This is a genomic window from Pseudarthrobacter ribosi (assembly GCF_055412865.1).
On sequence record NZ_JBVAYZ010000002.1, the window covers coordinates 1 to 57671 of the forward strand.

A 57671-nucleotide genomic window follows, 5' to 3' on the forward strand; every position below is an offset into this window, starting at 1 on the left:
AATCTCGACAAGGCTAAAGGGCCTGAGCCCGGTGCAATACCGTGCTCAGGCCCTCGCAGCCTAGGCTCTTACTTGGCCAGTCCAACTTTCGGGGACCAGTTCATTGCTGGCTGCCCGGGGCTCGAAGGATGAAGTTCAGGCCCGGCGTCGCTGCAGGACGTCGTCCAGGTTGCTCAGGGCACTCTGGGCCTTGCCCAACGGCTTCTGCTGTTCGGCGTCCGCGCCGAGGCTGCCGGCCGGCGTCTGCGGGAGGCCCTGCTTCAGCGACGGTTTTCCGACTGCTTTCGGGGCTTCCGGCAGGTCGAGCGGTTCAGGGGCGGCCCGCTCGGCCTTCGGCGCCTCAACATAGGTGGGTTTGGGGACTTCCACCGGTTCCCAACTGGATCCTTCGGCGGTCCGGGCGTCCGCGGGGCCGCAGACGGATGTGTCCCCCGAGGCCATGGCTTCCGCCAGCGCCGCCTGGCGGAGTTCCTGGGCGGACAGGGGCTTCCGTGCCGGCTTCGGTGCCGGCTGACGATCGGTTGCCTCGGCCTGGGCGTCAAAGAGCGGGCTCTCGGCGCGTTCGCGGGGCTCGCCTGCCGGCTCCCGCAGCGGGGCGCGCTCCGGGGCGGATTCGGCCCGGCGGGCCGGTGCGCTCATGGCCGCCCGAAACGCCGCGTTCACCTTTCGGCGGCGGTCCCGGACCGCGAGCCAGCGGAGCATAAAGACCGCGGTCACGGCGCCGAACAGCGCAACGAACGGCAGCCAGGGAGCACCTACGCCGAAGATTCGCAGGGCCGCCGAGACGACGCCGGTCAGCAGCGAGAGCAGACCGGCCAGGGCGAGGGCCAAGCGGCCATAGCGGATCCTGAACGCCGGACCGGTGACTGCCGTCTTGGGGCCGCCATCGGGTCCGGAAGTTCCTGGGACGGACTCGGTGCGCTGGGTGCTGGTCATGGGTTTCTCCTGCTGGGCCGACATCTTCATGACGTTCCCGGCTTGGGGGGCTGCTGTTTCGAGATCGATGAAGTCCGCCGCAAGCTCGCCCGCGGGCTGCAGTTGGTGGCGTCCATTCCGGAGCATGTAGGGGGCAACCCACACAATCCAGAGGGCAACAGCAATGACAAGTATCACAGAGCTGCTAAGAGGGATATCCACACCAAAACCGTATGAGCATTGCGGGGTCCGGGGCGGCATTGTCCCCGGTGTGTCGCGGGGGAACTGTCAATTGACTGGATTGATGGCGTAAGCGCTGGTCAGGAAGGGTCTGACGGCTACGCGGGGCGGCTCTGCTGCCACCGCGCCAGGAGCCCCTCCGGAACTTCGTCAGAGGTCAGCGCGAAGCTCCGATGGTCGGCCCATTCACCGTTGATGTGCAGGAACCTTGGCCGGTAGCCCTCGTCGCGGAAGCCGAGCTTCTCGACCACCCGGAGGCTGGGTCCGTTTTCGGGCCGGATGTTGATTTCCATCCGATGCAGCCCAAGGTTCTGGAAGCAGTAGTCCGTCACCAGCGCCACGGCGGTCGGCGCGATGCCGTGCCCTGCCCGGTCCTTGTCCACCCAGTAGCCCAGGGTTGCCATCATGGCTGAGCCCCACACGATGGAGGAGACCGTAAGCTGACCCACGATGACGGGTTCCCGGAAGCCCGGGGTCCGCTCTGTCATCAGAAACGGCAGGGCCGTGGCCTGGGCGGCCTGCGCCTTGAGGGAACGCACCATCTGGCGGTAGTCGGGAAGGCCACCGCCGGGAACGGGGTTGGACGCTTCCCAGGGGGCCAGCCACTCGCCGTTGCGGGAACGGACCTCGGTCCATTCCTTGCGGTCCCGGTACCGGATCGGGCGCAACACGAGGTCGCCGCTTTCAAGTGTCACCGGCCAGTGGAAGCTGACCCCCACCGGGACTACTTGGCCAGGCTGGGAGACAGGCTCGAGGCGAAGCCCGGCAGCCACTCCCGCAGGCCGGGACCGAGGTCGTCACTGTCGCAGGCCAGCTGGACGCAGGCCTTGAGGTAGCTGAGCTTGTCGCCGGTGTCGTAGCGGCGGCCACGGAAGACAACGCCGTACACGCCGTAGCCTTCCCCGTTACCGGCGGCGAGCTCCTGCAGCGCGTCGGTGAGCTGGATTTCGCCGCCGCGGCCGGGCGCTGTGCCTTCCAGCACTTCGAAGACCGCCGGGTGGAGAACATAGCGGCCGATGATGGCCAGGTTCGACGGCGCGTCCCTGACGTCAGGCTTCTCCACCAGGTGGTTGATCCGGACGTATTCTTCGCCGCCGATCGCCTGGACATCGGCGCAGCCGTAGGCGCTGATCTCAGAGGGCTCAACCTCGATCAGGGCGACCACCGATCCCCCGGTCTTCGCTTGGACCTCGATCATGGTGCTGAGCAGGTCGTCGCGTGCGTCGATCAGGTCATCGCCCAGCAGGACCGCAAACGGCTCATAACCGACGTGCTGCTTTGCACGGAGCACGGCGTGGCCCAGGCCCATCGGATCGCCCTGGCGGACGTAGTGGATGTCGCCAAGATTGCTGGCCGCCTGGATGGACTCAAGCTTGGCGGTGTCTCCCTTGGCTTCAAGCGTGGCTTCCAGCGCGGGGACGCGGTCGAAGTGGTCCTCCAGCGCGCGCTTGTTGCGGCCGGTGATCATCAGGATGTCGTTCAGGCCGACTTTGACAGCCTCCTCCACGACGTACTGGATCGCCGGCTTGTCGACGACGGGCAGCATTTCCTTGGGCATGGCCTTGGTGGCCGGAAGGAATCTGGTGCCGAGGCCGGCTGCGGGGATGACGGCCTTGCGGACGGGAGCGTTGGGTGTAGTCACTGGACTAATCTATCGGAGGGACCAAACATTGGGTAATCATTCGGGCCGCCGGGAAACCGCTCTTTCCCGGGCAGCATCACACGGAGGGAACACGGGCATGGCGTCGAAGGAAGAGATCCGGGCAAGCCACCGTGCCCGGCGAGCCGCGCTGACGCGGGCCCTGCTGGAGGACGCCGGGTCGGGCATCGCCCGGCACGGACTGTCTTGGGCTGCCGGCCTGACCAGTGGCGGCCCGGGCACTTTCGCCGCCTATCTGGGCGTGGGTTCCGAGCCCCCGACCCGCCCCCTGCTGGCAGCGCTGCACGAGGCCGGGCATCAGGTGCTGCTTCCGGTCTGCGAGCCCGGCCTGGCGCTGAGCTGGGTGTACTGGACTCCGGAATCAGACTTTGTCCGGAGCCGCTACGCACCGATCCAGGAGCCCGCGGGGGAACGCCACGACACTGTCGTCATGCAGCACACCGACGGCATCTTCCTGCCGGCCACCGCCGTCGACTACTCCGGTAACCGGATCGGCCAGGGCGGCGGCTACTACGACAAGTTCCTGGCGGCGTTGGCCGCCCTGCTCCCGCCCGGGGCGCCCGCGGCCGACGGCGGGCTGTTGCCGCCCCTGCCGACCGCCGCCGTCGTCTACGCAGACGAGGTCCTGCCCGCCGGCAGCATCCCGGCAGAGCCCTTTGACCGGGAGGTGGCTGCCGCCCTGACCCCCGCGGGCCTGCTCACGCTGCAGCAGCGGTAGCTCATCAAGGGACGCGCCGCAGGGGTGATAGAATTGGCACTCAGGCCCTGCGACTGCTAAGGGACGGATTGCGGCGACGGACATGTCGGCTGCGGTCCCCACCGGACAGCACGGGACCTGCTCGTTTGTCCCAGAGGAGGATTTCCAGTGCCCACGTATGCATACGCCTGCAAGGACTGCAGCCACGCCTTCGAGATCGTGCAGTCGTTCACCGACAGCTCCCTCACGTCCTGCCCCGAGTGCCAGGGGACCCTCCGCAAGAAGTTCAACAGCGTTGGCGTCGTCTTCAAGGGTTCCGGTTTCTACCGGACCGACTCCCGCGACGCCAAGGGCAGCACCGTCTCCCCGGCTCCTGCCCCGGCCGCAACTCCGGCGCCTGCCGCCGCCGCCGCAAGCTAGGAACTGCCTGTGGGCTGCGGCCCCGCTGCGTTTCGATGCCTGTCGGGGCGTTGTCCACATAGCCCACAGCCCGCCTGTCCGGCGTCCCCGCCTGTGCGTAGTGTCGGGCTATGTCCACCCCCGCCCGTCCCGTCCTGTCTCCAGGCGTCGTCCCTGGGGTCAACTTCGGGGCCTTTTTTCGTGGCGCGTGGCACCCTTTTTCGGTTCTGCGAAACGGCGGGTCCCGCAGGCGCCGCCGAATCCGGTCGGCCTCCGGAAGTCCGCGGCGCCGGCCGGGACCCGCTGGGCAGTCTCCCCGCACGCGGCTGGCCCGGTGGCTCGCCCGCAACCGGCGGCTGGGGGTGGCGCTGCTGCTGTGCGTGGCGGCCGGTCTCACGGTCCAACAGCTGACGCCGGCCCCGGCCTTCACGGTTTCCGCGTTCGCCGCCGCACGGGACCTCCCGGCCGGGGAAACACTGGGCCCGGATGACCTGACGGTGCTGAGCGTCCCGCGCGGGCTGGTGCCCGCCGGCAGCTACGGCAGCCCCGACGCCCTGCAGGGCAAACAGCTGGCGGTGGCCCTGCGCAAGGGCCAACTGCTATCTGATGCCCAGCTCCTTGGCCCCGGCCTGTTGGCGGGAAGCCCTCCGGGGTCTGCCGCGGTGCCGCTCCGGATGGCCGATCCCGCCTCGATCCAGCTGCTCTCCCCCGGGCAACTCGTCAATGTCGTGATGACCACCGGCAATGGCTTTGACCAGCCGGCAGCATCGCAGGTGCTGGCCGCCGCGGTGCCGGTACTGTGGACATCCGAGCATGGCAACGGGGCGGGCCAATGGCTGGCAACCGGGGAGACCGACGGCCTCCTGGTCGTCGCTGCCGACGCCGATCAGGCCGGTCGCCTCGCCGGTGCCTCCACGCAGGGGAAGCTGTTCTTTGTCCTCGTGGCGGCCGCCCATGGTTAGCCGGCCCTCCCGGCGGGCGATCTCCTGGCGGGAGCCCGCCCGGAAGCCCGCTCCCGGGCGGTCCGGGCCGAGAGGGAACTCAGCCCCAGTGCGGAGGCTTCTGTTCCTCAAGCCAGGAGTCGTGGTCGTAGCCGCCCGGCTCGTCGCCCCAGCGCCTCGGATCATCTTCAGAGGCTTTGTTCGGCAGCACACCGGCAGGAACTGCCGCCACCGGTGCGGGCTGTTCCGTCGCGTTGTCCCGGCTGCCATCCCGTCCTTCGCCAGTGGCCTGGCCGCTGGGGTCGTTCTCGCTATCGCTGTGGTTCCGGGTATCGCCATCCGCACTCATGCCGCCGGCCTCCTTACTGCCCTGATCCTGATGCGCACTGTCCGGCGGTCCGACCGGTGCCCGCCGCTCCGAGGCCTGCGCTTCGCTGACGGCAAGGTTCTCGACGTCGTCGTCGAAGAATCCCGGCGAGGCCTGTTTCCGGTGCGTCACGGCCGGCTTTTCCAGGCCGAGGTACCCGCCGATGCGGTCGGCGCAGGCCGAAGGATCGGTGAAGACCTCTATGGTCCACAGTGGCATGTAGCGCCAGCCGAGTCGTTCCAGGAGCTGCGGGCGGAGCCTGCTGCGTTCGCGGACGGTCAGCCGCCGGTACTGCTCGGTTCCGTCGGACTCAATCGCCACGGGCCGGGGGATCTCGGCGTCGTCCTGTCCCAGCGTGCTCAACGGGTCGGCCGCGGCCACCATGTTCAGGGCGCCGTCGTATTGGTGCCAGACCCGGGCACCCCGGGCCCGCAGGCGGTCGCCGAGGTCCGCCACGAGGGGGTCAGCCCCCAGGGCCTGTTCGCTGGCGGCGGCCCGCGATGCCGGACTGCCGAGATCGGAATTGCCCGCGATTTCACGGTCCAGCAGTTCATAGAAGTCGACCGCGCCGTGGTTCAGCCGGGTCACGTCGAGGTCCTCGGGGCGGAAGCAGCTCAGCACGTGCAGCGACCGCCGCGCCCGTGTCATGGCGAGGGCGAACTTGGCCCGTCCTCCGGCCAGGGACAGCGGTCCCAGGCTGTGGAGAGCCCGCCCGTGCGGAGTTCGTCCGTACCCCGGGGAGAAGATCACATGGTCGCGGACCAGGCCCTGGGCGCGTTCCAGGTCCACGACCCGGAAGGATTCGTCGCCGGCGGTGAAAAAACCGGCCAGCATCGGGTAATTGGGCAGCTGCAGCCGGATGGACTCGCCGATCCGGGCTGCGTGCCGGAGGCTGCCGGTGACGACAGCCAGCGACGTCCGCGGCCGCAGTCTGGCGTGTTCGAAGACGAGCTCCACCGCACGGTTGACCTCGGCCACGACGGATTCGACACCGTCCTGGTCGGCGCTGGGCAGTCCCGTGCCGTCCGGCAGGTATTCCACCGTCAGGGCGCGGTCCAGCCCGGTCGCGGACTGGCCTTCCGGCAGGCGGCGAAGTCCGCCGTCGTAGAAGCCCTTGCTTAGCTGCCGCACCAGGTCTTCATCCACGGCGCGGTAGACGGTGCGCAGGCTCCAGGTGGGCAACACGGTCCCCAGAGCCTGGTACGCGCTCTCCACACCCTGGTGGGAGCTCTCGCCGGCGGCAAGCCGCTCCACACCGACGGTGAAGGTCCGCGGGCTGGCGATCCGGTCGTCACCGAAGGCGATGACCTGTTTGGAGCGGGCGATGGCCGGCAGGACAGCCTGCAGCGACGTCGCCTCGGCGTCGAGGATGACAACGGCGTCGAACCGCTGCTCCACGGGCAGGACCGCCGTCAGGAGATAGGGGCTCACCGACCACACCGGCACCAGCATGGGCAGCAGCTCCGCGGCCTGTCCGGTCAGCGCCGAAAGCGTTACCCGGCCGTCCTTGAGCAGGCTGCGCAGCAGTTCCGCCTGGCGCGGGTGCTCCGCGACGGCCGCCCGCCACCGTGCGGCCAGCTGCCAGCGCAGCCGGGCCGCGCCGCTGGCGATGTGCGCGTTGTCGGCGAGGCGGTATTCGGCTTCGAGCTGGCGCAGGGCGTCGCCGTCTGACATGGCGAGGTAATCGTCCCCGCTGATCATGGCTTCCAGCGCCGACTGCCACCAGGCGAGCTCAAGCTCGGTGGCGACCGACTCGGCCGGCACCTCACGCTCGGCAAGGTCGGCGAGCAGCTCGCCGAGGCCGTGCTCGCGCATGTTTTCGACCAGCAGCGTCCGCTCCGGTAACGTCTCGAGCGTCCCGGTGTCGGCCACCAGCCGTTCCAGCCGCTCCATCAGTTCTTCGTAGGGTGTGGTGTGCAACTCGCCGCCCGCTGCGGTGTGCCGGACGGCCTGGCCCAGCTCGGCCAGCTCCGTTTCCAGCTCGCGGTACAGGGCGATGATCTCGCCGAGGCCGGACGGGACCGCCGGGTGGCGCTGCGTCGTGGCATAGCCGGACCACGCGGCCCGCTGCTCCTGAACCAGGACCAGGGAGCTGTGCAGGTCGGCGATGTGGACGCCCGGTCGGACATATTCCTTGGCCACCCGGCGCAGCCGGGAGCGCTGCATGGACGGCATCTCGATGTTCCGTTCGCGCCGCCAGGAGGAGGCTGCGGTGGCGGAGATGAGGTCGTGGACCGGGCGGTCGAAGATGTCCGCGGTGAATTTGTCGAGGCTTTCGCGGACCGCGACGAGAAGCTCAACCTGGTCGCCCCACTCGGCGAAGGTGCGGCCGAGGCGGATTTCGGCGTGGTCGGCGACGCCGTTCATCAGTTCGCGCAGTTCGGGCAGTTTCCCGGCTACCGTGCGGGCCACCTGCTGGGCTTCCTGGGTCTCCTTCCGGGTCAGGAGGCGGGCGCCGTGCCAGGGGCTGGTCGTTGAGGACCGGCTGAAGCTGCCCAGTTCGGCGGCGCGGTGGAGCCGCCCGGCGAGTTCCTCGCGGTCGCGGATGTTGTCCAGCACGCTGCGCTTGAGCCGGACTGTGGTGGCCGGTGCCGGCTGGAGCGACGTCAGCCCGGCCAGCGACTGCATGGCCTCGTAGGGCGAGCAGCCCCAGCGCTGACGGACGTTGTGCAGCGACGAGACGTGGTCCCGAAGGGCGTGACGGTGCTCGATCAGGGTGGTGTGCAGGTTGCTGAGCTGTGGCTCCAGGGATTTTTCGTTGCGCATGATGGCGCGGACCAGCTGGCCCTTGAGCTGCAGCGGAGTGGTGTTGCCGGCGAGCTGGAACAGGGTGGAGTCCAGCCCCAGGGTGTCCAGCTCGGCTGAGATCTCGGCCAGGCTGGCCCGCCGGTCCCCCACCACGAGAACGGTTTTGCCCTGATCGACGAGGGCACCGATGGTGTTGATGGCTGTCTGGGTCTGGCCGGTGCCCGGCGGGCTGCTGACCACGAGCGAGTCACCGGCGCGGACGGCGTCGACGACGTACTGCTGGTCGGCGTCGGCGTCGAGCAGCAGCAGCTCATCGGCGGGTTCGCGCTCGTCGGTGCTCGGGAAGCGCCCGGCCTTGAGTTCGGGAACCTCGACGGTCCCGCCGGCTGCGGCGCGCCCCAGCGCCCCGACGAGGGGATGGTTCTCGTTGATCCACGGATCCTCGAGACTCCCGGACAGGTCCGCGAACGTGGAGACCAGGAGGTTGTGCTCGACCTCGGCGCCGTGGATGGGCTGGATGAGCGTGCCCAGACGGTCGAGGACCGGCTGGGGATCAAACCGGGCGGTGCTGTACGCCATGCGGGTGACGGCGTTGATGTCGAAGACGATCCCGTGGATGGTCTTCAGGTGCCGGATCAGGGCAGGGTTGATCCTGGCCTGTTCGGTGAGCTGCAGTTCGTAGTCGTCCTCGCCCGGGCGCACGGTGAGGGAGATGGCGGCCAGCATGACCGGGGCAGACACACGCTGGGGTTTGCCTCCAACGGCGGATGTCCAAACCACCGTGCCGGCCGAGAAGTAGCCCGCATCGATGCCGCGGTCATTGGCGAGTTCGAAGATCTTGGACCGCAGATTGCGTGAAGCCCTCGCGGCGACGACGAACTGCTGGTGGTCGCGGATCAGGGTGGAGAGCCGGGTGCGCCGGCCGGCCATCAACTGCGCCAGTCCGGACGGATGCGCGTGGGTCAGGTCGATGGAGCCCTCAGGCGTTTTGGTGAAGCGCAGCATGGTGTCTGCTCCGGTGACGGGTTTGAGCCCGGACAGCCATTTCCTGAGCTCCTCGGAGCCCTCGGGGTGGCCTTGACCAACTGACACTGCTGCCTTCTTTTCTGTACTCGCGTTTACTGTGCTCACGTTTTCCGTGCTCGCGCGGGACGTCCTGAACAATACCGGCATGCATTCGAGGGTAGCCCGAATCCGGCCCCGGTGAGGCTCCGCAACACTGGCGGGACACAAATTCGACCGAATTCACCGGAGGGCCGGTCTGCGCCAAATGCGGCCGCCGGAGTCCCGGCCTGGCAGGCCCGGACAGACGGGATATGGCCGGGCTCCCGAAGAGACCGGCCACTCGGCTAACCCGTTACCGGGCTATTCCCACTCAATGGTTCCCGGCGGCTTGCTGGTCACGTCGAGCACGACGCGGTTCACGCCGTCCACTTCGTTGGTGATGCGGTTGGAGATCCTGGCCAGCAGGTCATAGGGCAGCCGCGACCAGTCCGCCGTCATGGCGTCTTCGGAGGAGACCGGGCGCAACACGATCGGGTGGCCGTAGGTGCGGCCGTCGCCCTGGACGCCGACGCTGCGGACATCGGCCAGCAGGACAACCGGCATCTGCCAGACCTCGTTGTCGAGTCCGGCGGCGGTCAGTTCCGCCCGCGCGATGGCGTCCGCCTTGCGCAGCAGGTCCAGCCGCTCCTTGGTGACTTCACCGACAATCCGGATGCCGAGGCCCGGTCCGGGGAACGGCTGGCGTCCCACGATTTCCTGCGGCAGGCCCAGCTGGGCGCCGACCGCGCGGACCTCGTCCTTGAACAGGGCGCGCAGCGGTTCGACGAGTTCGAACTGCAGGTCTTCCGGCAGTCCGCCCACGTTGTGGTGGCTCTTGATGTTCGCCGCGCCTTCGCCGCCGCCGGATTCGACGACGTCGGGGTACAGGGTGCCCTGCACGAGGAACTTGATCTTCTCGCCGTGCGCGGCCGCCTCGGCGATGATCGCCAGCTCGGCTTCCTCGAAGGCGCGGATGAATTCGCGGCCGATGATCTTGCGCTTGGTCTCGGGGTCGCTGACGCCGGCCAGGGCCGACTGGAAGCGCTCCTGCTCGTTGGCAACGTAGAGCTTGACGCCGGTGGCGGCCACGAAGTCGCGTTCGACCTGTTCGGCTTCGCCCTCGCGCAGCAGCCCGTGGTCCACGAACACACAGGTCAGCTGCTCGCCGACGGCGCGCTGGACCAGCGCGGCGGCGACGGCGGAGTCAACACCGCCGGAGAGGCCGCAGATGACCCGGGCGTCGCCGACCTGCTCGCGGATCCGGTCGACCTGCTCCTCGAGGATGTTGCCGGCGGTCCAGTTCGGTTCCAGCCTGGCACCCTTGAACAGGAAGTTCTCCAGCACCTGCTGGCCGTAGGCCGAGTGCTTCACCTCCGGGTGCCACTGCACGCCGTAAAGGCGCTTCTCCTCGTTGGCGAAGGCGGCGACTTCGGCTCCGGCCGTCGTCGCGAGGACCTCAAAGCCCTCGGGGGCCTCGTGCACCGAATCGCCGTGGCTCATCCAGGTGCTCTGGTGCTGGGGCATGCCGTTCAGGATGGAGCGGCCTTCGCCGATGGTGGTGGTCTCGGTGGCGCCGTACTCGCGCAGCCCGGTCTGGGCCACCTTGCCGCCGAGGGCGTTGGCCATGGCCTGGAAGCCGTAGCAGATGCCGAAGACCGGGATCCCGGCTTCGAACAGTTCCGGGCCGACGCTGGGGGCGCCTTCGGCATAGACGCTCGCGGGGCCGCCGGAGAGGATGATCGCGGCCGGGTTCTTGGCCAGGAGCTGCTCGGTGCTGTAGGTATGCGGAACCACTTCCGAATACACATTCGCTTCCCGGACGCGGCGGGCGATCAGCTGCGCGTACTGGGCACCGTAGTCAACAACCAGCACGGGCTTGTGGGACGTCTGGGATGCAGAGGGAGTAGTCACCGTACTAGCCTACTTTGCGGCGCCGTCCGCCCGCACATCGAGAAGCCGGCGCGGGCCCGCAAACGGCCGCCGGGTAAGCGAACTCACACGGACCCGACGCCGTGCGCTCAGTAGCGCTGCGGCGCCTGCGGGTTCGCGGCCAGTTCGGCCTCCACCTCGGCGTGGACGCTCTTCTCCACGAAGAAGGACAGGAACGGCACGACGCCGCCGAGCGCCAGGATGATCATCTTCGTGAACGGCCAGCGCATCAGCGACCAGAGACGGAAGTTGGACATGAGGTACACGACGTACATCCAGCCGTGGACGATCAGGACCGCGACGGAGAGGTTCACGCCGCCGACCACGCCGGGGGGCTCGGCGTCGGCGAATCCGAAGCCGAACGGCTCACCGGTCACGGCGTTGGTGCCGCCGAGGAAGAGGTACTGGCCGAAGGCGTACCGGGCGATCAGTTCGGCGCAGAGCAGGAGCAGCATGGTCCCGGTCATGTACGCGAGCACCTTGTAGAACTTCAGCGCCGAACGGATCTGGGCCTCGGTTCCGCCAAAACGGCGCTTCTTGCCGCGTCCGCTTCCCGGGGCGGTGGACTGCTGCGGCTGGACGGCCGGCTGGGGCTCGATCATGATTGCACTTTCGTTTCGGTGGGGTGCGGTTCTGTGGGGTCCGGTTCGGGGAGCTCCTGCGCCGCGGCTTCGTGCTCCGCGTCGAGGGCGTCCTCGAGTCCGCGGCGGTAGTCATCCTTGACAAGGCGCCACCAGATGAACAGCGCGAAGCCGGCGAACACGACCCACTCCGCGGCGTAGAACAGGTTCAACCAGTTGACCTTTTCGGCCGGGGGCTGCGGTCCGATGTTCAGCGGCCGGACCTCGCCGCTGGACGCGGCGGCGCTGACGTCGCTGCCGCCGGCGGCTTCGGAGCTCGCGGCGACGAAACCGGGGTAGCTGCTGACTTCCCAGATGTTGATGAGCTCGGCGACGGAGACGGCGCTGGCCCGGCCGGGGCCGGCGTCGGTCCCGGTCAGCGGGGCTTCGGAGGGCAGCAGCCGTCCGGTCAGTTCTATGGTGCCCGACGGCGGCGCGGGGACGTCCGCGGGGTCGGCGACCCAGCCGCGGGCCACCGGGATCCAGGTCTGCGGCGACGCGCCGGCACCGGCCAGCACGGGGGCGCCGTCCACGGCCAGGGCCGAGACGATCCAGTAGCCCGTGGCGCCGTCGTTCAGCCGGCCCGGGACGAGGACCTGCTTCTGCGGGTCGTAGCTGCCGGTGGCGGTGACGACCTGGTCAGCGACCGACCCGGGAAAGAAATCCCCGGGCTGGAGCACCGTTGTGAGGGATTTGGGTTCCTCGGTCGTGATGGAGACGGTCACCTCAGGCTGGGTCGAGCGCCCGAACTGCCACTGGCTGAGCAGCACAAACACCCCTGACACGACGATCGCGAACACTAGTCCGGCGATCCAGCGGGGTTGGAGGGCAGTTTTCAGCACCCCTTAACCGTACTTCGTCCGTGTGTAGAACAACGAAACGGGGGGAAAGAGTGGGGCAGCAGGGTCCCTGCGTGGCGACGGAGTCGACACGAAAGGGCCTGCCCCAATCTCTAGTGGTCGAAGAAGACCAGGCTGGAGTTGATGAGTTCCGCGATCACCTCGGGGTCGTAGGCCCGGCGGAGCGATTCGCGGAACGACTCCTTCGACAAGGACCTCGCCAGCGTGGCCAGCACTTCGAGGTGCTCGGAAAAGGAACTGGCCGGGGTCGCGATCAGGAGGACCACCGTCGCCGGCCCGTCGGCGGCTCCGAAGTCGAGCGCCCTGCCGTATTTGGTGATGCCGACCCCGATGGTGGTCCGGGAGACGAACTCGCTGCGGGCATGGGGCAGGCCGATGCCGCCGGGGAGGCCGGTGGCCAGCTGGTGTTCCCGGGCGTTGACGTGCTTGAGGAAGCCCGGAAGGTCTGATATGCGTCCGGCTGCGTGCATCCGCTCCGCCAGCTGGGCCGTGGCGTCGAGCTTGTCGGTGGCGTCCATTTCGAGGATCACCATTTCCGGGGTGGTGAGCTCGGCGTCATACCGGTCCAGTGGTTCCGCCAAGAGGTGTCCCTTCGAAGTGGCGTCAATGCGCCGGCAGTCTCGGGTCGAGGCTGCCGGCGGACGCTGCCGGTCAGCGCAGCGGAACGATGTCCTCGACGCCCAGGCGTGCTGCGTCAGCGGATTCGTCGTCCGGCTGCTCCTGGCTGAGCCGTTCGGCGTCGACCCTGGCCAGGTAGTGCTTGATCTCGCCCTCGCGCTGCGCATCGCTCCAGCCGAGGACATCTCCGATCAGTTTAGCGACTACCGGCGCGGCGGACACACCGCGGTCCCAGGCCTCGATGGAAATCCGGGTCCGGCGGGTCAGCACGTCCTGCACATGCCGGGCACCCTCATGCGTGGCGGCGTACACGGCCTCGGCGGCGAGGTAATCGTCCGCGCCGGGCAGCGGTTCGCCCAGTTCCGGGTTCTCGGTGATGAGCGCCAGCACCTCCGGGGCCATCGAGCCGTAGCGGTTGAGCAGGTGCTCGATCCGCGCCACGTGCACACCGGTTTCCTCCGCCATCCGGTTCCGTTTGTTCCACGCGGCCTTGAATCCGCTGGCGCCCAGCAGCGGGATGGACTCCGTGCAGCTGGGCGGGACACGTTCGTCCATGCTGCGGGTCGCCTCGTCGACGGCGTCCTTGGCCATGATCCGGTAGGTGGTCCATTTACCGCCGGCGACAACAACGAGCCCGGGCACCGGGTGGGCCACGACGTGTTCGCGGGACAGTTTGGCGGTGGAGTCGTTTTCGCCGGCCAGCAGCGGGCGGAGCCCCGCGTACACCCCTTCGACGTCCTCGCGGGTGAGCGGGCGTTTCAGGACCCGGTTCACATGTTCGAGGATGTAGTCGATGTCCTTGCTGGACGCGGCCGGGTGGGCTTTGTCGAGGTGCCAGTCGGTGTCGGTGGTGCCGATGATCCAGTGCCGGCCCCAGGGGATGACGAACAGGACGGATTTCTCGGTCCGCAGGATCAGCCCCACCGTCGATTGGAAGCGGTCCCGCGGCACCACCAGGTGGATGCCCTTGGAGGCGCGGACCTTCAGCTGGCCGCGGTCGGTCACCATGGCCTGGGTCTCGTCAGTCCAGACGCCCGTGGCATTGATGACCTGCTTGGCCTTGATGTTGAACGAGGACCCGTCCTCGTGGTTGACCACCTTCGCGCCGACCACGCGTTCGCCTTCGCGGAGAAAGGACACCACGGACATCTGGTTCACCGCGTGGGCACCATAGTGGGCCGCGGTGCGGACCAGGTTGGCGCAATACTTGGCGTCGTCGACCTGGCCGTCGTAGTACCTGATGGACCCGACGAATGCATCGTCCTTGAGGCTCGGCGCTGCGCGCAGCGTGCCCCGGCGGCTCAGGTGCTTGTGGAACGGCACGCCGCGGCTGTGCCCGCCGGTGATGGACATCGCGTCGTACAGGGCGATGCCGGCGCCAATGTAGGGCCGTTCCAGGAACGGCTTGGTCAACGGGTACAGGAACGGGACCGGGCGGGCGAGGTGCGGTGCCAGCGCGGTCAGAATGAGGCCGCGCTCGCGCAGCGCTTCTTTGACCAGGCCGAAGTCGAGCATCTCCAGATAGCGCAGGCCGCCGTGGATCAGCTTTGATGAACGGGACGACGTCCCCGCGGCCCAGTCATTGGCCTCGACGATGCCGACGCTCAGGCCGCGGGTCACTGCGTCCAGGGCCGCGCCGGTGCCGACGATGCCGCCGCCGACGATCAGGATGTCGAGTTCCTTCCCCGGTTCGGTGGTGCCCCTGAGTACCGCGAGTGACGCTTCGCGTTCCGCAGGCCCAAGGGCACCGCCGGCCTTGGGAGAACCGCCGGGAAAACTGTTCATGTCACGCCTCCATCCGTCTCAACGCTCGTAGTGCACCCACACTACTTCCAACTTCCCCGGATGGGCAGGGGCTGTCAGTTGCCGGCGTAGGGCGAGACCACGACGTCGACGCGCTGGAATTCCTTCAGGTCCGAATAGCCGGTGGTTGCCATCGAACGGCGCAGCGCACCGATCAGGTTGGACGTTCCGGACGTGTGGTGGCCCGGACCGAAGAGGACCTCCTCGAGCGGCCCGACGGTGCCGACGTTGACCCTGTCGCCGCGGGGAAGTTCGAGGTGGTGCGCTTCCTGGCCCCAGTGCCAGCCCTTGCCCGGGGCTTCCTCGGCGCGGGCCAGGGCACTGCCAAGCATCACGGCGTCGGCGCCCATGGCGATCGCCTTGACGATATCGCCGGAGGATCCCATGCCGCCGTCGGCAATCACGTGGACGTAACGGCCGCCGGACTCATCCATGTAGTCGCGGCGGGCAGCGGCAACGTCGGAGATGGCGGAGGCCATGGGCGAGTGGATGCCGAGGGCGCGGCGGGTCGTGCTCGTGGCGCCGCCGCCGAAGCCGACCAGCACGCCGGCGGCTCCGGTGCGCATGAGGTGCAGGGCCGGGGTGTATCCCGCGGCCCCGCCGACGATGACCGGGACGTCGAGTTCGTAGATGAACTGCTTCAGGTTCAGCGGTTCGTCGGCTTTCGAAACATGCTCGGCCGAGACGGTGGTGCCGCGGATCACGAAGATGTCGACGCCGGCGGCCACGACGGTCTTGTAGTGTTCCTGGGTCCGCTGCGGGGTGAGGGAGCCGGCGACGGTAACGCCCGCGGCGCGGATCTCCGCGAGCCGGGTGGTGATCAGCTCCGGCTGGATCGGGGCCTGGTAGAGGTCCTGCATGCGCCGGGTGACGGCGGGGCTGTTGGTCTCGTCCTCGAGCGCGCCGATCTGGTCCAGCACGGCCTGCGGGTCCTCATACCGGGTCCAGAGGCCCTCGAGGTCGAGGACGCCGAGCCCGCCGAGCCGGCCCAGCGCGATGGCGGTTTCCGGGGACATGGCCGAATCCATGGGAGCGGCAATGACCGGCATGTCGAACTTGTAGGCGTCGATCTGCCAGGCGACGGACACATCCTTGGGGTCACGGGTACGTCGGTTGGGGACGATCGCAATGTCATCCAGGGAGTAGGCACGACGCCCACGCTTGCCACGGCCAATCTCAATCTCGTAAGTCACTGCTCTAGGTTATCCCAGTGAACGCGTCCGGAGCCGATGCCCCGCGCCGCGGCGGCCCGGAGCCCGGCCTGGCCCGGGGCCGCACCACCGTGCTGCAATCGGCCGCCCATGGGAAGAGGTCCCATCGCTGCGATGACGGGGATGAACTAGTTTGGGGTCAGAGTCCGGCCGTTTCCTGCGCCGGAACAACATTGGGGGAATCAATGGCGCCGGGCTTTTTTGGAGCGGACATCACGCAGCTCCGCACCCTGTCGAATTCGCTGGGACAATCCGGGAACCGGCTCACCTCGGTCGAATCCACTGTCAATTCCCTCGTGCAGTCAGCCGCGTGGAAGGGATCAGACGGCGACAGGTTCCGCAGCGAATGGGGCTCCTCACTCCGGCCCATGCTCAACCGCGCCGCCGCCACCCTGCAGAACCAATCTCAGGTTCTGCTGACCCAGGTCAACGAACAGGAACAGGCCAGCCTGCCCGCGGGACCGTCCGGGGCGCCCGGGCAGACACCCGGACAGACCCCGGCCTCCCCCGGCCCGGATGCCCCCGAACGGAGCTGGGGAGACGCCTTCACCGACCCGAACTACGAACATGCGCCCTCCGGTCTGGAGTGGCTGCTGGAGAAGCTCGGGGCCGACGACGGCAACGGTCCGGCGGCGATCGCCAGCGCCCTGCAGCTCGTCGCGGACAAGTTCAGCTGGAACCTCGATCTGGCGAAGGTCGAGGCGGGCACCAGCAAGTTCTTCGATGCCATGAAGGGCGCCGGCAAAGGCCTTGTGGGGCTGGGGATCGTCCTCGGCGGGCTCGATATCGCATCCGGCATCCAAAACCGTGATCCGTTCCGGGTGGCGGACGGCGCGGTGGGCGGAGGCCTTGCCGTTGCCGCCGCCGTTGCCGCGGCGACGGGCGTGGGCCTGCCCGTTGCGGCCGCCATCGGCGGCGCCGGCCTGCTGTGGGGCCTGGCCTCCATGGTGTCCGGGGACGTCCCGGTCACCAAGAGAATCTGGGACTTCGGTGCGGGCGTCGTCGGCGGCGTCAAAGACCTGGCCACGGGAGTGGCCGGCGGCGTCAAGGATCTGGCCGGCGGCGTCAAGGACGCCGTCGGATGGGTCGGCGGTAGGCTCGGATTCGGCTAAACGACAGCGGCGGCCCCGGCCGACGCCATGGACAGCACCAGCGGACGACATGAGGACCACATGACTGAACAGATATTGCCCGACACGGCCTACCGGGTCACCAGCCACGAGATCCTCGCCCTCCTCGCCTTCGCGCCGGGGCCGGGGACGGCGCTGACCCGCCGGGTGCTGGCACTCGCGGACCTCCCGGATGACCACGACCTGGTCCGGGCCGGCGTCGGCACGTTGAACGTCCGGGACACGGTCTCGATTGAGGGCGAGCAGGTGGGCCTGAGGGGGCCGGCCGGTTACCTTGCTGAGGTCTTCAGCACCTCGACCCTGTGGTTCGACATCACCAGGGTCGGCCCGGAAGCAGTCGCGCCGGCCTACATCGTCGAATCACCGGCCGGCCGGGTGGCGATGTTCCTGCGGCCCCTGAGCGAGTATGTGTGCCTGCCTCTGAATGAGGACGCCGCCACCTTGGACATGGTCGAAGCGACCGTCAATGACGCCGTGGCCGCGGTGCGGCAGCCCGGCGGCGGCATCGTCACCTCCCGGCGCTACGACGGCGTGGCTGAGCCGTCAGTGGCGAACATCAAGGTCCTCGACGACGGCTCGATCCAGCTGGCGGCGGCCCCGCTCGACGCGACGGGCCAGCTGACGGTCAGGGACCTGAAGGAGGCGGAACTGCCCGGTTCCGCGGTCCGCGCCGTGCTCTCGGTGCCGGCGTGACGGGCCCGGCCGCCGGAGTGGTTCCCCGCGAAGAGGCGTTCGGCTTCGCCCAGCGCCGGTCCTTGGTGTTCTCTGCCTGGTGGTACCCCGCGGTGCTGGCCGTCTCCGGGGCCGTCCATGCCGGACTCGCCCTGGCCCTGGCCCTGGGGCAGAGCGCGGAAACGGGAGTTGTGATGGCAATCCTGGGAGTGGTCGGCTCAGCCCTGGGCTGGGCGTTCACGGCGTGGCCGCGGTTCACCCGCAAACCACCCAGGCCCGCGTCGGATGTCCCGCGGGTGGAACAGGGCATCCGGATCACTCCCGGCATGATCCGGACCATCCTGATCGCCAGCGCGCTGGGTGTTGGCGCCCTGGTGTTGTTCACGCCGTCGGGCGGGTCGCCGGAATCCCTGCCGCTGCTGGGCACGCTGGTGATCTGGCCGCTGGGCCTGGCCGCGGGCCTGGCCTATACCCGCCGGCTGATGATGAACAGCGCCGGGCTCTACGCGCAGTGGCTGGAACGCCGCTAGAGCGTCAGGCTGGCCCCTCAGATCCCTTCGGCCTCGTCCACGGTGAGCTGGGACTCGAACATCCGGAAGTAACGGCCGCGCAGGGCCACCAGCTCCTTGTGGGTGCCCTGCTCCACGATCCTGCCGTCCTCCAGCATGTAGACGATGTCCGCCTTCTCGATCGTGGCGAGCCGGTGGCTGATGGCGATCATCGTGCTGCTGCGGTCGGCGAAGAGCCGCGTGAAGATCCGGTGCTCCGCGAGCGCATCGATGGCCGAGGTCGGCTCGTCCATGACCATAAACGGGGCACCCCGGTAGAAGTTCCGGGCCATCGCGAGCCGCTGCCACTGCCCGCCGGACAGCCCGCTGCCCTTCCGCCCGCGCGGATCCTCCATCCAGTTGCTGACGTGGTTGTCCAGGCCGTTGGGCAGCCTGTTGATGAACTCGAGGGCCTCGGCGTCGGCCGCGGCGCGGCGGATCCGCCCGTCGTCGCGCGGTGAATCGACGTCGCCGAAGAAGATGTTCTCCGCCGCGGTCGCGAACTCGTACTTCAGGAACTCCTGGCTGAGCACCGCCAGGTGGCGGTGCCAGGACTTGACGTCGACGGCGGCGAGGTCGACGCCGTCGAGCAGCACCTGCCCGGTGTCCGGGCGGTAGAGCCCGGCGAGGATGCGGATCAGGGTGGACTTGCCGGCGCCGTTCTCCCCCACGATGGCGATGTGCTGGCCTTCGCGGATGGTCAGCGAAATGCCTTTGATGACCTCCAGCTCGCTGCCCGTGTACGTGAAGCGGATATCCCGCAGCTCCACGGTCCCGGGCGCCTGCAGCAGCGGCGGGGCATGGTCGGAGGGCACCGGCAGCGCCATGAAAAGCTCGTAGTCCTTGAGGTTCGCCAGGTCCTCGTCGATGGAGCTGAGCGAGGAGACGAGGCTGTTGGCGGTCGACAGGGCCCGGCTGACGATCTGCTGCACGTAGAGGAACTGGCCCACCGGCTGCGCCCGGGCGATGATCTGCCCGACCACCCAGATCAGGGACACGACCTCCGCCCCGTACTGCAGGGCGTCCGCGGCGAGCTGTTTGGGAATGTAGCGCTTCTGGAAATCCAGCCGCCTCCGTTCGTCCGCGTCCCGCAGCCGTGACCGCAGCCCCATCAGGTACCCGACGATCCCGTAAAGCCGCATCTCGGCGATGTGCTGCGGGCGCAGGAGGTTGGTCTCGATCATCCGCCGCTGCCGGCGCGAGTCGATCTGGGTGTTCCAGTGCGCGATCTGCTCACGGGAGAGCTTGAACTGCAGGTAGACGCTGGGCACGATCGCCACGAGCACGATCACCGCAATCCACCAGCTGACCAGCAACAGCGCGCCGATCGCCAGGATCACCGAGACCAGCTGGGTGAAGATGGCCGCGATCCGGTCCAGCACCCGGGCGTAGGAATCGGAAAAGCGCTTGGCCCGGTCGTACAGGTCCACCGTTTCCTTGTCGTCGTAGCGCCAGAATTCCAGCGCTAGGAACCGCTCGTACATGAGGTCGCCTACGATCGCGCCGACCTTGAAGCTCATGAGCTGCTGGATGTACCGGTCCACGCTGCTGAAGGCGCCCCAGAACAGGCCCAGCGCGGCGGTGATGATGACGTAGACAATCGCCTGCTGACCCGCGGCGGCATCGCCGGCGTAGGCGGCCGCGAGGGCCGTGGTGGTCAGGGCGGCGAAGTAGGTGGTGACGAGCGGCAGCAGCGCCGAAATCAGCGACCCCACCACTTTCATCACGACGGCGGCGGGCGAGGCCCGGAAGCTGACGCGCAGCACCTGCGCCACCGCGCGGGCGTAGGGCCGCAGCGCCAGTTTGCGCTTCGACTCGCGGGCGGGCCTGAGTTCGGACATGCCTCCAGCCTAGTTGCCGAATTTCCGCGCGCCGGCACGGCGGCCGCGGACGCACGCAGGCCACGGGGGGCGTTCCCCGTGGCCTGCGTGCTGCTGGAGCTGTGCGGGTTAGCGCGAACCGTAGTTCGGCGCCTCCACGGTCATCTGGATGTCATGCGGGTGGGACTCCTTGAGCCCGGCCGGCGTGATCCGGACGAACTTCCCGCGGGCCTTCAGTTCCGGCACGGTCGGGGCGCCGGTGTAGAACATGGTCTGGCGGAGGCCGCCGACCAGCTGGTACGCGACCGAGGCGAGCGGGCCGCGGTAGGCCACCCGGCCCTCGATGCCTTCCGGGATGAGCTTGTCATCGCCGGAGACGTCGGCCTGGAAGTAGCGGTCCTTGGAGTAGGAGGTGTTCTTCCCGCGGGTCTGCATGGCCCCGAGGGAACCCATGCCGCGGTAGAGCTTGAACTGCTTGCCGTTGACGAAGATCAGGTCACCCGGGGACTCGTCGCAGCCGGCGAGCAGGGAGCCGAGCATAACGGTGTCGGCGCCGGCCACCAGGGCCTTGCCGATGTCGCCCGAGTACTGCAGGCCGCCGTCGGCGATCAGCGGCACGCCGGCGGGGATGGCGGCCTTGGCGGACTCGTAGATGGCGGTGATCTGCGGGACGCCGACGCCGGCGACGACGCGGGTGGTGCAGATGGAGCCGGGACCCACGCCGACCTTGATGCCGTCGGCACCGGCGTCGATCAGCGCCTGGGCGCCTTCGCGGGTGGCGGCCTGGCCGCCGATGATGTCCACGTGCGCGGCCGCCGGATCGGACTTGAGCCGGCGGATCATGTCCAGGACACCCTGGGAGTGGCCGTTGGCGGTGTCGACGAAGAGGGCGTCCACGCCGGCGTCGATCAGCGCCATGGCCCGCTCCCAGCCGTCGCCGAAGAACCCGATGGCGGCGCCGACGCGCAGCCGGCCTTCGTCGTCCTTGGTGGCCAGCGGGTACTGCTCGGCCTTGGTGAAGTCCTTGGTGGTGATGAGGCCCTTGAGCCGGCCCTGCTCGTCGACGAGCGGGAGCTTTTCGATCTTGTTGGTCGCCAGCTTGTGCGAGGCTTCCTCGCGGCTGATGCCGACGTGTCCGGTGACGAGGGGCATCTTGGTCATGACGTCGCTGACCAGGCGGAGCGGGAAATCCGATTCCGGGACGAAGCGGGTGTCACGGTTGGTGACGATACCCAGCAGCCGCATGCCCTCGTCCACGACGGGCAGGCCGGAGACCCGGTAGTGCGAGCAGATTTCGTCGAGTTCGGCCAGCGTCGCTTCCGGGCCGATGGTCAGCGGGTTGGTGATCATGCCCGATTCGCTGCGCTTGACCCGGTCCACCTGGTCCGCCTGGTCGGCGATGGAGAGGTTGCGGTGCACGACGCCGAGGCCGCCCTGGCGGGCCATGGCAATCGCCATCCGCGATTCGGTGACCGTGTCCATCGCCGCGGACAGCAGCGGGGTCTGGACCGTGATGCGCTTGGAGATCCGGGAGGACGTGTCGGCCTCGGAGGGGATGACGTTTGTGTGGCCGGGCAGCAGCAGGACGTCGTCGTACGTCAGTCCGATGAAGCCGAAGGGGTCGTGTTCGGGCTGGGTCATGAGTGCGCCTCTTACCTTGGGTATGGGTTTCACGGGTAGGGGTTGCAACAGATGACCAGCCCGTCATTACGGGCATGGCCTGTGCAGAAGTGTTGATTAAATACTAGAACCTTGGCGGCGATCCCCATATTCCGGGGCAGTAATGTGAGCAACGGCACCGCACGGACGGGCGCCGCCGGGTCAGGTCCAGCCGGTGGCCGCGAGCAGCCGCCGTTCGAACATGGGGATCATGCTCTGGACATAAGTCTTGGTCAGGTGGTTGTCGTCCTTGTAGACGTACACATTCCCGACGACGGCCGGGCAGATCCCGCCGGCGCAGATGAAGTCGCTGAGGTCCATCAGGTGCAGCCGCGGCACCTGCCCCCGGTAGGCGTCCAGCGGGGAGGACTCGGCCAGGGATTCCTGCAGCGGCACCCGGCATTTCGGTGCCTCGGGGCCGTGCTTCTGGACGCATTCGGGCATGTTCATGCTGAAGCGCGGGTTGTCGCGGATGCCGACCACGTCAATGCCGGCGGCGGTGAGGGGTTGGATGCCCTCGAGGTACTGCGGCACCTCGGTTTCGAAGGGTGCGTCCTTGTGGGTCAGCGAGGCGACGGTGAAGACCGCGTCGGGCCGGTGGTCCAGGACGTACTGGGCGCTGGCCTTGTTGAAGGCGTTGCATCCGGCGTCCCGTTCCGGGGATTCGCCGCCGAAGCGGCAGTTGCCCTTCAGGAGGGCCACCACTTCCCAGCCGTGGCTGCGGGCAATCGGGCCGAGTGCGGCCATGTACTGCTGGGCGTGGGAGTCCCCGAGCACCACGAGGCGTTTCGTGACGGTGTCGGGGCGGCTGTTCTGCAGGCATCCCGCGAGCAGCGGGTCACCCGGGACGTTCCCGTCCGTGCACAGCCCGTCGATGTCCGCCCACTCGTTCTTCATGGCGACCGGAGCGGGGATGATCTTCGCGTCCGGCGTCGGTTTGCCCGCGTTCTCGGGCGCAAGGGCCGCCGCGCCGGGGGTCAGTTCCCTCGGCTGTGCCGCGGCCACCGCCTCGTCGGCCATGAGCTTGCTCTGCCATACGGACACCGGGCCAGCCAGCAGTGCACCACACGCAGCAATCACGACGGCGGTGCGCCAGGCCCGGCGCTGCGGCCAGTGCCACTCGCGCAGCGGCTTCTCCACGAACCGGGTGGTCAGCACGGCCAGCACGATCGAGGCGGCAACAATCGCCAGGCCCTGGACCAGGTTCGGCGCGGTGATGCCCGTCGCGGCGAGGGCCAGCACCAGCAGCGGCCAGTGCCAGAGGTAGAGGGCGTAGGAGTTGTCCCCGAGGGCCACCAGCGGCTTCCAGGCCAGGAAGCGGTCCACGCCGAAGCGGCTGCCGCTCTGTCCGGCGACGATGATGGCAGCGGCGGCCAGCGTCGGCCACAGCGCGATGAAGCCGGGGAAGGAGCGGTCCACGGTGAGCAGCAGGCCGCAGGAGAGCATCGCGGCGAGACCGGCCCAGCCGAGGACAAGCCGCAGCGCCTTGCCGGGCTTGAGGTGCGGCAGCGCGAGGGCCAGCAGCGAGCCGAGGGCGAACTCCCAGAGCCGGGTGCGGGTGTCGAAGTAGGCGTGGGACTGGTTGGTGGCCGTCTGCTCGATCGAATACACCAGCGACACCACGAAGATCGCGCCGAACGCCGCGGCCAGGAGCGCCGGATAGCTCACCCGGGCCCCCAGCGGGGTCCGGTGCAGGAACCGCAGCAGCAGGGCCGCTCCGGCGAACACGAGCGGCCAGAGCAGGAACACCTGGCCCTGGATGGACAGTGACCAGAAGTGCTGCAGCGGGCTGGCCCCGGCATGGTCCTGCGCGTAGTAGTCGACGGCGGTGTCCGCGAGCAGCCAGTTCTGCCGGTACAGCAGCGAGGCCCAGGCCTGGTCGAGCACGTCCGGCCAGCGGCTCTGGGGCAGGACCACGCGGGTGCCGGCCAGCACCCCGAGGATGACTACCACGACGGCGGGCAGCAGCCGTTTGAGCAGGTGGAGCCAATGGCTCAGGAGCCGCAGCGGCTTGCCGGCCTCGACCTTGCGGGCAAAGCTGAGCGTCATCAGGAACGCCGAAATCAGCAGGAAAATGTCGACCCCGCCGGAGACCCGCCCGAGCCACACGTGGTATGTGACCACCATGAGGACCGCCAGGGCACGGAGGCCCTGGACTTCGGGGCGGTAGGCCGATTTTGCGCGCGGCTGCGAACCCGCCTCCGCTGCCGGCAGGCTGGCCATGGTTCGCTGAATCGACACTCGGGACCCTCCAGGCCGGTTTCCAAAGCATCAATGCTACCGAGTCGTAATTTTGCTGGCCAATCACGGCGCCGCGTGCAGCCGCCCGGTCGCCGACCCCGGACCGTCCCGGAGGCTACCCTGTAACGAGCCAGAGGAGGCCGCATCGTGATCGCACAGCTGCGCATTTGTGTTCCGGAACAGTTGTCCGACGCCGTCATGGACTGCTCCACCGGAGAGGTCGGCGTCGCCGAGGTCTCCCGCCATCCGGGGGCGTCCGTCCTCCCGCCGGGGGACGTCATCCATGTCCTGCTGGCGCGGGAGTCCGTGGAGCGGCTGGTGGAGAAACTCCATGTCCTGAAGGTCCAGGAACAGGGCTCGATCTCGGTCATCATGCCGGAGGTGGTGCTCTCGGACCGGGCGGACAGGGCCTCGCAGGACGCGCCCGGCGAAGCCGCGGACGCCGTGATCTGGGACGAGGTGTCCCGGCAGACGGGCGAAGACTCGCGGCTGACCTGGAGCTTCCTGGCTTTCCTCATCCTGGCGACCCAGCTCGTGGGCATCGGCATCGTCACGGACTCGACCATCCTGATCGTCGGCGCGATGGCGGTCGGCCCCGAGTTCGGCCCGCTGGCGGCCCTCGCCGTGGCGATTGTGCAGCGGCAGTGGAAGCTGGGGCGGAGTGCCGCGCTGGCCCTGGGCGTCGGTTTCCCCGTCGCGATGCTGGCCGCGGCCCTCTCGGCGTGGCTCTCGGTGCCGCTGGGGCTCTTCCCCGCCGATGTCCTGGACCGCGGCTCCGCCGCCGAGTTCATCTACCACCCGGGGCCGTATTCGCTGATTGTCGCCGTGCTGGCCGGCATCGCCGGGATGCTGTCCGTGATCAGCGGGCGCTCGGCCGCGCTGACCGGCGTCTTCATCTCCGTGACCACGGTGCCTGCGGCCGGATTCGTGGCCGTCGCGCTGGTGCTGGGCGAGTTTGAGAAGGCGGCTGGTTCCGCCCTGCAGCTGGCGGTGAACCTGGTGGGAATCGTAGCGGCGGCCGTTGCGGTCCTCCTCTTCTACCGCGTCATCACCAAACGGTTGCCCGAAGAGACTGCCCTTCGGCTCAGGCGGCAGCTGCGACGGAGCCGCGGCTGACGGTGGCTAGGAGCGCAGCAGCCCGCGCAGTGTCTGTATGGTGTCGACCTCCGCCGCCGTCTTGTCGTCGCGGTAGCGCTTGACCCGTGCGAACCGCAGCGCGACTCCGCCCGGGTAACGCGGGGAAAGCTGCACACCGTCGATCGCGATCTCAACGACGACGGCTGGTTCCACCCAGACGGTGCCCGCGGTGCGCCGCACCTCGAGCTCCTGGAACCTCCCGGTCTGCCAGCGCAGCAGGGCATCGGTGAGGCCTTTGAAGGTCTTCCCCACCATCACATAGCCGCCGGGTTCGCCGAACTCCCCGGCCGGGTCGAGGGCTCCGAGGTGCAGGTTCGACAGCAGCCCGGTACGCCGCCCGGACCCCCACTCGCAGGCGAGCACCACCAAGTCGTAGGTAAGCACCGGTTTCACCTTGATCCAGTTGGAACCACGCCGGCCGGCCGCGTAGGCCGATTCGACCGCCTTCACAACCACACCCTCATGGCCTGAGGCGAGCGCATCGCGGGACACTCTCTCAGCGACGGCCGCGTCCGCCGTGATCTCCCCGGGGATCCGGTGCTCAGGGGCGATGCGTTCGAGCACCTCGATGCGCACTGACAGCGGCTCGTCAAGCAGGTCGCGCCCGTCGATGTGGAGAACGTCGAAGAACCACGGATGCAGCACGGTGGCGCGCGCCGCGTCGGCCCCGAAGCGCGCCATGGTCTCCTGGAACGGTCGCGGGCCGCCGTCCTCGTCGAGGGCGAGGGTCTCGCCGTCGAGGATCACATCGCGCACCGGCAGTCGGCGGACCAATTCCACCACCTCGGGCAGCCGGTGGGTCACGTCGGCCAGGGTGCGGGTATAGATGCGGACCTCGTCGCCCACGCGATGCACCTGGATGCGCGCGCCGTCGAGCTTGTATTCCACCGAAGCCTTCCCCGTGACGTCCAGCGCCGCGCTGGGGCTGGCCGCGGTTGCGGCGAGCATGGGGTGCACGGGACGGCCGACGACGAGGCCAACGGCTTCAAGCTGGTCCGCCGTGCCCTTGAGGGCCAGCAGGGCGGTCTCGCCTAGATCGCCGGAGAGCATGGCCGCACGGCGTACGGCGTCGACCGGCCGGCCGGAGGCACGGGCAATGGCATCCGTCAGCACCCCCTCAAGGGCACCGGTACGCAGTTCACCGAGCAGCACGCCGGCGATGAAGGCCTGCTCGCGCTCGGTGGCGGCGGCGGTCAGCAACCGGAGGGTGGCGGCGCGCTCCGCCGCCGATCCGGCGCCGCCCATGACGAGCAGCCGCCCCAGCGCAGCATCGACGTCGACGACGGTAAGACTTGGCTCGGCAGCCGGCTCCCCCATGGCCGCTGTCATACCGCGCCAACCGACCCCGACCCGGCCCTGCCGCGGCCTGGCGATGAGCAGGCCGACGGCCGTCGCGATGTCCCCGGGCTCCATCCGGCGCAGCAGGTCGGCCAGCGCTGCGACTTTCTCCAGCCGGGAGCGGGTCGAGGCCACGGCATCACTGGTTATCACGAGCTCGTCCAGCAGCATGGCACCAGTCTGCCACGCCCGCCGACGCCGGCCAGTCCGATTGGGCGGGAACCATTCGGGCCACCGGGGGCATCATGGACACAAAAAACCGGCCCAGCGGACGCTGGACCGGTTTCCTGTTCACAGGTTCACTGTGTGGGCTGCAGCCTAGTGGCTGTGGCCTGCGTGCTCGTCTTCGTTGGCAGGCTTCTCGACCACGAGGGTTTCCGTGGTGAGCACCAGTGCCGCGATGGACGCCGCGTTGCGGAGGGCCGCACGCGTCACCTTCACGGGGTCGATGACGCCGGCAGCGATCAGGTCTTCGTAGTCGCCGGTCTTGGCGTTGAAGCCCTGGTTGTTGGCCGATTCCGCGACCTTGGCGACGACAACGTAGCCGTCGAAGCCGGCGTTCTGGGCGATCCAGCGCAGCGGCTGGGTCAGTGCCCGGCGGACGATGCCGACAGCAGCTGCCGCGTCGCCCTCGAGGGCCTGGACGGCCGGGTCCTCGTCGAGCGCCTTGAGGGCGTGGATGAGGGCGGCGCCGCCGCCGGCGACGATGCCTTCTTCCAGGGCAGCGCGGGTCGAGGACACGGCGTCCTCGATGCGGTGCTTCTTTTCCTTCAGCTCGACCTCGGTGGCAGCGCCGACCTTGATCACGCCGATGCCGCCGGCCAGCTTGGCCAGGCGTTCCTGCAGCTTTTCCTTGTCCCAGTCGGAGTCCGTGCGGGTCAGCTCGGCGCGCAGCTGGGAAACCCGGGCTGCGACGTCCTCGGCCGAACCGGCGCCGTCGACGATGGTGGTGTTGTCCTTCGTGACGGTGATGCGCCGGGCGGTGCCCAGCACCTCAAGGCCGACCGTGTCCAGGCTGAGGCCCAGTTCCGGCGAGACAACCTGCGCGCCCGTGAGGGTGGCGATGTCCTGCAGCATGGCCTTGCGGCGGTCGCCGAAGCCCGGTGCCTTGACGGCAACGACGTTCAGGGTGCCGCGGATCCGGTTGACGATCAGCGTGGAGAGTGCCTCGCCGTCGACGTCCTCAGCGATGATGAAGAGCGGCTTGGAGCTCTGCAGCGCCTTCTCCAGCAGCGGCAGGAAGTCCTGGACCGAGGAGATCTTGCCCTGGTTGATCAGGATCAGGGCGTCTTCGAGGACAGCTTCCTGGCGTTCCGCGTCGGTGACGAAGTACGGGGACAGGTAGCCCTTGTCGAACTGCATGCCCTCGGTGAGGACCAGTTCGGTCTGCGTGGTGGAGGATTCCTCGATGGTGATCACACCATCCTTGCCGACCTTGTCGAATGCCTCGGCCAGCAGTTCGCCGATCTCGTCGCTCTGGGCGGAGATGGACGCGACGTTGGCGACCTGGGTGCCTTCGACCGGGCGGGCGTTTTCGAGCAGGCGGGCGGCGATGGCCTCAACCGAGACCTCGATGCCGCGCTTGATCTGGCCCGGGGCGGCGCCTGCCGCAACGTTGCGGAGGCCTTCCTTGACGAAGGCCTGTGCCAGCACCGTGGCGGTGGTGGTTCCGTCACCGGCAACATCGTTGGTCTTGGTGGCGACCTCCTTGGCAAGCTGCGCGCCAAGGTTCTCGTAGGGGTCGTCCAGCTCGACTTCGCGGGCGATGGTGACGCCATCGTTGGTGATCGTGGGGGCGCCCCACTTCTTGTCCAGCACGACGTTGCGGCCGCGCGGGCCAAGCGTCACCTTGACCGTGTTGGCGAGCTTATCGATGCCGGCTTCAAGCGACCGGCGGGCAGCGTCGTTAAACGCAAGCTGCTTTGCCATGGTTTTGTCCTTTCAAAGACAGAACCCCGCGCAACTGACCCGTCAAAGGAGGATCGGCGGCGCGGGGTCCAAGAGAGTTACTTTACGACGATCGCCAGAACGTCGCGGGCGGACAGCACGAGGTAATCGGTGCCGCCGGTCTTGACTTCAGTTCCGCCGTACTTGGAGTAGATAACAACGTCGCCAATGGCGACGTCGATCGGAACGCGGTTGCCGTTGTCGTCAAAGCGGCCGGGGCCTACTGCGACAACTTCGCCTTCCTGCGGCTTTTCCTGCGCGGAGTCCGGGATGACCAGGCCGGAAGCCGTGGTCTGCTCGGCTTCGAGCGGGCGGACAACAATACGATCCTCAAGAGGCTTAATAGAGACCGACAATGACCTCTCCTTTTCGTCAGCAAATTCGTGGACTACAAAGCTGTGGTGCCAAGGCGTACAGACCGTCGTCGCGGTGCCGGCAGCAGCCTGGCTGTAAAGCTTCAGGTGTTAGCACCCTCCTAGGGAGAGTGCTAATGACGACTCTATGTAAGTAGTTAGCACTCGGTCAAGGCGAGTGCCAGAAATTCGTTCCCGGCGAACGCTGGGCCTGCGCCGACGCCTGCATCGGTGCCGGTCACGGTGCCGGTCACGGTGCCGTCGCGGACTACCGTCCGCCGAGGTCCTCGAAGTCGACATCCTCGCCGTTGTCGCCGTCGTCGGAACCCGCTTCGTTCCGGTGCCGGTACAGCACCAGGCCCCCGGCCGCGGCCAGGGCGACGCCCAGGACCAGGAACACGACGCCGCCGGCGCGGACCCCGGCGTAGTTCTCGCGGATGGCCTTCGCCTCGTCGGTGGCGTCCTGGACGCTCTGGCCGCCGACGGAATAGACGGTGGCGTTGAAGGAGTCCAGGAAGAAGATGATGACCAGCAGGGCCACACACACGACGGCGATGACGCCGCCGGCGATCAGCGCCGGCCGGGCGTAGCGGGCGAGTCCCCGGCGGGCGGGGCGGCCGCCGTCGGGGTCCTGCTGGGCGGCGCCGCCCTCCGGGTCGTCCTCGTCCGTGCCGCTGTTTTTCGTGCCGCTGTCATCCATGCCGTCAACCTTATCGGGCGCACGGCTCCGCCCCGCGCTGAACTAGGCTTGATCCCATGTCTGACGCACCGCAGGACCAAATCGCCCCGCTGCTGAACCCCGAGGGCTGGGATCTGCTGGCGTCATTGGGCCCCTACAAGGAGGACGAGGCGTTCCGCCTCAACGCCTCGCTCCGGAAGGCCGGCCACTCCCCCGAACTCGTCTCCGCCGTCCTCACCCAGTCGCGGCTGCGGACCAAGGCCGAGGCCAAATTCGGCGAGTTCGCCCGGCAGATGATTTTCACCCAGGCGGGCCTGGAGCAGGCCACCCGGCTCACCGTGGCGGCCCGGCATGCGCAGCGCTTCGCGGAAGCCGACGTGCAGCATGTGGCGGACCTTGGCTGCGGCCTCGGCGGCGACGCCATGGCGCTCGCCTCACTCGACATCCAGGTCACGGCGGTGGAAAGGGACGAGACGACGGCGGCCTGCGCCACGATGAACCTGATCCCGTTCCGGAACGCCACCGTGGTCCATTCCGATGCGACAACCGTGTCCCTCGACGGGATGGACGGCGTGTGGCTGGACCCGGCGCGCCGGACCACCTCCACCTCGGGCACGAAGCGGCTCTGGGATCCGGAGGACTTTTCCCCGCCGCTGTCCTTCGTCGAGTCCCTGGCCGGGGCCGGCCTGGCCGTGGGGGTGAAGATGGGCCCGGGCATGCCGCACGATTCGGTGCCCAAGAACTGCGAGGCCCAGTGGGTGTCGGTGGGCGGGGACGTCACCGAGGTGGCGCTGTGGTTCAACGCGGTCCGGCGTCCGGGGATCCGGCGGGCTGCCCTGCTGCTGGGCCCCGCGGGCGCGGCCGAGCTCACCAGCGCCGAGGACTTCGCCGGCGGCCCGGTCGCCCCGGTGGGGCCGGTCGAAGGCTACCTCTACGAGCCCGACGGCGCCGTCATCCGCGCCGGGCTGGTGGCCGACATCGCGCTCCAGCTGGGCGGGCATCTCGTGGACGAGCACATCGCCTACATCTGCGCCCCGGAACTGCGGGACACCCCCTTTGCCCGGCCCTACAAGGTGCTGGAGGTAATGCCGTACAACGTCAAGGCGCTCAAGGCCTGGGTCAAGGACCGGGGCATCGGGGTCCTGGACATCAAGAAGCGCGGCACGTCGGTCACGCCTGAGGAGCTGCGCAAACAGCTCCTCCCGGGCGGCGGCAAGAACAAGGGCAAAAAGACAGCCACCCTGGTCCTCACCCGGATCGGGGAGGAGCGGGTGGCCATCTCGGTGGAGCCGGTCTAGTTCCGGGCCACGTCCGGACGGATGGCTACTGGGCCCGCATGAAGTCCTCGGCGGCCCGGACCTGCTCGTCGCTGGGCCGGATCCCGGTGTACAGCACAAACTGCTCCAGCGCCTGGATGGTCGCCACCTCCGCACCGGTGATCACGGTTTTGCCGGCCGCGCGGGCGGCCTGGATCAGCGGGGTCTCGGCTGGCAGCGCGACGACGTCGAACACCACCTGCGCGTCGTCCACGGCCTCCTGCGGGAAGGACAGGGCCTCGGTGTCGGGGCCCCCTGCCATACCGATGGGGGTGACGTTGATGATCATGTCGGCCGTCAGGGCATCGACGTCGGCGCGCCAGGCGAAACCGTAGAGCCCGGCGAGTGCCTGTCCCGCCCCCTCGTTGCGCGCGATCACGGTGACGTCCCGGAACCCGGCGTCGCGCAGGGCCGCGGCGGTGGCCTTCGCCATGCCGCCGGCGCCGCGGAGCAGCACCGAGTAGGTCGCTGGGACGGCGTTGCGCTGCAGCAGCTGCTCGATCGCCGTGTAGTCCGTGTTGTAGGCGGTGAGCGTGCCGCCGTCGTTGACGATCGTGTTGACCGAGTCGATGGCTTTCGCGGACGGGTCCATCACATCCACGAGCGCGATGACGTCCTCCTTGTACGGCATCGACACGGCGCAGCCGCGGATTCCGAGGCCGCGCACGCCGGCGATCGCCTGGCCGAGGTCGGTGGGGGCGAAGGCCTTGTAGATCCAGTTCAGGCCCAGCTGGTCATACAGGTGGTTGTGGAAGCGCGTCCCGTTGTTGCTCGGCCGGGCCGAGAGCGAGATGCAGAGGGTCATGTCTTTATTCAGGATGGGCACCCCTCCATTAAACGACAGGCCGGGGCCGGGCAGGGCGTTCCCGGGCGCGGGCCGGACCGCGCCGGCCAGATCTCACGCGCAGCCGGTTCCCGGGTGCTGGGATCCGACGGCGACCGGAAGCTTGCCGGGAGCCCTGGCGTGTCCGGCCAGCACGGCGGCCAGCGCGTCGAAAGCGCCCTGGCTCCGGCCGTAAAGTGCAATCCTGGCAGGAGCTGTGGAGTGCGCCAGCGGCCAGGGCGCGTCGAGAGCGACCGCCACGTCCGCCGGCGTCTGTGGGGCTGCCGGTGCGGACGGTGATGCCGGCGCGCCGATCAGGGAGACCAGCGGCCCCTCACCCATGCTGATGCCAGCATTCCGGGCAGCGGCGGCGAACCGCGCCCGGTCCTGGGCCGAGCCGCCCGTCACCCGGACGCTGGGCGGCACCATCGGCCCGCGGCAGGGCCCGGCCAGCACGGTGATGGCCGCGGCGGAGACTTCCTGGGACAGTCCGCTGCCGCTGCCGGGGGCCGTTCCGGGCCCGGCGCCGGTTCGGGCGCGCCAGATCATCATGGTGACCACGCGCTGCGCCGCCTCGGCCAGCCGCTCGGGCGGCAGGGCGCCGCTGCGCACCGCGGCGGTGATCGCGGCGTGGGCCGCCTCCACGTTCGCGGGCATCAGCAGCAGATCGGCGCCGGCGGCCAGGGCCAGCGGAGCGGCGGAGTCGTTGGGGTACGATCCCTTGACCGCGCCCATGTTGAGCGCATCCGTGACGGCCACGCCCTGGAATCCCATGCCACGCAGTTCGGCGTAAGCCGCCCCGGACAGGGAGGCCGGAACGCCGGGCTCGAGCGCGGGCACGTCGATGTGGCCGGCCATGACCATCGGCAGGCCGGCATCGATGGCAGCCTGGAAAGGCTTCAGGTCCTTGGCCCGGAGCTGCTCCAGGCTTGCGCCCTGGACCGGCAGCCGGGCATGGGAATCGACGCTGACGGAGCCGTGGCCGGGAAAGTGTTTCGCGGCCGGCAGCAGCCCCGCGGCCAGCATCCCCTGGGAAAAGGCGACGCCGAAGCCGGACGCGGCGTCGGCGTTCCCGGACATCGACCGGGCTCCGATGGTCGGATCGGCCGGGCCCATGGTGACGTCGGAGGTCGGGGCGAAGTCGGTGTTGAAGCCCAGTGCCGCGAGTTCGGAGGCCATGGCCTGGCCGGCCTCACCGGCGAGCGGACCGCTTCCCGCCGCGCCGTAGCTCATCGGGGCAGGCCATTCGGTCAGTGGCGCGCGCAGCCGCGCCACCACGCCGCCCTCCTGGTCGACGCCGATCAGTCCGGGCCAGCTGCGGCCGCCGGCCCGTGCCGCGGTCTGGAGCCGGCTGGCGACGCCGTGCATCGCCGCGGTGTCCACCCGTCCGTCCGGTGTTCCCGGGACGTTGTCGCCCATGATGATGGATCCGGCCAGGTGCAGGCGCTCGATGAGCGCGGCCTGGGCCTCGTGGTCGAGTCCGCGGTAGAACGGCAGCAGGACCTGCCCGGCCCGCTGCTCGGGGGTCATCGCGGCGACGGCCCGCGCCGCGGCGGTCGCGTCCCGCTGCTGCGGCCCCCAGCCGAGCGGCCGGGTCCCGACGCGGGGGAAGGCATCCGGATCGTCCGGCAGCGTCGCGGACGGATCCGACAGGGGCGCCGGAACTGGCACCGGCGCGGCGGGTACGGTCGGCGCGGTGGGTACGGTCGGCGCGGTCGCTGCGGGGGCCGCGGAATCCGCTGCGGGGCCCGGCGTCGGGGTCTCCGAGCAGGAGGCGGTTGCGAGGACAAGCCCCAGAATTGCCGTCAGCACCGCTGCGGTCCGCGTACTTTTGTGAACACTTTCACGTCTTAGCTGCAATCTGGCCACCGGCTCAATGCTACCCCTGCACTAGACTTGAGCCACCGTTGTCCCGCCAACTGTCCGGCAATTCCGCCCGTGACGTTGCCCGCCGGGGCAGGGAAACGGACAGCAAAACAATGAAGGGACCACATGAAGATTGATTTCGCTTCATCCAGGCAATCAACTCTTGGTGTGGAATGGGAACTCGCCCTCGTGGATGCGGAAACCGGGGAACTGGCCTCCGTGGCCAAGGAGGTCCTCCGCGGGGTCGCCGCGCGGCACCCCGAACTGAACGAGGACGACGAGCACCCGCACATCAAGCAGGAGCTGCTCCTGAACACGGTGGAGCTGGTCACCGGGATCTGCAATACCGTGGCGGAAGCGAAAGCGGATCTGAGCAGTTCCCTCGCCGCCGTGCGTGATGTCACCGATCCGATGGGCGTCGAGATCTTCTGCGCCGGCAGCCACCCCTTCAGCCCGCCGCAGCTGCAGCCGGTGACCGACAAGGAACGCTACGCCAAGCTCATTGACCGCACGCAGTGGTGGGGCCGCCAGATGGTGATCTACGGCGTCCACGTGCATGTGGGCCTGGACAGCCGGGACAAGGTGCTGCCCGTCCTGGACGGCCTGGTGAACTATTTCCCGCAGTTCCAGGCGCTCTCCGCCTCCAGCCCGTTCTGGGGCGGCGAGGACACCGGGTACGCCTCGCAGCGCGCACTGATGTTTCAGCAGCTCCCCACCGCCGGCTTGCCGTTCCAGTTCGGCAGCTGGGAGGACTTCGAGTCCTACGCCCAGGACATGTCCATCACCGGCGTGATCGACTCACTCTCCGAAATCCGCTGGGACATCAGGCCCGTCCCGCATTTCGGCACCATCGAGATGCGCATCTGCGACGGCCTGGCCACGCTGGAGGAAGTCGGCGCCATCGCGGCCCTGACCCAGTGCCTCGTCGACGAGTTCTCCACGACCCTGGACAACGGCGGCACCATCCCCACCATGCCGCCCTGGCATGTGCAGGAGAACAAATGGCGTGCGGCCCGCTACGGGCTGGACGCCATTATCATCCTGGACGCCGCCGGCAACGAGCAGCTTGTCACGGACCACATCCGCGAGACGGTCGCCCGGCTGGAACCCGTTGCGGTGAAGCTGGGCTGCACTGCGGAGCTGGCCGACGTCCTGAAAATCGTCGAGCGCGGCGCCGGGTACCAGCGGCAGCGGCGCGTGGCCGCCGAGCACGGCGGCGACTTGCGCGCCGTCGTACTGGATCTGGTCCAGCAGATGCGCAAGGGCCCCGAAGCCTAGACCGGGCGCCCGTCTGGCAGCATAAGCCGTTTTCAGCGCTCTTAACGGCCCGCAGCTGCCAGTCAGATCTACCCGGGGCGCCCGCTGTCGCGGGACAGTCTCAGGCCGAGACAGTGGTGACCGGCATGGAGGAATCCGGCGCGAAGCCGATGCCGCTCGGCGCGATCCCTGCCATCACCAGCTGGGCGCCGAGGGCCGCGACCATGGCGCCGTTGTCCGTGCACAGGGCCAGCGGCGGGACGGTCAGCCGGATCCCCGCGGCGCTGCAGCGCTGTTCCGTGAGCTGTCGCAGCCGTGAATTCGCCGCCACGCCGCCGCCGAGCAGCAGCTCGGTGATGCCGTTCTCCCGGCAGGCCAGCACGGCTTTGGAGGTGATGATGTCCACGACGGCCTCCTGGAACGCTGCGGCGATGTCCGCCACCGGCACGGTCTCGCCCCGGGCCTCGAACTGCTCCACGCAACGGGCGACGGCGGTCTTGAGCCCGCTGAAGGACCAGTCGTAGCGGTGCGGCCCGGGCTCTTCCGCGGTCCCCATGTATTTGGGCTGGCTGAGGCCGCGCGGAAAGCGGATCGCCTTGGCGTTGCCCGTGCGTGCCAGCCTGTCGATGGCCGGGCCGCCCGGATAACCGAGGCCCAGGAGCCGCGCCACCTTGTCGTAGGCCTCGCCGGCCGCGTCGTCGATCGTGGACCCCAGCAGCTCGACGTCCCCGGTGATGTTCCGGATCCGCAGGATTTCGGTGTGCCCGCCGGAGACCAGCAGGGCGCCGAGGTTTTCCGGCAGGGCGTTGGCCTGCGGGGTGTTCGTCGGGGTCTCCCGCGGGGCGCTGGCGAAGGGATGCAGGCCGCCGTCGTCCGTCTGGAGCAGCCCGACGCCGACATGCGCAACGAGGTGGTTGATGGCGTAGAGCGGTTTGCCCGTCGCGACGGCGAGCGCCTTGGCCGCGCAGACCCCGACCATCAGGGCGCCCGCCAGCCCGGGACCGGAGGTGACGGCGATGGCGTCGATGTCGGCCAGGGTCACCCCGGCCTCGGCCAGTGCCTCGCGGAGGGTGGGGACGAAGGCGTCCAGATGCGCGCGGGAGGCGATCTCGGGAATCACGCCGCCGAACCGCACGTGTTCGTCCATGGAGGAGGACACGGTGTTGGTCAGCAGCTGGGTTCCGCGGACAATCCCGACGCCGGTCTCATCGCACGAGGACTCGATGCCAAGGACCAGCGGCCGGCCGTGCTGGGTGCTGTTCATAGTCGGTCTGCTTCCCTGGGGGTGGTGGAGCCGGCGGCCTCCAGCCGCAGCCGCATGATCAGCGCGTCGACGCCGTCGCGGTAGTAGCGGGGCCGGACGTGGATCTGTTCGAATCCGTAGCGGCGGTAGAGCTGCTGGGCGCGGGGGTTGTCGGCCCGGACCTCCAGCAGCACGTCCTCGGCACTCCGCAGCCGGCTTTCCCGGATGAGTTCGGTCAGCAGCGCCGAGCCGATCCCCCGGCCTTCCTGCTCCGGCACGACGGCGATGGTCTGGACGTCCGCGATCGGCTGGATGCACATCAGCCCGGCGTAGCCCACGATCCGCCCTGCACGCTCGGCCACGAGGTAGCGCCGGGTTTCGGCCTGCGCCAGCTCGGCGGTGAACATCTGCAGCGGCCAGGCGTCCACCGGGAACAGCCTGACCTCCAGCTCATGCACGGCCGGGATGTCCGCCTCGGTCATGTCCCGGAGCATCACCCCGCCGGGCAGCCCCGCCGGCACCGCGCCCGGGCCCTGTCCTGCGTTCTGTGCTGAGTTCTGTCCTGGGTTCTGTGCTGAGTTCTGTCCTGCGGACGGCGCGCTCACAGCGCCCTCTTCCGCGGGCCTGGGACCTGTGCGTCGGACTCGCGAAGGTACAGCGGGGTGGATTCCAGCAGCCGCTCCCCCGCGGCGAGCCGTGCGAGCGCGAACTGGCCCAGCGAGAGGGCCTCCGGCTGGCGGTCGCGGAATTCCGGGACGGCCTTGACGACGTCGGCATAGAGGCCAGCGCCGGCGCCGTAGACCGGAAGATCGGGAAGGTCCGCGGCGAAACCGACGTGCGGGCCGTCCAGCAGGTGCGGCAGCTGGCCGCTGCTCAGCGCATACCGGGCCCAGTAGACCTCTTTGCGCCGGGCGTCCGTGGCGACGATGAACTCCGGCGCCGCATCCGTGGACTCCGCGACCTCCAGGGCGATGGCGTCCAGGCTCATCAGTCCGTAGAGCGGTTTGCCCCAGACGAACGAGAGCGTGCGGGCCGTGACGATCCCCGAGCGCAGGCCGGTGAACGGGCCCGGACCCACCCCGGTGACAACGGCGTCGAGGTCGTTGCCGCTCAGGCCGGCCTCGGCAAGGAGCGCCTCGATTCCCGGCGCCAGCACTTCGGCGTGGCTCCGGGTGTCTTCGGTGGCGAAGCTTCCCACGAGGGACTCCGGGGTGTCATCGGAGACGAGCGCGGCGCTGGCCACCGCCGAGGTGTCGATGGCAAGGATCAGCATCAGGTCCCTTCCGGGGTGCGGGGCAGTGGCTTGGGTGCGGTGCGTGCGGCGGGTGCGGGCCCGGCTGTCGCGGAAGCCGGCGCCGACGCCGGGAGGGCGGGCGGGTGCACCCAGCGAGGACCGAAGCCACGGATCACGATGGTGCGGGGCTCGTCGTCGTCGTCGGTGTCAAAGTCCAGCACCTCGGCGTCTCCGGCAGTTGCCGGGCCTTGGAGGGAATCCGGGGAGCTGGCAGGTGCGGGCCCCTGGGCGCCGCCGAGGCTGCGGACCAGGTCCACCTCCAGCCGGCTCTCGCTCAGGTGCTCCACCCGGCCGCGGCCCCATTCCACCACCGTTACGGCGCTGTCCATCGTGTTTTCCAGGTCGATATCGTCGATTTCCGAGGCCGAACCCAGCCGGTACGCATCCACATGCACCAGGTCCGGGCCGCCCGGCCGCGGACCGCCGGGCAGGTTCGGGTGGATCCGGACCAGCACGAAGGTCGGTGAGATGATGCCGGCCCGCACCCCCAGGCCCTCGCCGAGGCCCTGCGTGAAGGTGGTTTTTCCCGCGCCCAGCTCGCCGGTGAGGACCAGCAGGTCACCGGCTTGGAGCTGAGCGCCGAGGACAGCCGCGAGGGCGTGCGTTTCGTCCGCGGTCCCGACTCTCAGGGTCCGTTCCCAGGCTGCCGCGCTCACGGCCGCGGCTCGCCGCTGGCAGGCTCTTCGTTGATGTAGCGGCGCGGCACCCGGGGACTGATGCGCGTGACGATTTCGTAGTTGTTGGTGCCGGCCGCCCGGGCCCAGTCCTCGGCGGTGGGCCCGCCGTCGTCGCCGTTGCCAAAGAGCACGGCTTCGGCGCCGAGGACGCTGGGGCCGCCGGCGGAGACGTTGAGCGGGCCCAGGTCGATCACCATCTGGTCCATCGCGATGCGTCCCACCACCGGGTAGTTCACGCCCCCGACGCGGACCGGCCCTCCGGTGGCGATGCGGGGGACGCCGTCGGCGTAGCCGAGCGGGATCAGCCCGAGCGTGCTGGCGCCGCCGGTGCGGTAGTTCAGGCCGTAGGAGACGCCCTGGCCGGCCGGCACATCCTTGCAGTGCGACACGAGGGTGCGGACCGTCATGGCGGGTCGCAGGCCCAGCTCCTCCGAGCTCTGCCCGTCGAACGGCGACAGTCCGTACAGGCCGAGCCCGACGCGGACCAGGTCAAAGTGGGTGTCGGGCCGGGACATGGTGGCAGGGGTGTTGGCGAGGTGGCGCACCTCGGGGTCCACGCCGGCGTCCTGGGCGATGGCGAGGGCCTCGCGGAAGGCTGCCAGCTGGTCGTCGGTTTCCGGGCGCTCGGGTTCGTCGGCGACGGCCAGGTGGGAGAAGATGCCCACCACCCGCAGCAGGCCCTGGTCCTGGAAGTCCATGGCTTCGCCGACGAGGCCGTCCCAGGCATCCAGGGTCGCGCCGTTGCGGCCGAGACCGGTGTCCACTTTGAGGTGCACGCGGGCCGGCCGTTCCTGTTCGCGGGCCGCCGCAACGATGCGTTCCAGTTCCCAGCCGGAGCAGCCGATGTCGATGCCGGCGGCCACGGCGGCGGCGAAGTTGCTCTCCGGGGTGTGCAGCCAGGCCAGCAGGGGGGCCTCGATGCCGGCGGCGCGCAGGGCCAGAGCCTCGGAAATGTGGGCGGTTCCCAGCCAGTTGGCGCCGGCACCGAGGGCGGCGCGGGCGACGGGGACGGCGCCGTGGCCATAGGCGTCGGCCTTGACCACGGCCATCACCTGGGCCGGTGATGCCACAGCCGCCAGGCGGCGGACGTTGTGCCGGATGGCTTCGAGGTCGATTATTGCCGAGCGCTCCTCGGCGTAGGCCGGCGGAGCCTGCGGGACGGGCCGGAAGTCACCTGTTGCTGCTGGGTAAGTCACTTAACGATTCTAGGGGTGGCTGCGCATGCGGCTGAATTCGGCCCTCCTGGCACCCCTCCCCCGAGGGACATGCCCAGTCTTCGCGCCCGCGGGTGAGCACAACGGCATCATGTCCACTCCTGAGCCCGCACGGAGGGCATGTCCAGCGGGTGGGGGCCTGCTACGCGTCCGAAAGGTGCGCGATGGTCGCCGTCGCCCGCCGTTGCGCTTCCTGCGGCACGTCACGGACGATGTCCTCGAGGAAGCTGTAGCGCCGGAGCCACTGGCTGCTCTGGCGTTCCTTCCGGGCGTTGGCGCGCTGCCACCAGTCGGCGATGTCCCCCCAGCCGGGGGCGGCGAGCGAGCCGCCGACCTCCTGCACGGCCAGGGCGGCGCAGAGATTGGCGAACCGCAACCGGTCCCCGAGCGGCCAGCCCGCCAGGCAGCCGACAATGAAGGCGGCGCCGAAGCAGTCCCCCGCGCCGGTCGGATCGTAGGCGACCACCGGCAGCGACGGGACCCACTCCTCTTCGCCCGTTTCGGAGTCCACGGCCATGGCGCCCTGGGGGCCCAGGGTCACGACGGCGACCGGCACCTTGTCCGCCAGCGCGTAGAGCGCGGCCCACGGGTTGTCGTGGCCGGTGAAGGCCATCGCCTCGTGCTGGTTCGGCATAAAGGCGTGGAAGTAGTTCAGGTTGTCCAGCCGCGCCGAGGACCAGACACCGGTGGGATCCCAGCCGACGTCGCCAAACAGCCGGACCCCGGCCTTGTGCGCGTCAAGCGCCCACGGCTCCAGCTCCTCGCCGAGCTCCGCGACGGCGGCGAGCGCCGGCGGAGGGCAGCCGACCAGTTCGCTGGAGCTCACCGGCGCCGGGTGGCCGTGCGTCACCATGGACCGGTCGTGGTCCACGCTGAGTGACACCGTGACCGGGGAGTGCCAGCCGGCGATCTTCCGGGACAGCGACAGGTCAATGTGTTCCTGTCCGGCCAGGATCTTCCAGTTGGAGTCGCCGTAGCCGTCATCACCGAACGCTGCCGCGAGCCCGGTCCGCAGCCCCAGCCGCGCCGCGGCGATGGCCTGGTTGGCCACGCCGCCGGGGCAGCTGCCCATCCCGTCGCTCCAGATCTCGGTGCCTGCGACCGGCGCGTGCGGGAGCCCGGTGAAGATGATGTCCTGGAAGACAGTCCCGGTCAGCAGCAGGTCAAAACCCTCCGCACCCGGGGTTCGGACGGCGGAAAGCGGGTCAAAACGCCGCGTCGGTATCGCGTCCATGTATGCACAGTACGCCGTCCGGGTACCGCTGGAAAGGCGTCGGCCGGGCCCGGAAGCTGCCCGAGTGCATAGACTGTCGGCATGCGGCTGATGATTGCCGGGGGCGGCGGATTCCGGGTACCGCTGGTCTACCGGGCGCTCTGCGCGGGCCCCTTCGCCGGGCTGGTCCGGGAACTGGTGCTGTACGACGTCGATCCCGGCCGGCTCGCCGCCATCAACGCCGTTCTGGCCTCCTACTCCGGGCAGCACCCGCCCGGCGCCGCCACCTTTCCCGCGGTCCGTGCCACCACTTCCCTGGCCGAGGCGCTGCACGGCACTGACCTGGTGTTTGCCGCGATCCGCCCCGGCGGGACAGCCGGCCGGACCGCCGACGAGAGGGTGGCCCTGGACCTGGGACTCCTGGGCCAGGAGACCACGGGGGCCGGCGGCATCTCCTACGCGCTGCGGTCCATTCCCCGCATGCTGGAGCTCGCCGCCCAGATGCGGGTCCACTGCCCTGACGCGTGGCTGTTGAACTTCACGAACCCGGCCGGCATGGTCACCGAAGCCCTGGTCCCGGTGCTCGGCCGCAAGGTGGTTGGCATCTGCGATTCGGCCAGCGGGCTGGTGCACCGGGCGGCGCGGGCCGCCGGCGTCGCGCTACCGGAGGGCACGCTCGACGGCGTGGGCTACTACGGGCTGAACCACCTCGGCTGGCTGTACCGGCTGGCGCCCGGCGGCCCGGACGCGCTGCCCGGGCTGCTGGCCGACGCGGACGCCCTGGCCGGATTCGAGGAGGGACGCCTGTTTCCGCAGTCTTTCCTGGCCGAGCTGGGGTGCCTGCCGAACGAATACCTGTACTACTACTACGAGACCGGACGCGCCCTGGCCGGCATCCTGTCCTCCCCCACGACCCGCGGCGAGTCCATCGACCGGCAGCAGTCCGAGCTCTATCCGCGGCTCGCGGCGGCCGGGCCGGAGGCCTTCCGGCTGTGGGACGCCGCGCGCCGTTCCCGCGAGGAGGGCTACCTCGCCGAGGCCCGTCCCGCCGGCGAGCGCCGGGACGAGACGGACCTTGCCGGCGGCGGCTACGAACGCGTCGCCCTCGCCGTGATGCGCGCCCTCTCCGGCGGTGGGGCCACGGAGCTGATCCTGAACACCCCCAACAGCGCCGGCGGTGGGAGCGCCGCGGCGCCGGCGGTTCCTGGGCTGCCCGCGGACGCCGTCGTCGAGGTTCCCTGCCGGGTGACGCCCGACGGCGTGGTACCGCTGGCGCAGGAGCGCCCGGCACCGGCGCAGCTGGCGCTGCTCCGGCAGGTCAAAGACGTCGAACGGCTCGTCGTGGCGGCGACCAGCCGGGATGCGGGGTCGACGGGCCCGGGCCGCCGGGACGCGGCGCTGGCTGCGTTCGCCGGGCACCCCCTGGTCGGTTCCGCGGACCTCGCGGACCGGCTGCTGGCCGGATATGAGGCCGCGTTCCCGGAGCTGAAGGAGCTCTGGCGCGGCGAGCCCTGAGTCCGGCGCTACAGCCTGCGGTACATCAGGTGCAGGCCCACGTAGCCCAGCCGCGGGTGCAGGAACGCTTCCGGGATAGTGGCCAGCACCTCGAAGCCCAGGGACTGCCAGGCGGCCACGGCCCGGACGTTGCTTTCCACGACGGCGTTGAACTGCATGGCGCGGAAACCGGCCGCCCGTGCCGCGTCGAGCGAGTACACGCAGAGCCCGCGGGCCACCCCCTTGCCCCCGTGGGCCGGGTGAACCATGTACCCGGCATTGGCGACGTGGCTCCCGCCGCCGCCCTGGTTCGCGTGCAGCTCGCCGGTGCCCAGGACCACGCCGTCGAGCTCCCCGCGGCCCACGGCGACGAAGGTCTGCCCGGGGGGCTGTTTGAACCACCGGTCGCGGGCTTGGTGCTCGGTGGTGTCCCGGTCCCAGGTGAAGGTCTCCCCGGCCCTGATCACGGGTTCGAGGATCTCCCAGATCGCTGGCCAGTCCGCGCCGGCGGCGGGGCGGATGTCCCAGCCCGGGGCGGCGGAACCGGTCTCTTCGCGTGTGCTCACAGCCGTCACGTTAGCAGCATGCTTGGCGCTGTGACCGGCGCCGCCCACCGACCTATGAACCCGCGGGATTTTCAGGAGTAGTGTTTTATCGAAATGCAGTTCCGGGCGTACTGGGAGGACGGGAAAGAATGTCGCTGATCCGCCGCGTCGCGTTCCTCTCCCTACACACCTCCCCGATGGAGCAGCCCGGGTCCGGTGACGCCGGGGGCATGAACGTGTACATCCGCGCGCTCGCCGCGGCCCTCGCCGAAACGGGTGTCGAGGTGGAGATCTTTACCCGGTCCACCTCCGCCGGCCAGGCCGCCGTCGAGCACCCCTCCCCGGGGGTCTGCGTGCACAACGTCATGGCCGGCCCGACCCGGAAGCTGCCCAAGGAGGAACTGCCCGAACTGCTGCACAGCATGGTGGCCGAAATCGACCGGATCCGGCAGCTCCAGCCACACGGCCGCTACGACGTGATCCATTCGCACTACTGGGTTTCCGGGGTGGCCGGGCTCGAGCTCGCCAGCCTGTGGGGCCGTCCGCTTGTCCACACCATGCACACCATGGCCAAGGTGAAGAACCTGCTGCTGGTCGCCGGGGAGCAGCGCGAGCCGCGGCGGCGCGAGGACGGCGAGCAGCGGATTGTCGACGGCGCCACCCGGCTGATCGCCAACACGGGCACCGAAGCGGCGGAACTGGTCTCGCACTACCACGCGGACAACGACCACATCGATGTGGCCCCGCCCGGCGTGGACCTGGACATCTTCACGCCGGCCTTCCGCAGCCGGGCCCGGGCCACCCATGGTGTGCCGCCGGGCCGCTTCCACCTGTTGTTCGCCGGGCGGATCCAGCGCCTCAAGGGTCCGCAGATCCTGGTGAAGGCCGCCGCCCTGCTCCGGGCCCGGCGTCCGGACATCGACCTGCAGCTGACCATCCTCGGCGCGGTCAGCGGGGCCAAGGACTTCGATCTGAAGTCGCTGATCAGCGCCGCCGGAATGGACGACGTCGTCACCCACCACCCGCCGGTCAGCGCACCGAAGCTCGCCGGCTGGTTCCGGTCCGCCGACGTCGTGGTGATGCCTTCCTACAGCGAGTCGTTCGGTCTCGTGGCGCTGGAGGCCCAGGCCTGCGGCACACCGGTGGTCGCCACCAAGGTCGGCGGGCTGTCCCGCGCCATCTTTGATGGCCGGACCGGGATGCTTGTGGAGGGCCACAAGGCCGCGGACTGGGCCGACGCACTGGAAGCCCTCTACGACGACCCTGCGACCCGGGCGGACATGGGCCGCGCGGCCGCACTGCACGCAGAGGGATTCGGCTGGCAACACACCGCCGCGGTCACCCTGGAGAGCTACCACACCGCGCTGAGCCAGTACTTTGGAAACCTGACCATTCCGGTGGGCCACACGCCCGCACCCGGAACCATAGGCCGGTAACAGCGGCCTGAACCCGCGGCCGCACACCCACCGCCGCCACGAGCCAAAGGACGACGATGTCTGAACCCACGATTCCCGGATCAGCCGCCAACGCAGCCGCGGTAGACGCTGCCGCTGCGGCCGCCGAACAGGCCGCGGGAGACACTGGCGCCGGGGGCGCGCCCGCTGCCGCGTTGAGTGATCTGGAGATCGCGCAGCGGGCCACGATGCGCCCGATCGAGGAGATTGCCGCGGCGGCCGGGATCAACGCCGAGGCGCTGGACTTCCACGGCCGTTACAAGGCGAAGATCGACCCCGCCAAGCTGGCCGGTTCACTGGAGGGCGGTGCGTCCCGAGCCCCCGGCAAGGTGGTGCTGGTGTCGGCGATGTCCCCCACCCCTGCCGGTGAAGGCAAGTCCACCACGACGGTGGGGCTGGCGGATTCCCTGGCCCGCGCCGGGCACAAGGTGATGATTGCGCTGCGGGAGCCGTCGCTCGGGCCGATCCTGGGCATGAAGGGCGGCGCCACGGGCGGCGGTTACTCCCAGGTGCTGCCGATGGACGAGATCAACCTGCACTTCACCGGCGACTTCCACGCCGTCACCTCGGCGAACAACGCCCTGATGGCCCTCGTGGACAACCACATCTACCAGGGCAACCAGTTGAACATCGATCCTCGCCGGATGACCTTCAAACGGGTGCTGGACATGAACGACCGTTCGCTGCGCGAGGTCGTGATCGGGCTCGGCGGCCCGACGCAGGGCATCCCGCGGCAGGACGGCTTCGACATCACCGTGGCCTCGGAGATCATGGCGGTGTTCTGCCTCGCCACGGACCTCCCGGACCTCCGGGAACGGCTGGGCCGGATCACCTTCGGGTACACCTACGACCGGCAGCCGATCACGGTCGCCCAGCTGGGTGTCCAGGGCGCCCTGACCATGCTGCTCAAGGACGCCATCAAACCGAACCTGGTGCAGACCATCGCCGGGACCCCGGCCCTGGTCCACGGCGGACCGTTCGCGAATATCGCCCACGGCTGCAATTCCCTGATCGCCACCCAGACCGCCCGCAGCCTGGCGGACATCGTCATCACCGAGGCCGGTTTCGGCGCCGACCTGGGCGCGGAAAAGTACATGGACATCAAGTCCCGCGTCGCCGACGTCGCCCCGTCCGCCGTCGTCATTGTCGCGACCGTGCGGGCCCTGAAAATGCACGGAGGACTCCCCAAGGACCAGCTCAAGGAACCCAACCTCGACGCGCTGGCGGCCGGCGTCGTCAATCTCCAGCGCCATGTGCGCAACGTGGAGAAGTTCGGCATCACCCCTGTCGTTGCGATCAACAAGTTCGCCACGGACACCCGGGAGGAGCTGGACTGGCTGCTCGAGTGGTGTGCCGCGGAGGGCGTCCAGGCGGCTGTGGCCGATGTCTGGGGCCGCGGGGGCGGCGGTGACGGCGGCGACGAACTCGCGGCCAAGGTCGCCGCGGCCATTGAGGCGCCGCACACCTTCCGGCACCTGTACCCGCTGGAGATGTCGGTGGAGGACAAGATCCGGACGATCGTGCAGGAGATCTACGGCGCCGACGGCGTGGACTTCTCCGTCCCGGCGCTCAAGCGGCTCGCGGAGATCGAGAAGAACGGCTGGTCCGGCTTCCCGGTCTGCATGGCGAAGACCCAGTATTCCTTCAGTGACGACGCGAGCAAGCTCGGCGCCCCGAAGGGTTTCACCGTGCACGTCCGCGACCTCATTCCCAAGACCGGCGCCGGCTTCATCGTGGCCCTCACCGGCGCGGTCATGACGATGCCGGGGCTCCCGAAGGTCCCGGCCGCGATGCGCATGGACGTCGACGCCGACGGCAACCCCGTCGGCCTCTTCTAACCCTCCCTCACATCCGGCGTCCCCCCAACTGACCCTCCCTCACATCCGGCGTCCCCCCACCCGACCCTCCCTCACATCCGGCGCGGCGTCCCAACCGACCCTCCGTACATCCGGCATGGCGTCCCGGCGGGATTGTCCTAAACCGAACCTGCCGCCACTGGCCGATCCCAGGAACCTGTGGATAACTTCTGCACGGTTGTCCAAATGGGGTCACAATTCCAGCATGAGAGCGAGAACGGAGCTTCCCGGTCCACTCGGCGCCGGAGCATTCACAATTGCAGACGCCCGGTCCTTCGGAGTGCCGAGAACCAGGCTCAGGCAGTCCGACATCAGTCATGTCAGCAGGGGCCTCTACCGGCCCGTGGAATGGAACTTCGAATTGGAGACGGCGGCTCGAGCGTTGTCCGTTGCGACGCCTGGGGCCTGGATCTCGCACGTCACCGCCGCCAGGCTTCGATGTCAGCTCCTTCCTCCGTGGCTCTCGGACTCTGAGGAGCTTCACCTGAGCAAGCCGCGGGCGCTGCCCGAGGTGCGGCGCAAGGGCATCGTCGGGCACACGGTTCTGGCTTGGGACGACGAGGTCGAAACGGAGGACGGCCTCCGGATCAGCACGCGTTCCCGAACCTGGCTCGACCTTGCCCGGCGGTTGAGCCTGCCCGAGTTGGTCTGCACGGGCGACGAACTCGTTCGGCTTCCCCGGTTGGGTCTGGAGGGACGGAGCGAGCCATTCGCGACCATCGGCGGGCTGCGTTCAATGGTGAGCCGCCACCCGAATTTGCAGGGAATCGTCCGCGCCCGGGCGGCCCTGGACTTGATGCGGGTGGGGTCCGATTCAGGTCCGGAAACGCTGCTGCGCCTGGCGATGTGCGACGCCGGCCTCCCGGAGCCGGAGCTCCAGCTTTCCCTGCGTCCGGAGAGGCCGGGTTCCCCGACGGCGGACCTCGGGTACCGCCGTCGTCGGCTGGCCGTCCAATACGACGGCGGCCACCACCTGCTGCCCGCCCAGATTACAGCGACCGCCGTCGTGACAAGGCGTTCGAGGCAGCGGGATGGACGGTGCTCGTCCTGAGACAAGACGACCTTGCGAACGGCTTCGCGGACGCCACCGCCACGATCAAGAGAATCCTCCGAACCGCGTATCTCAGCCCGTCGTCGGCTGCAGGCTTTTCCAGCCCCGTCTGAAGAAACGATCCGGCGATACCTGCACAATGTGAGGGAGGATCGGTTTCGTAGCTACCAGACGTGAGGGAGCGTCTGAGACGCAGGACGCTCCCACACCACAGGTGCGGGAGCGTCGGCCTAACGGAGGGTTAGGAGGGGTTAGCGCTCCAGGTCGCCTCGGATGAAGGCCTCGACCTTGTCGCGGGCGAGGTCGTCGTTGAACTGCTCCGGCGGGGACTTCATGAAGTAGCTCGAGGCGGACAGCAGCGGACCGCCGATGCCGCGGTCCAGGCCGATCTTGGCGGCGCGGATGGCGTCGATGATCACGCCGGCGGAGTTGGGCGAGTCCCAGACCTCCAGCTTGTATTCGAGCGACACCGGGGCGTCGCCGAAGTTGCGGCCCTCGAGGCGGACGAAGGCCCATTTGCGGTCATCGAGCCACTGGACGTAGTCCGACGGGCCGATGTGGACGTCGCGCGGGGCGATGTCGGCTTCGACGTTGGAGGTGACGGCCTGGGTCTTGGAGATCTTCTTGGACTCGAGGCGGTCGCGCTCCAGCATGTTCTTGAAGTCCATGTTGCCGCCGACGTTCAGCTGGTAAGTTCGGTCCAGGGTGACGCCGCGGTCCTCGAACAGCTTGGCCATGACGCGGTGCGTGATGGTGGCACCGATCTGGCTCTTGATGTCATCGCCCACGATCGGGACACCGGCGGCGGTGAACTTGTCCGCCCAGGCCTTGGTGCCGGCGATGAAGACCGGCAGGGCGTTGACGAAGCCGACTCCGGCGTCGATCGCGCACTGCGCGTAGTACTCCGCGGCTTCCTGTGACCCGACCGGCAAGTAGCAGACCATCACGTCGACCTTGGCGTCCTTGAGGGCCTGGACGACGTCGACCGGCTCTTCCGTGGACTGCTCGATGGTCTCGAGGTAATACTTGCCGAGCCCGTCGAGGGTCGGGCCGCGCTGGACGGTGACACCGGTCGGCGGGACGTCGGCGATCTTGATGGTGTTGTTTTCGCTGGCCAGGATGGCGTCGGCCAGATCCAGGCCCACCTTCTTGCCGTCGACGTCGAACGCGGCAACGAATTCGACGTCGTTGACGTGGTACTGGCCGAACTCCACGTGCATCAGGCCAGGGATCGTGGCCTTGGGGTCGGCCTCCCGGTAGTACTCGACGCCCTGGACCAGCGAGGTGGCACAGTTACCTACGCCGACGATTGCAACACGAATCGGATGTGAAGACACGGAACTCCTTTGGGGACAACTTCATGTGCCCGGCGCGGAAGTACTCTGATGCACGACGGCGGCAGCGGGCACGGCGCCGTACGGCGCCCTTAGCATTCTAGTCAACGGCGCGGGGACGTAAGTTGTTCCCGGCCGCCGCACCGTCCATATGACGGGCGGACGGTGCGGGCGGTGCGGGCCGGGCCGGCGGTGCGGGCCGGGCCGGCGGCGGGCGGGCCAGGCTGCGGGGGGCAGGCTACTTCTGCGCCCACAGGTTGATGTCGGACTCGACGGCGAACTCGTCGATCGCCGTCAGCTCCGCGGCGGTGAAGCCGAGGTTGTTGATCGCGGACAGGGTGTCCTCGAGCTGCCGGACGCTGGACGCCCCGACCAGGGCGGAGGTCACGGAGGAGCCCTTGCCCTGGTCGCGCAGGATCCAGGCGATGGCCATCTGCGCAAGGGTCTGCCCGCGGCCCTCGGCGATGCGGTGCAGCCCCCGCACCCGGTCCAGCTTGTCCTCGGTGATGCTGTCCTCGGCCAGGGACTTTTCCTGGGCGGCACGTGAGTCAGCCGGGATCCCGTCCAGGTAGCGGTCGGTCAGCATGCCCTGCGCCAGCGGCGAGAACGCGATCGAACCGGCCCCCACCTGCTCCAGCGCCTCGTACAGGTTGGGGCTGCCGTTTTCGGTCCAGCGGTTCAGCATGGAGTAGCTCGGCTGGTGGATCAGCAGCGGGGTGCCCAGCTCCTGCAGGATCCGGGCCGCCTCGAGGGTCTGTTCCGGGGTGTAGGAGGAGATGCCAGCGTACAGGGCCTTCCCGGAGCGGACGGCGTGGTCCAGGGCGCCCATGGTCTCTTCCATCGGGGTCTCCGGGTCGGGCCGGTGGCTGTAGAAGACGTCCACGTAGTCCAGGCCCATGCGGTTCAGCGACTGGTCCAGGCTGGCGAGCAGGTATTTGCGCGAGCCCCATTCGCCGAACGGGCCCGGCCACATGTTGTAGCCGGCCTTGGTGGAGATGATGAGCTCGTCCCGGTAGGGCGCGAAGTCGTCCTTGAGGTGCCGGCCGAAGTTGGTCTCGGCGGAGCCGGCCAGCGGTCCGTAGTTGTTGGCCAGGTCGAAGTGGTTGACGCCGAGGTCGAAGGCCCGGCGCAGGATGGCGCGCTGGGTTTCGAAGGGCTTGTCGTCGCCGAAGTTGTGCCACAGGCCGAGTGAAATGGCGGGGAGCTTCAGCCCGCTGCGTCCCACGCGGCGGTACGGCATGGAGTCATACCGGGTTTCTGCTGCAACGTAAGTCATGCGTACTTCCTGTCCTATTTCGAGATGATGGCGGCGCTGTGGCCGGGGAGGTCGAGCTGGCGGTCCGCGAGGCGCACGCCGCCGTCGGTCGCCAGCGCGATGGTGCTGCCGGCCACGGCGAGCCGGTTCGGTTCGGCGGAGAAGTTCATCGCGACCTCCACGCTGCCGCGGCGCAGCCGGAGCCAGCGGTCGGCCTCGCTGAAGGCAACCGCGGTGTCCTCGAAGCCCAGGCCGGCGAGTTCCGGCGTCGAGCGCCTCAGCGCGATCAGCTGCCGGTACAGCTCCAGCAGCCGGGCGTGGTCACCCTCGGCGGCTTCGGCCCAGTTGAGCCGGGAGCGGGTGAAGGTCTCCGGGTCCTGCGGGTCGGGCACGACGGCGGGGTCCCAGCCCATCCGTTCGAACTCGCGGATCCGGCCCTCGGCGGTGGCCTTCCCGAGCTCCGGTTCCGGGTGCGAGGTGAAGAACTGCCACGGCGTGGTGGCGCCGTATTCCTCGCCCATGAACAGCATCGGCGTGAACGGCGAGGTCAGGGTCGCGACGGCGGCGAGCGCCAGCTGCCCGTACCCCAGGGTCTGGGACAGCCGGTCGCCGGTGGCCCGGTTGCCGATCTGGTCGTGGTTCTGGCTGCAGACCACCAGCGCCGCGGGGTGGACCAGGCCGGTGTTGATGGGACGGCCGTGGTGCCGGCCGCGGAAGCTGGAGTAGCTGCCGTCGTGGAAGTAGCCGTCCACCAGGACCTTGGCCAGGGCCTCGAGGGATTCGAAGTCGGCGTAGTAGCCGGTGGCCTCCCCGCTGACGTTGACGTGGACGGCATGGTGGAAATCATCGCTCCACTGCCCGGCCAGGCCGTGGCCGTTGACGTTCCGCGGGTACAGCAGCCGCGGATCGTTGAGGTCCGATTCGGCGATCATCGTGGCGGGACGGCCGGTTTCGGCGGACACTTCGTCCGCGAGCGCACCGAACTCCTCGAGCAGGTGGACGGCCCGCTCGTCCTTGAAGGCGTGCACGGCATCGAGCCGCAGCCCGTCCACGTGGTAGTCCCGGAGCCACATCGCGGCGTTTTCCAGGATGTAGCGGCGCACCGTGTCGGAGTCGGGGCCGTCGAGGTTCACCGAGTCGCCCCAGGTGTTGCCCTCCCCCGACTTCAGGTACGGCCCGAACCGGGAGAGGTAGTTCCCGCTGGGGCCGAGGTGGTTGTAGACGACGTCCTGGATGACGCCGAGCCCGGCGGCGTGGGCGGCGTCCACGAAGCGCTGGTACGCGGCGGGTCCGCCGTAGCCTTCGTGCACGGCGTACCAGAGGACACCGTCGTAGCCCCAGTTGTGAGTGCCGTTGAAGCCGTTCACCGGCAGCAGCTCGACAAAATCGATGCCGAGGTCCACCAGGTAGTCGAGCTTGCCGATGGCCGCGTCCAGCGTGCCCTCGGGGGTGAAGGTCCCGAGGTGCAGCTCATAGATCACGGCCCCCTGCAGCCCGCGGCCCTGCCACTGCCCGTCCGCCCACTCGTGGCTGCCGGCGTCGAACGTGCGGGACAGGGAGTGGACGCCCTCGGGCTGCCGCCGGGACCGGGGGTCCGGCAGCGGGGTGGTGTCCCCGTCGAGCAGGTACCCGTAGTCGACGTCCCCGGCGGCGGGGGCCGCCGGCGCGGTCCACCAGCCGTCACCGCCGCCGGGCCGTCGTGTCATCGGGTACTGCTGGCCGTCGGCAAGCAGCGTCACGGTGCCCGCTTCCGGCGCCCAGAGGTCGAAGCGGTCATTTCCGTCAGCAGGCAAAGTGATCACAGCTTTCCGTATATCGGTGGTTCAGTCAGTGCTTGGCGGGTACCAGCAGGGCAACCGGGTAGCTGGCCAGGATGGCGGCCACCTCCACGGTGCCCGGGCCGAAGGTGGCGCCCGTCAGTTCGTCGGTCATGGTGCCGTCCAGGTGGATGACGGTGTCCCGCCAGCCGCCCTGCTGCTCCAGTCCCCGGGGCAGCCGAGTCGCGAGGGTGACGGCCCCGGCGCCCGCCGCGCCGACCCGGTCGAAGCCGATCAGGTGCCCGGCAGCCGATCCGGTTGCCGCCACGGGGCGGTAGCCCGTGAACAGTTCCGGCCGGTCGCGCCGCAGGCGCAGCGCCCGCGAGGTGACCAGGAGTTTCGCCGTCTCATCGGTGTACGACGCCGGGCGTTCGCCGGCGTCGAGCGCGGCCAGGGCCGTGCGCCGCGCACCGTAGTCGAACGGCCGCCGGTTGTCCGGATCCGTCAGCGAGCGGTCCCAGAACTCGGTGCCCTGGTACACGTCCGGGACCCCGGGCATGGTCAGCTGCACCAGCTTGGCGCCCAGTGAATTGACGGCCCCGTACGGCGCCAGGAGGTCCACGAGGGACTCCAGTTCCGCCCGGACGTCGGCGTTGTCGAAGGCCGCGTCGACGGCGGCGGCCAGCTTCTCCTCGAAGCCGGCAACCGGGTCCAGCCAGTCGGTCGAGTTGCCGGCCTCCCTCGCCGCCTTCTGCGCGTAGGACTGGAGCCGGTCCCGGTCCGCGGGCCAGGCGCCGGCGATGGCCTGCCACAGCAGGTTGGCCAGCGGCCCGTCGGGCAGCGGCGCCAGTTCCTGCAGCCGGGCCAGGGCGGCCCGCCATTGCGGGGCCATCTCCGCGAGCACGGAGATCCGGGCCCGGGTGTCCTCACTGCGCTTGGTGTCGTGCGTGCTCAGCGTCGTCATGGACAGCGGAAGCTCAGCCTGCCGCCGGGCCATCCGGTGGTGGAACTCGTCCGGGTCGACGGCGAACTCGGTGGGATCGGCCCCGACTTCTGTCAGGGTCCCCAGCCGGGTGTAGCGGAAGAACGCGGTGTCCTCCACGCCCTTGGCCATGACCATGCCGGAGGTCTGCTGGAAGCGGCGTCCCAGCTCGGCGTCCGGCTCAGGGCCGGCGTCGAGGAGCAGCGGCAGCAGCAGCCCGACGGCGTCGGCCAGCTCCGGGCGGCGCCGGACGGCAAGTTCGCAGGCCTCCTTCAGGACGTCCGCGCCCTCGGGCAGGTAGCTGCGGTACACCGGGAAGGCGGCGATGATTTCGGACAGGGCATCGGCGGCCGCGTCGACGCTGAGACCGGTTCCGGACGGCACCAGCCGGGCCAGCCGGAGCATCTCCGAGTGCAGGATCCCGTCCGTGATCCGGCGCTTGGTGCCCCGGATCATGTCCTCGTAGTCCGCAGCCTGGCCGCCGCGCAGCTCGGTGTCGAGTGCATCGAGCGTGTCCTGCCCGGCGGGGTCGACGAAGAGCCGGTCCACGTCCGCGAGGGCGTCGTAGCCGGTGGTTCCCTCGCAGTCGAAGCCCGCCGGGAGCACCTCCCCCGGTTCCAGGATCTTCTCGATCAGCAGGTAGCTGCCGCCGGTGACCTCGCGGAGCCGTCGCAGGTAGCCCTCCGGATCGGCCAGCCCGTCCGGGTGGTCGATCCGCACTCCGTCGACGAGCCCGTCGCGGAACCAGCGGACGATCTCGGCGTGGGCCTCATCGAAGACCTCCGGGATCTCGACCCGGATGCCGGCCAGGCTGTTGACGGCGAAGAACCTGCGGTAATTCAGCTCGTTGTCGGCCCGGCGCCAGCCGACCAGCTCGTAGTGCTGCCGGTCGTGGACCGCGCGGGGGTCGTCCGCAGTGGAGTCACCTGCGGTATAGGTTCCCTCGGCCAGCGGGAAGCGGTGGTCGTAATACCGCAGCTCCCCATCCTTGACCTCCAGCGCCTCAACGTCGGCGTCGGATCCCAGCACGGGGATCCGGATCCGGCCGCCGCCGAAGTCCCAGTCGACGTCGAACGCCTGGGCGTAGCGGGACTGCTGTCCCTCCTTGAGCAGGGACCACCACCACGGATTCTGCACGGGGGTTGCGACGCCGACATGGTTGGGCACGATGTCGACCAGCACTCCCATTCCGGCGTCCCGCGCTGCCCGCGATGCGGTGACCAGTCCCTCCGCGCCGCCCCGGTCGGGGTCGATCGCGGAGGGGTCGGTGACGTCATAGCCGTGGTCCGAGCCCTTCTCCGCGGTCAGGATCGGCGAGAGGTAGATCCAGTCCACGCCGAGTGACTTCAGGTAGGGCACGGTCTCGGCAGCATCCTGGAGGGTGAAGCCGGGCCGGATCTGAAGCCGGTACGTGGAGACCGGGGTCCTCATTTGGCGGGCCCCTTCGAATCCTTCGGCTTCCCGGCCGGCTTCTTCCGGCCGGCCCCCTTGGCGGACGCGCCCTTGGCCTTGGCGGCGGCCTTGGCGGCAGCCTCCTCCGCCGCAGCGGCCTCCGCGGCGGCGGCGGCCTCAAGCTCGGCGGCGGCCGCCGAGCCCTCTTCCTCGTGCTCGGCCATCGCAGCCAGCGACGCGGCAGCGGAGTAGTCCACTTCCACCTCGGGGCCGGAGTGTGCGCGGAGCACGACCATCGACTTGGCTGCCAGCTTTATCACCGAGCCAGCCTTGAGCGGCTCCCCGGTGTCGGCCTGGTCCGAGGTGTCCACCAGGACGTCCCAGAACGGTGAGTATTCCGCGGCCGGCAGCGCAAAGTCCACGTCGCCGTCGTGGGCGTTGAAACCGAGCAGGAAGCTGTCGTCGGTGATCCGGCGGCCACGCGAGTCCTGTTCCTGGATGCCGTGCCCGTTGTAGAACACGCCGATGGTCCGGCCGAAGCCGCTGCCCCAGTCCTCCGGGAGCATTTCGGTGCCGTCGGTTTTCAGCCAGACGATGTCCGGCAGCTTCTCGCCCTCACCACGGCGTACCGGGCGGCCGTCGAAGAACCGGCTGCGCCGGAACGTCGGGTGATCGTGGCGGATCTTGTTGACGACGGCGGTGAACTCCACCAGCGGCTGATCCATCGCGTCCCAGTGGATCCAGCTCAGCTCGGAGTCCTGGCAGTAGGTGTTGTTATTGCCCTGCTGGGTGCGGCCCAGCTCGTCGCCGTGCAGGAGCATCGGGACGCCCTGCGAGAGCAGCAGGGTGGCTATGAAGTTGCGCTGCTGGCGGGCCCGGAGGGTCAGGACGCGGTCGTCGTCGGTGTCGCCCTCGGCGCCGCAGTTCCAGGACCGGTTGTGGGATTCGCCGTCGTTGTTGCCCTCGCCGTTGGCGTCGTTGTGCTTCTCGTTGTAGGAGACCAGGTCGCGCATGGTGAAGCCGTCGTGGGCGGTGACGAAGTTGATCGAGGCCACGGGGCGCCGCGCCGAGCTTTCGTACAGGTCCGCGGAGCCGGTCAGGCGGGAGGCGAATTCGCCCAGCGTGGAGGGCTCGCCGCGCCAGAAGTCGCGGACCGTGTCGCGGTACTTGCCGTTCCATTCGGTCCACTGCGGCGGGAAGTTGCCCACCTGGTAGCCGCCCGGGCCGATGTCCCAGGGCTCGGCGATCAGCTTGACCTGGGAGACGATCGGGTCCTGCTGGATGAGTTCGAAGAAGGTGGAGAGCTTGTCGACGTCGTAGAACTCGCGGGCGAGTGTGGAGGCGAGGTCGAAGCGGAAGCCGTCGACGTGCATTTCCGTCACCCAGTAGCGCAGGGAGTCCATCAGCAGCTGGAGGGAGTGCGGGTGCCGGACGTTGAGGGAGTTTCCGGTGCCGGTGTAGTCCATGTAGTGCTTCATGTCGTCGTCGACGAGGCGGTAGTAGGCCTGGTTGTCGATGCCCTTGAAGGACAGGGTGGGGCCGAGGTGGTTGCCTTCCGCGGTGTGGTTGTAAACCACGTCCAGGATCACTTCCATGCCGGCCTTGTGCAGCTCGCGGACCATGGCCTTGAACTCCTGGACCTGGTGCCCGACGTCGCCGGAGGAGCTGTAGGTGTTCTGCGGGGCGAAGAAGCCGATCGTGTTGTAGCCCCAGTAGTTGTTGAGGCCCTTCTCCTCGAGCGTCCCGTCGTTGACGAACTGGTGGACGGGCATGAGCTCGATCGCGGTGACGCCGAGCTTCTTCAGGTGGTCAATCACGGCCGGGTGCGCGACGCCGGCATAGGTGCCGCGCTGGTCTTCGGGGACCTCCGGGTGCAGCTCGGTCAGGCCCTTGACGTGGGCCTCGTAGATGACCGACTGGTGGTAGGGGATCCGCGGCTGGCGGTCGCCGTCCCATTCGAAGAACGGGTTGATGACCACGCCGTGCATGGTGTGCGGCGCCGAGTCGCTGTCGTTGCGGGAATCGGGGTCGCCGAACTCGTAGGTGAAGAGCGCCGGGTCCCAGTCGATCTGGCCCTGGATGGCCTTGGCGTACGGGTCCATCAGCAGCTTGTTCGGGTTGAAGCGGTTGCCGTTCTCGGGCTCGTACGGGCCGTGGACACGGTAGCCGTACTTCTGGCCGGGCTGGATGTGCGGCAGGTAGCAGTGCCACACGTAACCGTCCACCTCGGTCAGCTCGATGCGGGTCTCGGTCAGGTCGTCAGACAGGATACAAAGCTCCACCCGTTCCGCGAGTTCGCTGAACAGGGCAAAGTTGGTGCCGGTGCCGTCAAAGGTGGCTCCCAGCGGATATGCCGTTCCGGGCCAGACTTCCATGTGTACTCCTCGTGCGTGGCGAAAATTCTCTAGACAGACAAAAAATTCTCTAGACAGACTACTGGTAAGTAGGGTTAGTAAATGACTCGGCACACTGGGTGTGCGCGTTTGTTACAGCTTTGCGATGACCTCCCGCACGGATTGCGCGACGTCCGACGCCGTCACCGGCCCGCCGTCGGAGGCGAGGCTTCCGGCCCGGCCGTGGACGCTGGCGGCCAGCGCCGCGATGCCGGCCCAGCGGTCCTCGGCGCGGATCCCGAGGGAAGTGAACGTGCCGGGGGTTCCGGCCAGCTGCGCGAGCAGGGCCCCCAGGATGCCGGCCAGCACGTCCCCGCTGCCGGCCGTTGCCAGCCACGGGGTCGCGTCGGCCTGGCTGAAGACGGCCCCCGAGGGGGCGGCCACCAGCGTCGTGGCGCCTTTGAGCAGGACGGTGGCCCCCGTCAGGTCGCTGGCCAGCCGGGCGGCGGCGAACGTGGCGCCCTCCACCCCGGCGCGGCCGGGGGCGGCGCCGTAGCGGGCCAGCAGGGTTCCCAGCTCGCCGGCGTGCGGTGTCAGGACGAAGTGCGGGGCGAGAGTCCGGGGCAGGGCCGGCAGCGCCCCGGCGTCGGCCACGACGGGAAGCCCGGTGGCCGCGGCGTCGGCCACGCGTTCGAGCTGCTCGTGGGCGTGCCCGTCGATCCCCGGTCCCAGCAGCCAGGCCTGGACGTGGGCGTCCGCGGCATTGCCGGAGCTGCACACGACTTCCGGGCAGGACCGGCGGACCAGGTCGGCGACGTCCGGCGGGCCGAGGTAACGCACCATGCCCACCCCTGCTGCCAGCGCGCCGCGGCAGGCCAGCACCGCGGCGCCGGGGTACTGCGCCGAGCCGGCCACGACGCCGAGGACGCCGCGGGAGTACTTGTGGGAGCGCCGCTCGGGGTGGGGCAGGAGCGCGGCGAGGTCCCCGGACTGCAGCCGGCGCAGGGCCGGATCCGGCAGGGCAGACTCGATCCCGATCGGGATCACCTGCACCCGCCCGGCGTAGTCCGCTCCGGGATCGGCCAGCAGCCCGGCCTTGGCCGCCCCGAACGTCACGGTCAGCTCCGCGCGGAGCACGGGGGGATGGGCTTCACCGGTGTCGGCGTCCACCCCGCTGGGGATGTCGCAGGCCACCACGAGCCCGGGCCGGGCGCGGCCCAGCGCCTCGATCAGTTCCGCCGCAGGGCCGCGGAGCCCGCCCTGCGCGCCCGTGCCAAGGACCGCGTCGAGGACGACGCCGGACGCCGCGGCGGCCGCCGACGCGCCGGCAACGTTCCCGTGGGTCAGTCGGATCACCCGGCCGCCGGCCTTTTCGAAGGCGCGCAGCCCCTCCGGGTGGGCCTCCCCGGCGGTGAGTACCGCCGTCGTCCGCATGCCGCGTCCGGCCAGCAGGGCGGCCGCGAACAGTCCGTCCCCGCCGTTGTTGCCCTTGCCGGCGAGCACGGTGACGCTGGCGCCGTAGAGGCGTTCCCCGCGGGCACGCAGTTCGCGGACCACCGCGTTGGCCAGTCCGTGGGCGGCCCGTTGCATGAGAACAGCGCCCGCACCGGCGGCTAGAAAAGGCAGTTCAGCCTCTCGTATCTGGGTTCCGGTGTAGGCGCTGATCATCGTTCAGTCCATTCGCGGTGCAGTCGCTGTGGGAAGTGCGGCGTGGTTCGCCGAGGGTCAGGCTCAGCCTT

Annotated in this window: 47 protein-coding genes (1 of these 47 running past the window's edge); 14 read left to right on the forward strand and 33 right to left on the reverse strand. The window is 69.2% G+C overall.

Going from position 1 to position 57671, the window contains the following annotated elements; all coding sequences use genetic code 11:
• The first annotated feature begins 1 nt into the window (after position 1).
• Positions 2 to 64 (forward strand): IS3 family transposase, encoded by a 63-nt coding sequence (locus tag ACZYZ5_RS01805; RefSeq protein ID WP_463899214.1) that lies wholly within the window; start codon positions 2 to 4, stop codon positions 62 to 64.
• A gap of 71 nt (positions 65 to 135) precedes the next feature.
• Here the strand turns inward: ACZYZ5_RS01805 and ACZYZ5_RS01810 are convergent, their stop codons facing one another.
• The 3 genes from ACZYZ5_RS01810 to galU form a co-directional block, all read right to left on the reverse strand.
• Positions 136 to 1137: a hypothetical protein gene (locus ACZYZ5_RS01810; protein WP_463898771.1), complete on the reverse strand. Its 1002-nt coding sequence runs from the start codon at positions 1135 to 1137 to the stop codon at positions 136 to 138.
• A 116-nt stretch (positions 1138 to 1253) separates the two neighbouring features.
• Positions 1254 to 1874 carry a GNAT family N-acetyltransferase gene (locus ACZYZ5_RS01815; protein ID WP_463898772.1) on the reverse strand — a complete coding sequence of 207 codons (621 nt, stop codon included), beginning with the start codon at positions 1872 to 1874 and terminating at the stop codon, positions 1254 to 1256.
• Between the two features lie 5 nt (positions 1875 to 1879).
• Positions 1880 to 2797 carry a UTP--glucose-1-phosphate uridylyltransferase GalU gene (gene galU, locus ACZYZ5_RS01820; protein WP_463898773.1) on the reverse strand — a complete coding sequence of 306 codons (918 nt, stop codon included), beginning with the start codon at positions 2795 to 2797 and terminating at the stop codon, positions 1880 to 1882.
• Between the two features lie 97 nt (positions 2798 to 2894).
• Between galU and ACZYZ5_RS01825 the strand changes: the two genes are divergently transcribed.
• The 3 genes from ACZYZ5_RS01825 (at position 2895) to cpaB (ending at position 4873) form a co-directional block, all read left to right on the forward strand.
• Complete coding sequence (locus ACZYZ5_RS01825; RefSeq protein ID WP_463898774.1) at positions 2895 to 3533, forward strand: 5-formyltetrahydrofolate cyclo-ligase; 639 nt, start codon at positions 2895 to 2897, stop codon at positions 3531 to 3533.
• Between the two features lie 147 nt (positions 3534 to 3680).
• The gene (locus ACZYZ5_RS01830; RefSeq protein ID WP_463898776.1) at positions 3681 to 3932 is read left to right on the forward strand and encodes an FmdB family zinc ribbon protein; all 252 of its coding nucleotides are present in this window, start codon (positions 3681 to 3683) and stop codon (positions 3930 to 3932) included.
• A 341-nt stretch (positions 3933 to 4273) separates the two neighbouring features.
• Positions 4274 to 4873, forward strand: coding sequence for a Flp pilus assembly protein CpaB (gene cpaB / locus ACZYZ5_RS01835; protein WP_463898777.1), 600 nt, complete (start codon positions 4274 to 4276; stop codon positions 4871 to 4873).
• Between the two features lie 79 nt (positions 4874 to 4952).
• Here the strand turns inward: cpaB and ACZYZ5_RS01840 are convergent, their stop codons facing one another.
• From ACZYZ5_RS01840 to ACZYZ5_RS01870, 7 genes are all read right to left on the reverse strand, one after another.
• Positions 4953 to 9059 (reverse strand): AAA family ATPase, encoded by a 4107-nt coding sequence (locus ACZYZ5_RS01840; protein ID WP_463898779.1) that lies wholly within the window; start codon positions 9057 to 9059, stop codon positions 4953 to 4955.
• Between the two features lie 273 nt (positions 9060 to 9332).
• The gene (guaA, locus tag ACZYZ5_RS01845; RefSeq protein ID WP_463898780.1) at positions 9333 to 10922 is read right to left on the reverse strand and encodes a glutamine-hydrolyzing GMP synthase; all 1590 of its coding nucleotides are present in this window, start codon (positions 10920 to 10922) and stop codon (positions 9333 to 9335) included.
• Between the two features lie 107 nt (positions 10923 to 11029).
• Entirely contained in the window at positions 11030 to 11542 is a 513-nt protein-coding gene (locus tag ACZYZ5_RS01850) for a DUF3817 domain-containing protein (protein WP_463898781.1), read from the reverse strand.
• Complete coding sequence (locus tag ACZYZ5_RS01855) at positions 11539 to 12402, reverse strand: SURF1 family protein (protein ID WP_463898783.1); 864 nt, start codon at positions 12400 to 12402, stop codon at positions 11539 to 11541. Before ACZYZ5_RS01855 ends, ACZYZ5_RS01850 begins: the two co-directional genes overlap by 4 nt.
• 110 nt (positions 12403 to 12512) lie before the next feature.
• The gene (locus ACZYZ5_RS01860; protein ID WP_463898784.1) at positions 12513 to 13001 is read right to left on the reverse strand and encodes a PTS sugar transporter subunit IIA; all 489 of its coding nucleotides are present in this window, start codon (positions 12999 to 13001) and stop codon (positions 12513 to 12515) included.
• Between the two features lie 70 nt (positions 13002 to 13071).
• The gene (locus ACZYZ5_RS01865; RefSeq protein WP_463898786.1) at positions 13072 to 14823 is read right to left on the reverse strand and encodes a glycerol-3-phosphate dehydrogenase/oxidase; all 1752 of its coding nucleotides are present in this window, start codon (positions 14821 to 14823) and stop codon (positions 13072 to 13074) included.
• Between the two features lie 74 nt (positions 14824 to 14897).
• On the reverse strand, positions 14898 to 16034 hold the full coding sequence (locus tag ACZYZ5_RS01870) for a GuaB3 family IMP dehydrogenase-related protein (RefSeq protein WP_463898788.1): 1137 nt from the start codon (positions 16032 to 16034) through the stop codon (positions 14898 to 14900).
• Between the two features lie 203 nt (positions 16035 to 16237).
• On the opposite strand from ACZYZ5_RS01870, the gene ACZYZ5_RS01875 reads away from it, so the two are divergent.
• The 3 genes from ACZYZ5_RS01875 to ACZYZ5_RS01885 are packed head-to-tail and all read left to right on the forward strand — an operon-like array spanning position 16238 to position 18384.
• Complete coding sequence (locus ACZYZ5_RS01875; protein ID WP_463898789.1) at positions 16238 to 17164, forward strand: WXG100 family type VII secretion target; 927 nt, start codon at positions 16238 to 16240, stop codon at positions 17162 to 17164.
• 60 nt (positions 17165 to 17224) lie between these two features.
• Positions 17225 to 17875 carry a hypothetical protein gene (locus tag ACZYZ5_RS01880; protein WP_463898790.1) on the forward strand — a complete coding sequence of 217 codons (651 nt, stop codon included), beginning with the start codon at positions 17225 to 17227 and terminating at the stop codon, positions 17873 to 17875.
• Entirely contained in the window at positions 17872 to 18384 is a 513-nt protein-coding gene (locus tag ACZYZ5_RS01885) for a hypothetical protein (protein WP_463898791.1), read from the forward strand. Before ACZYZ5_RS01880 ends, ACZYZ5_RS01885 begins: the two co-directional genes overlap by 4 nt.
• A 17-nt stretch (positions 18385 to 18401) precedes the next feature.
• On the opposite strand, the gene ACZYZ5_RS01890 is transcribed toward ACZYZ5_RS01885, so the two are convergent.
• From ACZYZ5_RS01890 to ACZYZ5_RS01900, 3 genes are all read right to left on the reverse strand, one after another.
• The gene (locus tag ACZYZ5_RS01890; protein WP_463898793.1) at positions 18402 to 20243 is read right to left on the reverse strand and encodes an ABC transporter ATP-binding protein; all 1842 of its coding nucleotides are present in this window, start codon (positions 20241 to 20243) and stop codon (positions 18402 to 18404) included.
• A gap of 108 nt (positions 20244 to 20351) precedes the next feature.
• Positions 20352 to 21863, reverse strand: a complete 1512-nt coding sequence (guaB, locus tag ACZYZ5_RS01895; protein WP_463898794.1) for an IMP dehydrogenase — start codon at positions 21861 to 21863, stop codon at positions 20352 to 20354.
• Between the two features lie 180 nt (positions 21864 to 22043).
• On the reverse strand, positions 22044 to 24104 hold the full coding sequence (locus ACZYZ5_RS01900; protein ID WP_463899215.1) for an acyltransferase family protein: 2061 nt from the start codon (positions 24102 to 24104) through the stop codon (positions 22044 to 22046).
• 165 nt (positions 24105 to 24269) lie between these two features.
• Between ACZYZ5_RS01900 and ACZYZ5_RS01905 the strand changes: the two genes are divergently transcribed.
• Positions 24270 to 25238 carry a DUF389 domain-containing protein gene (locus tag ACZYZ5_RS01905; RefSeq protein ID WP_463898796.1) on the forward strand — a complete coding sequence of 323 codons (969 nt, stop codon included), beginning with the start codon at positions 24270 to 24272 and terminating at the stop codon, positions 25236 to 25238.
• A gap of 6 nt (positions 25239 to 25244) precedes the next feature.
• Here the strand turns inward: ACZYZ5_RS01905 and ACZYZ5_RS01910 are convergent, their stop codons facing one another.
• The 4 genes from ACZYZ5_RS01910 to ACZYZ5_RS01925 all read right to left on the reverse strand — a co-directional run bounded on the left by ACZYZ5_RS01910 (position 25245) and on the right by ACZYZ5_RS01925 (position 29597).
• The gene (locus ACZYZ5_RS01910) at positions 25245 to 26768 is read right to left on the reverse strand and encodes an ATP-dependent DNA ligase (RefSeq protein ID WP_463898797.1); all 1524 of its coding nucleotides are present in this window, start codon (positions 26766 to 26768) and stop codon (positions 25245 to 25247) included.
• A 147-nt stretch (positions 26769 to 26915) separates the two neighbouring features.
• Positions 26916 to 28526 carry a chaperonin GroEL gene (gene groL / locus ACZYZ5_RS01915; RefSeq protein ID WP_463898798.1) on the reverse strand — a complete coding sequence of 537 codons (1611 nt, stop codon included), beginning with the start codon at positions 28524 to 28526 and terminating at the stop codon, positions 26916 to 26918.
• A 77-nt stretch (positions 28527 to 28603) separates the two neighbouring features.
• A complete protein-coding gene (groES, locus tag ACZYZ5_RS01920; RefSeq protein WP_463898800.1) occupies positions 28604 to 28900 on the reverse strand; it encodes a co-chaperone GroES in 297 nt (98 codons plus the stop codon).
• A gap of 265 nt (positions 28901 to 29165) precedes the next feature.
• Complete coding sequence (locus tag ACZYZ5_RS01925; protein ID WP_463898801.1) at positions 29166 to 29597, reverse strand: hypothetical protein; 432 nt, start codon at positions 29595 to 29597, stop codon at positions 29166 to 29168.
• Between the two features lie 56 nt (positions 29598 to 29653).
• Between ACZYZ5_RS01925 and ACZYZ5_RS01930 the strand changes: the two genes are divergently transcribed.
• Positions 29654 to 30874 carry a THUMP-like domain-containing protein gene (locus tag ACZYZ5_RS01930; protein ID WP_463898803.1) on the forward strand — a complete coding sequence of 407 codons (1221 nt, stop codon included), beginning with the start codon at positions 29654 to 29656 and terminating at the stop codon, positions 30872 to 30874.
• A 25-nt stretch (positions 30875 to 30899) separates the two neighbouring features.
• Here the strand turns inward: ACZYZ5_RS01930 and ACZYZ5_RS01935 are convergent, their stop codons facing one another.
• Entirely contained in the window at positions 30900 to 31718 is an 819-nt protein-coding gene (locus tag ACZYZ5_RS01935) for a shikimate 5-dehydrogenase (RefSeq protein ID WP_463898804.1), read from the reverse strand.
• A 72-nt stretch (positions 31719 to 31790) separates the two neighbouring features.
• On the reverse strand, positions 31791 to 33527 hold the full coding sequence (locus ACZYZ5_RS01940) for a glycoside hydrolase family 3 N-terminal domain-containing protein (RefSeq protein WP_463898805.1): 1737 nt from the start codon (positions 33525 to 33527) through the stop codon (positions 31791 to 31793).
• Between the two features lie 180 nt (positions 33528 to 33707).
• Here ACZYZ5_RS01940 and ACZYZ5_RS01945 point away from each other — a divergent pair, with 180 nt between their 5' ends.
• Positions 33708 to 34859: a glutamate--cysteine ligase gene (locus ACZYZ5_RS01945; RefSeq protein ID WP_463898807.1), complete on the forward strand. Its 1152-nt coding sequence runs from the start codon at positions 33708 to 33710 to the stop codon at positions 34857 to 34859.
• A 100-nt stretch (positions 34860 to 34959) separates the two neighbouring features.
• Here the strand turns inward: ACZYZ5_RS01945 and tsaD are convergent, their stop codons facing one another.
• The 6 genes from tsaD to ACZYZ5_RS01975 all read right to left on the reverse strand — a co-directional run bounded on the left by tsaD (position 34960) and on the right by ACZYZ5_RS01975 (position 40500).
• Positions 34960 to 36102, reverse strand: a complete 1143-nt coding sequence (gene tsaD, locus ACZYZ5_RS01950) for a tRNA (adenosine(37)-N6)-threonylcarbamoyltransferase complex transferase subunit TsaD (RefSeq protein WP_463898809.1) — start codon at positions 36100 to 36102, stop codon at positions 34960 to 34962.
• A complete protein-coding gene (rimI, locus tag ACZYZ5_RS01955) occupies positions 36099 to 36575 on the reverse strand; it encodes a ribosomal protein S18-alanine N-acetyltransferase (protein WP_463899217.1) in 477 nt (158 codons plus the stop codon). Before rimI ends, tsaD begins: the two co-directional genes overlap by 4 nt.
• A 107-nt stretch (positions 36576 to 36682) precedes the next feature.
• Entirely contained in the window at positions 36683 to 37354 is a 672-nt protein-coding gene (gene tsaB / locus ACZYZ5_RS01960; RefSeq protein ID WP_463898811.1) for a tRNA (adenosine(37)-N6)-threonylcarbamoyltransferase complex dimerization subunit type 1 TsaB, read from the reverse strand.
• Entirely contained in the window at positions 37354 to 38031 is a 678-nt protein-coding gene (gene tsaE / locus ACZYZ5_RS01965) for a tRNA (adenosine(37)-N6)-threonylcarbamoyltransferase complex ATPase subunit type 1 TsaE (RefSeq protein ID WP_463898812.1), read from the reverse strand. The genes tsaB and tsaE overlap by 1 nt, the downstream gene beginning before the upstream one ends.
• The gene (gene alr / locus ACZYZ5_RS01970; RefSeq protein WP_463898813.1) at positions 38028 to 39248 is read right to left on the reverse strand and encodes an alanine racemase; all 1221 of its coding nucleotides are present in this window, start codon (positions 39246 to 39248) and stop codon (positions 38028 to 38030) included. Before alr ends, tsaE begins: the two co-directional genes overlap by 4 nt.
• Positions 39249 to 39408: 160 nt before the next feature.
• Positions 39409 to 40500: a carbohydrate kinase family protein gene (locus ACZYZ5_RS01975; protein WP_463898815.1), complete on the reverse strand. Its 1092-nt coding sequence runs from the start codon at positions 40498 to 40500 to the stop codon at positions 39409 to 39411.
• An 81-nt stretch (positions 40501 to 40581) separates the two neighbouring features.
• Here ACZYZ5_RS01975 and ACZYZ5_RS01980 point away from each other — a divergent pair, with 81 nt between their 5' ends.
• On the forward strand, positions 40582 to 41994 hold the full coding sequence (locus ACZYZ5_RS01980; RefSeq protein WP_463898816.1) for a family 4 glycosyl hydrolase: 1413 nt from the start codon (positions 40582 to 40584) through the stop codon (positions 41992 to 41994).
• Between the two features lie 8 nt (positions 41995 to 42002).
• On the opposite strand, the gene ACZYZ5_RS01985 is transcribed toward ACZYZ5_RS01980, so the two are convergent.
• On the reverse strand, positions 42003 to 42539 hold the full coding sequence (locus tag ACZYZ5_RS01985) for a GNAT family N-acetyltransferase (protein ID WP_463898817.1): 537 nt from the start codon (positions 42537 to 42539) through the stop codon (positions 42003 to 42005).
• A gap of 128 nt (positions 42540 to 42667) precedes the next feature.
• On the opposite strand from ACZYZ5_RS01985, the gene mshA reads away from it, so the two are divergent.
• The 3 genes from mshA to ACZYZ5_RS02000 all read left to right on the forward strand — a co-directional run bounded on the left by mshA (position 42668) and on the right by ACZYZ5_RS02000 (position 46879).
• Positions 42668 to 43954, forward strand: coding sequence for a D-inositol-3-phosphate glycosyltransferase (mshA, locus tag ACZYZ5_RS01990; RefSeq protein ID WP_463898818.1), 1287 nt, complete (start codon positions 42668 to 42670; stop codon positions 43952 to 43954).
• Positions 43955 to 44010: 56 nt separating this feature from the next.
• On the forward strand, positions 44011 to 45810 hold the full coding sequence (locus ACZYZ5_RS01995) for a formate--tetrahydrofolate ligase (protein ID WP_463898819.1): 1800 nt from the start codon (positions 44011 to 44013) through the stop codon (positions 45808 to 45810).
• A 223-nt stretch (positions 45811 to 46033) separates the two neighbouring features.
• On the forward strand, positions 46034 to 46879 hold the full coding sequence (locus tag ACZYZ5_RS02000; protein ID WP_463898820.1) for a hypothetical protein: 846 nt from the start codon (positions 46034 to 46036) through the stop codon (positions 46877 to 46879).
• A 251-nt stretch (positions 46880 to 47130) separates the two neighbouring features.
• Here ACZYZ5_RS02000 and ACZYZ5_RS02005 read toward each other — a convergent pair whose 3' ends face one another.
• The 7 genes from ACZYZ5_RS02005 to ACZYZ5_RS02035 all read right to left on the reverse strand — a co-directional run.
• On the reverse strand, positions 47131 to 48216 hold the full coding sequence (locus ACZYZ5_RS02005; protein WP_463898821.1) for an inositol-3-phosphate synthase: 1086 nt from the start codon (positions 48214 to 48216) through the stop codon (positions 47131 to 47133).
• A 235-nt stretch (positions 48217 to 48451) separates the two neighbouring features.
• A complete protein-coding gene (mgrA, locus tag ACZYZ5_RS02010) occupies positions 48452 to 49489 on the reverse strand; it encodes an L-glyceraldehyde 3-phosphate reductase (RefSeq protein WP_463898822.1) in 1038 nt (345 codons plus the stop codon).
• A 14-nt stretch (positions 49490 to 49503) separates the two neighbouring features.
• Complete coding sequence (gene treZ / locus ACZYZ5_RS02015) at positions 49504 to 51267, reverse strand: malto-oligosyltrehalose trehalohydrolase (protein WP_463899218.1); 1764 nt, start codon at positions 51265 to 51267, stop codon at positions 49504 to 49506.
• Between the two features lie 28 nt (positions 51268 to 51295).
• Positions 51296 to 53638, reverse strand: a complete 2343-nt coding sequence (gene treY, locus ACZYZ5_RS02020) for a malto-oligosyltrehalose synthase (RefSeq protein ID WP_463898823.1) — start codon at positions 53636 to 53638, stop codon at positions 51296 to 51298.
• Entirely contained in the window at positions 53635 to 55974 is a 2340-nt protein-coding gene (gene glgX / locus ACZYZ5_RS02025; protein ID WP_463898825.1) for a glycogen debranching protein GlgX, read from the reverse strand. The genes treY and glgX overlap by 4 nt, the downstream gene beginning before the upstream one ends.
• Before the next feature lie 111 nt (positions 55975 to 56085).
• Positions 56086 to 57600 (reverse strand): NAD(P)H-hydrate epimerase, encoded by a 1515-nt coding sequence (locus ACZYZ5_RS02030; protein ID WP_463898826.1) that lies wholly within the window; start codon positions 57598 to 57600, stop codon positions 56086 to 56088.
• A 63-nt stretch (positions 57601 to 57663) separates the two neighbouring features.
• On the reverse strand, positions 57664 to 57671 hold the 3' portion of the coding sequence (locus tag ACZYZ5_RS02035) for a holo-ACP synthase (RefSeq protein WP_463898828.1). 340 nt of this gene lie beyond the right edge of the window; 8 of the gene's 348 nt are visible here — the last part of the coding sequence; the start codon falls outside the window, past its right edge — the gene reads right to left on this strand; it ends in the stop codon at positions 57664 to 57666.

Coding starts and splice junctions, on each gene's coding strand:
- ACZYZ5_RS01825 (WP_463898774.1), top strand. CDS start 2,895: ATGGCGTCGAAGGAAGAGATCCGGGCAAGCCACCGTGCCCGGCGAGCC.
- ACZYZ5_RS01850 (WP_463898781.1), bottom strand. CDS start 11,542: ATGATCGAGCCCCAGCCGGCCGTCCAGCCGCAGCAGTCCACCGCCCCG.
- ACZYZ5_RS01865 (WP_463898786.1), bottom strand. CDS start 14,823: ATGAACAGTTTTCCCGGCGGTTCTCCCAAGGCCGGCGGTGCCCTTGGG.
- ACZYZ5_RS01875 (WP_463898789.1), top strand. CDS start 16,238: ATGGCGCCGGGCTTTTTTGGAGCGGACATCACGCAGCTCCGCACCCTG.
- ACZYZ5_RS01880 (WP_463898790.1), top strand. CDS start 17,225: ATGACTGAACAGATATTGCCCGACACGGCCTACCGGGTCACCAGCCAC.
- ACZYZ5_RS01890 (WP_463898793.1), bottom strand. CDS start 20,243: ATGTCCGAACTCAGGCCCGCCCGCGAGTCGAAGCGCAAACTGGCGCTG.
- guaB (WP_463898794.1), bottom strand. CDS start 21,863: ATGACCCAGCCCGAACACGACCCCTTCGGCTTCATCGGACTGACGTAC.
- ACZYZ5_RS01900 (WP_463899215.1), bottom strand. CDS start 24,104: ATGGCCAGCCTGCCGGCAGCGGAGGCGGGTTCGCAGCCGCGCGCAAAA.
- ACZYZ5_RS01910 (WP_463898797.1), bottom strand. CDS start 26,768: ATGCTGCTGGACGAGCTCGTGATAACCAGTGATGCCGTGGCCTCGACC.
- groL (WP_463898798.1), bottom strand. CDS start 28,526: ATGGCAAAGCAGCTTGCGTTTAACGACGCTGCCCGCCGGTCGCTTGAA.
- ACZYZ5_RS01925 (WP_463898801.1), bottom strand. CDS start 29,597: ATGGATGACAGCGGCACGAAAAACAGCGGCACGGACGAGGACGACCCG.
- ACZYZ5_RS01930 (WP_463898803.1), top strand. CDS start 29,654: ATGTCTGACGCACCGCAGGACCAAATCGCCCCGCTGCTGAACCCCGAG.
- ACZYZ5_RS01945 (WP_463898807.1), top strand. CDS start 33,708: ATGAAGATTGATTTCGCTTCATCCAGGCAATCAACTCTTGGTGTGGAA.
- tsaD (WP_463898809.1), bottom strand. CDS start 36,102: ATGAACAGCACCCAGCACGGCCGGCCGCTGGTCCTTGGCATCGAGTCC.
- rimI (WP_463899217.1), bottom strand. CDS start 36,575: ATGCTCCGGGACATGACCGAGGCGGACATCCCGGCCGTGCATGAGCTG.
- tsaB (WP_463898811.1), bottom strand. CDS start 37,354: ATGCTGATCCTTGCCATCGACACCTCGGCGGTGGCCAGCGCCGCGCTC.
- ACZYZ5_RS01975 (WP_463898815.1), bottom strand. CDS start 40,500: ATGGACGCGATACCGACGCGGCGTTTTGACCCGCTTTCCGCCGTCCGA.
- ACZYZ5_RS01980 (WP_463898816.1), top strand. CDS start 40,582: ATGCGGCTGATGATTGCCGGGGGCGGCGGATTCCGGGTACCGCTGGTC.
- mshA (WP_463898818.1), top strand. CDS start 42,668: ATGTCGCTGATCCGCCGCGTCGCGTTCCTCTCCCTACACACCTCCCCG.
- ACZYZ5_RS01995 (WP_463898819.1), top strand. CDS start 44,011: ATGTCTGAACCCACGATTCCCGGATCAGCCGCCAACGCAGCCGCGGTA.
- ACZYZ5_RS02000 (WP_463898820.1), top strand. CDS start 46,034: ATGAGAGCGAGAACGGAGCTTCCCGGTCCACTCGGCGCCGGAGCATTC.
- mgrA (WP_463898822.1), bottom strand. CDS start 49,489: ATGACTTACGTTGCAGCAGAAACCCGGTATGACTCCATGCCGTACCGC.
- treY (WP_463898823.1), bottom strand. CDS start 53,638: ATGAGGACCCCGGTCTCCACGTACCGGCTTCAGATCCGGCCCGGCTTC.
- glgX (WP_463898825.1), bottom strand. CDS start 55,974: ATGGAAGTCTGGCCCGGAACGGCATATCCGCTGGGAGCCACCTTTGAC.
- ACZYZ5_RS02030 (WP_463898826.1), bottom strand. CDS start 57,600: ATGATCAGCGCCTACACCGGAACCCAGATACGAGAGGCTGAACTGCCT.